This window comes from Pseudomonas sp. OF001, from assembly GCF_904426495.1.
In the GTDB taxonomy this organism is placed as follows: Bacteria; Pseudomonadota; Gammaproteobacteria; order Pseudomonadales; family Pseudomonadaceae; genus Geopseudomonas.
Genome location: NZ_CAJGBM010000011.1, coordinates 1 through 56691 on the forward strand (window position 1 = coordinate 1; position 56691 = coordinate 56691).

52 protein-coding genes (1 of these 52 only partly in view) are annotated in these 56691 nt (G+C 61.3%); 11 read left to right on the forward strand and 41 right to left on the reverse strand.

From position 1 onward, the window contains the following. The first annotated feature begins 314 nt into the window (after positions 1-314). The 7 genes from prfB (at position 315) to RA210_RS07720 (ending at position 6966) form a co-directional block, all read left to right on the forward strand. A protein-coding gene (gene prfB, locus RA210_RS07690) for a peptide chain release factor 2 (RefSeq protein ID WP_136487985.1) occupies positions 315-1410 on the forward strand; the annotation gives its coding sequence in 2 pieces (ribosomal slippage) (positions 315-386 and positions 388-1410; 1095 coding nt in all). A 94-nt stretch (positions 1411-1504) separates the two neighbouring features. Further along, positions 1505-3010, forward strand: coding sequence for a lysine--tRNA ligase (gene lysS, locus RA210_RS07695; RefSeq protein WP_201485974.1), 1506 nt, complete (start codon positions 1505-1507; stop codon positions 3008-3010). A 140-nt stretch (positions 3011-3150) separates the two neighbouring features. After that, the gene (locus RA210_RS07700) at positions 3151-3702 is read left to right on the forward strand and encodes a hypothetical protein (RefSeq protein WP_201485975.1); all 552 of its coding nucleotides are present in this window, start codon (positions 3151-3153) and stop codon (positions 3700-3702) included. 12 nt (positions 3703-3714) lie between these two features. Beyond that, positions 3715-5007, forward strand: a complete 1293-nt coding sequence (locus RA210_RS07705) for a flavohemoglobin expression-modulating QEGLA motif protein (RefSeq protein ID WP_201485976.1) — start codon at positions 3715-3717, stop codon at positions 5005-5007. A gap of 54 nt (positions 5008-5061) precedes the next feature. Further along, complete coding sequence (locus RA210_RS07710; RefSeq protein WP_136487989.1) at positions 5062-5382, forward strand: hypothetical protein; 321 nt, start codon at positions 5062-5064, stop codon at positions 5380-5382. A gap of 55 nt (positions 5383-5437) precedes the next feature. Continuing rightward, positions 5438-5800 carry a DUF488 domain-containing protein gene (locus tag RA210_RS07715; RefSeq protein ID WP_136487990.1) on the forward strand — a complete coding sequence of 121 codons (363 nt, stop codon included), beginning with the start codon at positions 5438-5440 and terminating at the stop codon, positions 5798-5800. Between the two features lie 14 nt (positions 5801-5814). Next, complete coding sequence (locus RA210_RS07720; RefSeq protein WP_201485977.1) at positions 5815-6966, forward strand: PQQ-dependent sugar dehydrogenase; 1152 nt, start codon at positions 5815-5817, stop codon at positions 6964-6966. A 48-nt stretch (positions 6967-7014) separates the two neighbouring features. Here RA210_RS07720 and RA210_RS07725 read toward each other — a convergent pair whose 3' ends face one another. From RA210_RS07725 to RA210_RS07740, 4 genes are all read right to left on the reverse strand, one after another. Next, entirely contained in the window at positions 7015-7725 is a 711-nt protein-coding gene (locus tag RA210_RS07725; protein WP_136487992.1) for an rRNA pseudouridine synthase, read from the reverse strand. 4 nt (positions 7726-7729) lie between these two features. After that, positions 7730-7915: a hypothetical protein gene (locus RA210_RS07730; protein ID WP_136487993.1), complete on the reverse strand. Its 186-nt coding sequence runs from the start codon at positions 7913-7915 to the stop codon at positions 7730-7732. A 145-nt stretch (positions 7916-8060) separates the two neighbouring features. Further along, the gene (locus tag RA210_RS07735; RefSeq protein ID WP_201485978.1) at positions 8061-9068 is read right to left on the reverse strand and encodes an MsnO8 family LLM class oxidoreductase; all 1008 of its coding nucleotides are present in this window, start codon (positions 9066-9068) and stop codon (positions 8061-8063) included. Positions 9069-9165: 97 nt separating this feature from the next. Beyond that, positions 9166-9375 (reverse strand): cold-shock protein, encoded by a 210-nt coding sequence (locus RA210_RS07740; protein ID WP_090347369.1) that lies wholly within the window; start codon positions 9373-9375, stop codon positions 9166-9168. 409 nt (positions 9376-9784) lie between these two features. On the opposite strand from RA210_RS07740, the gene RA210_RS07745 reads away from it, so the two are divergent. Further along, positions 9785-10621: a CvfB family protein gene (locus RA210_RS07745; protein WP_136488051.1), complete on the forward strand. Its 837-nt coding sequence runs from the start codon at positions 9785-9787 to the stop codon at positions 10619-10621. 4 nt (positions 10622-10625) lie between these two features. On the opposite strand, the gene msrA is transcribed toward RA210_RS07745, so the two are convergent. Both msrA and msrB read right to left on the reverse strand, forming a co-directional pair. Continuing rightward, positions 10626-11261, reverse strand: coding sequence for a peptide-methionine (S)-S-oxide reductase MsrA (gene msrA / locus RA210_RS07750; RefSeq protein ID WP_201485979.1), 636 nt, complete (start codon positions 11259-11261; stop codon positions 10626-10628). Between the two features lie 2 nt (positions 11262-11263). Then, positions 11264-11782: a peptide-methionine (R)-S-oxide reductase MsrB gene (gene msrB, locus RA210_RS07755; RefSeq protein WP_201485980.1), complete on the reverse strand. Its 519-nt coding sequence runs from the start codon at positions 11780-11782 to the stop codon at positions 11264-11266. 506 nt (positions 11783-12288) lie between these two features. On the opposite strand from msrB, the gene RA210_RS07760 reads away from it, so the two are divergent. Further along, positions 12289-13458, forward strand: a complete 1170-nt coding sequence (locus tag RA210_RS07760) for a p-hydroxyphenylacetate 3-hydroxylase oxygenase component (RefSeq protein ID WP_201485981.1) — start codon at positions 12289-12291, stop codon at positions 13456-13458. A gap of 89 nt (positions 13459-13547) precedes the next feature. Here the strand turns inward: RA210_RS07760 and RA210_RS07765 are convergent, their stop codons facing one another. From RA210_RS07765 to RA210_RS07775, 3 genes are all read right to left on the reverse strand, one after another. Continuing rightward, positions 13548-13820 carry a hypothetical protein gene (locus tag RA210_RS07765; protein WP_201485982.1) on the reverse strand — a complete coding sequence of 91 codons (273 nt, stop codon included), beginning with the start codon at positions 13818-13820 and terminating at the stop codon, positions 13548-13550. A 279-nt stretch (positions 13821-14099) separates the two neighbouring features. Beyond that, complete coding sequence (locus RA210_RS07770; protein ID WP_201485983.1) at positions 14100-14495, reverse strand: group II truncated hemoglobin; 396 nt, start codon at positions 14493-14495, stop codon at positions 14100-14102. A 151-nt stretch (positions 14496-14646) separates the two neighbouring features. Further along, positions 14647-15003 carry a VanZ family protein gene (locus tag RA210_RS07775; RefSeq protein WP_136488000.1) on the reverse strand — a complete coding sequence of 119 codons (357 nt, stop codon included), beginning with the start codon at positions 15001-15003 and terminating at the stop codon, positions 14647-14649. A gap of 112 nt (positions 15004-15115) precedes the next feature. Between RA210_RS07775 and RA210_RS07780 the strand changes: the two genes are divergently transcribed. Further along, entirely contained in the window at positions 15116-16471 is a 1356-nt protein-coding gene (locus tag RA210_RS07780; protein ID WP_201485984.1) for an O-antigen ligase family protein, read from the forward strand. A 25-nt stretch (positions 16472-16496) separates the two neighbouring features. Here RA210_RS07780 and RA210_RS07785 read toward each other — a convergent pair whose 3' ends face one another. The 26 genes from RA210_RS07785 to rfaH form a co-directional block, all read right to left on the reverse strand. After that, complete coding sequence (locus tag RA210_RS07785; RefSeq protein ID WP_236574673.1) at positions 16497-18056, reverse strand: ATP-binding protein; 1560 nt, start codon at positions 18054-18056, stop codon at positions 16497-16499. Between the two features lie 117 nt (positions 18057-18173). Beyond that, a complete protein-coding gene (gene galE / locus RA210_RS07790) occupies positions 18174-19196 on the reverse strand; it encodes a UDP-glucose 4-epimerase GalE (protein ID WP_236574674.1) in 1023 nt (340 codons plus the stop codon). 70 nt (positions 19197-19266) lie between these two features. Beyond that, entirely contained in the window at positions 19267-21327 is a 2061-nt protein-coding gene (locus RA210_RS07795) for a polysaccharide biosynthesis protein (protein ID WP_201485985.1), read from the reverse strand. Positions 21328-21853: 526 nt separating this feature from the next. Continuing rightward, complete coding sequence (locus RA210_RS07800; protein WP_201485986.1) at positions 21854-22450, reverse strand: sugar transferase; 597 nt, start codon at positions 22448-22450, stop codon at positions 21854-21856. Between the two features lie 6 nt (positions 22451-22456). Further along, a complete protein-coding gene (locus RA210_RS07805; protein WP_201485987.1) occupies positions 22457-23620 on the reverse strand; it encodes a DegT/DnrJ/EryC1/StrS family aminotransferase in 1164 nt (387 codons plus the stop codon). Between the two features lie 35 nt (positions 23621-23655). Beyond that, positions 23656-24288, reverse strand: a complete 633-nt coding sequence (locus tag RA210_RS07810; protein ID WP_201485988.1) for a GNAT family N-acetyltransferase — start codon at positions 24286-24288, stop codon at positions 23656-23658. Next, positions 24281-25501 carry a glycosyltransferase family 4 protein gene (locus RA210_RS07815; protein WP_201485989.1) on the reverse strand — a complete coding sequence of 407 codons (1221 nt, stop codon included), beginning with the start codon at positions 25499-25501 and terminating at the stop codon, positions 24281-24283. Before RA210_RS07815 ends, RA210_RS07810 begins: the two co-directional genes overlap by 8 nt. Before the next feature lie 5 nt (positions 25502-25506). Then, positions 25507-26637 (reverse strand): non-hydrolyzing UDP-N-acetylglucosamine 2-epimerase, encoded by a 1131-nt coding sequence (gene wecB, locus RA210_RS07820; RefSeq protein WP_201485990.1) that lies wholly within the window; start codon positions 26635-26637, stop codon positions 25507-25509. 36 nt (positions 26638-26673) lie between these two features. Next, complete coding sequence (gene wbjC, locus RA210_RS07825) at positions 26674-27792, reverse strand: UDP-2-acetamido-2,6-beta-L-arabino-hexul-4-ose reductase (protein ID WP_201485991.1); 1119 nt, start codon at positions 27790-27792, stop codon at positions 26674-26676. Positions 27793-27795: 3 nt separating this feature from the next. Beyond that, positions 27796-28830, reverse strand: coding sequence for a polysaccharide biosynthesis protein (locus RA210_RS07830; protein ID WP_201485992.1), 1035 nt, complete (start codon positions 28828-28830; stop codon positions 27796-27798). 57 nt (positions 28831-28887) lie between these two features. Further along, entirely contained in the window at positions 28888-30012 is a 1125-nt protein-coding gene (locus RA210_RS07835; protein ID WP_201485993.1) for a glycosyltransferase, read from the reverse strand. Then, entirely contained in the window at positions 30002-31255 is a 1254-nt protein-coding gene (locus RA210_RS07840; RefSeq protein ID WP_201485994.1) for an O-antigen polymerase, read from the reverse strand. Before RA210_RS07840 ends, RA210_RS07835 begins: the two co-directional genes overlap by 11 nt. Before the next feature lie 306 nt (positions 31256-31561). After that, positions 31562-32728, reverse strand: a complete 1167-nt coding sequence (locus RA210_RS07845; RefSeq protein ID WP_201485995.1) for a glycosyltransferase — start codon at positions 32726-32728, stop codon at positions 31562-31564. After that, positions 32716-33501 carry a hypothetical protein gene (locus tag RA210_RS07850; protein ID WP_201485996.1) on the reverse strand — a complete coding sequence of 262 codons (786 nt, stop codon included), beginning with the start codon at positions 33499-33501 and terminating at the stop codon, positions 32716-32718. The genes RA210_RS07845 and RA210_RS07850 overlap by 13 nt, the downstream gene beginning before the upstream one ends. A 17-nt stretch (positions 33502-33518) precedes the next feature. Further along, positions 33519-34805, reverse strand: a complete 1287-nt coding sequence (locus RA210_RS07855) for a lipopolysaccharide biosynthesis protein (protein WP_201485997.1) — start codon at positions 34803-34805, stop codon at positions 33519-33521. 30 nt (positions 34806-34835) lie between these two features. Beyond that, positions 34836-35537, reverse strand: coding sequence for an HAD family hydrolase (locus RA210_RS07860; protein ID WP_201485998.1), 702 nt, complete (start codon positions 35535-35537; stop codon positions 34836-34838). Further along, entirely contained in the window at positions 35534-36274 is a 741-nt protein-coding gene (locus RA210_RS07865; protein ID WP_201485999.1) for a 3-deoxy-manno-octulosonate cytidylyltransferase, read from the reverse strand. The genes RA210_RS07860 and RA210_RS07865 overlap by 4 nt, the downstream gene beginning before the upstream one ends. A gap of 57 nt (positions 36275-36331) precedes the next feature. Beyond that, entirely contained in the window at positions 36332-37930 is a 1599-nt protein-coding gene (locus tag RA210_RS07870) for an aldolase catalytic domain-containing protein (protein ID WP_201486000.1), read from the reverse strand. A gap of 468 nt (positions 37931-38398) precedes the next feature. Further along, a complete protein-coding gene (locus tag RA210_RS07875) occupies positions 38399-39151 on the reverse strand; it encodes a hypothetical protein (RefSeq protein WP_201486001.1) in 753 nt (250 codons plus the stop codon). A gap of 7 nt (positions 39152-39158) precedes the next feature. Then, positions 39159-39884 carry a tyrosine-protein phosphatase gene (locus RA210_RS07880; RefSeq protein WP_201486002.1) on the reverse strand — a complete coding sequence of 242 codons (726 nt, stop codon included), beginning with the start codon at positions 39882-39884 and terminating at the stop codon, positions 39159-39161. 182 nt (positions 39885-40066) lie between these two features. After that, entirely contained in the window at positions 40067-42304 is a 2238-nt protein-coding gene (locus RA210_RS07885; protein ID WP_201486003.1) for a GumC family protein, read from the reverse strand. 137 nt (positions 42305-42441) lie between these two features. Continuing rightward, positions 42442-42924: a polysaccharide biosynthesis/export family protein gene (locus RA210_RS07890; protein ID WP_442963388.1), complete on the reverse strand. Its 483-nt coding sequence runs from the start codon at positions 42922-42924 to the stop codon at positions 42442-42444. A 130-nt stretch (positions 42925-43054) separates the two neighbouring features. Further along, positions 43055-44221 carry an outer membrane beta-barrel protein gene (locus RA210_RS07895; protein ID WP_201486004.1) on the reverse strand — a complete coding sequence of 389 codons (1167 nt, stop codon included), beginning with the start codon at positions 44219-44221 and terminating at the stop codon, positions 43055-43057. 92 nt (positions 44222-44313) lie between these two features. Then, positions 44314-44880 carry a hypothetical protein gene (locus tag RA210_RS07900; RefSeq protein WP_201486005.1) on the reverse strand — a complete coding sequence of 189 codons (567 nt, stop codon included), beginning with the start codon at positions 44878-44880 and terminating at the stop codon, positions 44314-44316. Positions 44881-45015: 135 nt separating this feature from the next. Continuing rightward, positions 45016-46458 carry an MBL fold metallo-hydrolase gene (locus RA210_RS07905; RefSeq protein WP_136488022.1) on the reverse strand — a complete coding sequence of 481 codons (1443 nt, stop codon included), beginning with the start codon at positions 46456-46458 and terminating at the stop codon, positions 45016-45018. Between the two features lie 261 nt (positions 46459-46719). Then, a complete protein-coding gene (gene rfaH, locus RA210_RS07910; protein WP_136488023.1) occupies positions 46720-47247 on the reverse strand; it encodes a transcription/translation regulatory transformer protein RfaH in 528 nt (175 codons plus the stop codon). 277 nt (positions 47248-47524) lie between these two features. Here rfaH and RA210_RS07915 point away from each other — a divergent pair, with 277 nt between their 5' ends. Then, positions 47525-49585, forward strand: a complete 2061-nt coding sequence (locus tag RA210_RS07915) for a polysaccharide biosynthesis protein (RefSeq protein ID WP_201486006.1) — start codon at positions 47525-47527, stop codon at positions 49583-49585. A gap of 37 nt (positions 49586-49622) precedes the next feature. Here RA210_RS07915 and RA210_RS07920 read toward each other — a convergent pair whose 3' ends face one another. From RA210_RS07920 to RA210_RS07945, 6 genes are all read right to left on the reverse strand, one after another. Next, positions 49623-50576 carry a GNAT family N-acetyltransferase gene (locus RA210_RS07920; protein WP_201486007.1) on the reverse strand — a complete coding sequence of 318 codons (954 nt, stop codon included), beginning with the start codon at positions 50574-50576 and terminating at the stop codon, positions 49623-49625. Positions 50577-50627: 51 nt separating this feature from the next. Next, on the reverse strand, positions 50628-52670 hold the full coding sequence (locus tag RA210_RS07925; protein WP_201486008.1) for an acyltransferase family protein: 2043 nt from the start codon (positions 52668-52670) through the stop codon (positions 50628-50630). Between the two features lie 37 nt (positions 52671-52707). Further along, positions 52708-53343, reverse strand: a complete 636-nt coding sequence (locus RA210_RS07930; protein ID WP_201486009.1) for a PIG-L deacetylase family protein — start codon at positions 53341-53343, stop codon at positions 52708-52710. 31 nt (positions 53344-53374) lie between these two features. Beyond that, on the reverse strand, positions 53375-54424 hold the full coding sequence (locus tag RA210_RS07935; RefSeq protein ID WP_201486010.1) for a polysaccharide deacetylase family protein: 1050 nt from the start codon (positions 54422-54424) through the stop codon (positions 53375-53377). Between the two features lie 111 nt (positions 54425-54535). After that, positions 54536-55591 (reverse strand): ATP-binding protein, encoded by a 1056-nt coding sequence (locus tag RA210_RS07940; RefSeq protein ID WP_201486011.1) that lies wholly within the window; start codon positions 55589-55591, stop codon positions 54536-54538. Further along, positions 55588-56691, reverse strand: partial view of a lipopolysaccharide biosynthesis protein gene (locus RA210_RS07945; protein WP_201486012.1) — the 3' portion only. It continues 348 nt past the right edge of the window; the window shows 1104 of its 1452 coding nt (coding positions 349-1452); its start codon lies beyond the right edge, outside the window; its stop codon occupies positions 55588-55590. The genes RA210_RS07940 and RA210_RS07945 overlap by 4 nt, the downstream gene beginning before the upstream one ends.

Genomic DNA, 56691 nt, shown 5'->3' on the forward strand with positions numbered 1-56691 from the left:
TTGGGGCGCAAGCACGATGGGCCACCGGGCCCCAAGGCAATGTGGACCGGGCTGCAGCGGTTGCGGGACTTTGTCATCGCTTTTGAGGCCCGTGACGCGCTCACCGGGACTTGTGTATAACGACGAGTGCTCCGCGTGGGCACGTGCGTTCAGCCGCTCCTGCGGCTGGACGCGGAGCGTCCATGGCTCGGACTCCCACGCGGAGCGTGGGAGCCATCAGGTCCTGTGCTTTGTCGCGGCGCTGCTGCCAGCGCGCGCCGACTGACGTATACTTTTGCGCTTTTCTCCAGTTCCGCCCGCGAGTGACGCCAGCCATGGAAATCAATCCGATCCTCAACGCCATCAAGGACCTGACCAGCCGCACCCAGTCTATTCGGGGGTATCTTTGACTACGATCAGAAGCATGACCGTCTGACCGAAGTCAACCGCGAGCTGGAAGACCCGAACGTCTGGAACAATCCGGAGTACGCCCAGAATCTCGGCCGTGAGCGCGCCATGCTGGCGCAGATCGTCGAGACCCTCGACGAGCTGACCGGCGGCCTGGCCGACTGCAGCGACCTGCTGGAGATGGCCGTCGAGGAGAACGACGAGGGCGCCGTGGCCGACGTCGAGGCCGAAGTGGCCCGCCTGCGCGAGATCCTCGAGAAGCTCGAGTTCCGCCGCATGTTCAGCGGCGAGATGGACGCCAGCAACTGCTACCTGGACATCCAGGCCGGCTCCGGCGGCACCGAGGCCCAGGACTGGGCCAACATCCTGCTGCGCATGTACCTGCGCTGGGCCGACAAGCACGGCTTCGACGCCGAGATCGTCGAACTGTCCGAGGGCGAGGTCGCCGGCATCAAGAGCGCCACCGTGCACGTGCGCGGCGAGTACGCCTTCGGCTGGCTGCGCACCGAGATCGGCGTGCACCGCCTGGTGCGCAAGAGCCCGTTCGACTCCGGCAACCGCCGCCACACCTCGTTCTCCGCGGTGTTCGCCTCGCCGGAGATCGACGACAACATCGAGATCGACATCAATCCGGCCGATCTGCGCACCGATACCTACCGCTCCTCCGGTGCCGGTGGCCAGCACGTCAACACCACCGACTCGGCGGTGCGGATCACCCACATCCCGACCAATACCGTGGTCAGCTGCCAGAACCAGCGCTCCCAGCACGCCAACCGCGACACCGCGATGAAGATGCTGCGCGCCAAGCTGTACGAGCTGGAGATGCAGAAGCGCCGCGAGGCCTCCCAGGCGCTGGAGGAAACCAAGTCGGACATCGGCTGGGGCCACCAGATCCGCTCCTATGTGCTCGACCAGTCGCGGATCAAGGATCTGCGCACCGGCGTCGAGCGCAGCGACTGCGACAAGGTGCTCGACGGCGATCTGGACGAGTATCTGGAAGCCAGCCTCAAGCAGGGCCTGTAATGCACGGCGCCCCCGCCGATCGCGGGGGCGTTCGATCCACCGCGCAAATCCCGGATGTGGCGCGAGCCACGCCAAATTTGGAAAGACGACGACCATGAGCGAACAACCGCTGAACGAGCACGCCATCCACGAGGAAGAGAACAAGCTGATCGCCCAGCGCAAGGAAAAGCTTGCCGCCGTGCGCGAGAGCCAGGCGATTGCCTTCCCCAACGACTTCCGCCGCGACAGCCAGGCCGGCGACCTGCAGAAGCAGTACGCCGAGGCCGGCAAGGAAGAGCTGGAAGGCAAGCAGATCAAGGTCAGCGTGGCCGGTCGCATCATGCTCAACCGCGGCGCGTTCATGGTCCTGCAGGACACCAGCGGGCGCATCCAGCTGTACGTCAACCGCAAGACCCTGGCGGCCGAGACCCTGGAAGCCATCAAGCACTGGGACCTGGGTGACATCGTCGGCGTCAGCGGCGTGCTGGCGCGCTCCGGCAAGGGCGACCTCTACGTCGACATGCAGGAAGCCCGCCTGCTGACCAAGTCGCTGCGTCCGCTGCCGGACAAGTTCCACGGCCTGACCGACACCGAGACCCGCTACCGCCAGCGCTACGTCGACCTGATCGTCAACGAGGAGGTGCGCGAGACCTTCCGCGTGCGCTCCCAGGTGATCGCCCACATCCGCCGCTTCCTCAACGACCGCGGTTTCCTCGAAGTGGAAACCCCGATGCTGCAGACCATCCCCGGCGGCGCCGCGGCCAAGCCGTTCGAGACCCACCACAACGCGCTGGACATGCCGATGTTCCTGCGCATCGCGCCGGAGCTGTACCTCAAGCGCCTGGTGGTCGGCGGCTTCGAGAAGGTCTTCGAGATCAACCGCAACTTCCGCAACGAAGGCGTGTCGACCCGGCACAATCCCGAGTTCACCATGCTCGAGTTCTACCACGCCTACGCCGACTACGAAGACAACATGGACCTCACCGAGGAACTGTTCCGCGAGCTGGCGCAGGCGGTGCTCGGCACCACCGACGTACCCTACGGCGACAAGGTGTTCCACTTCGGCGAGCCGTTCGCACGCCTGTCGGTGTTCGACTCGATCCTCAAGTACAACCCGGAAATCAGCGCCGCCGACCTGCAGGACATCGACACCGCCCGCGCCATCGCCAAGAAGGCCGGCGCCAAGGTGCTCGGCTTCGAGGGCCTGGGCAAGCTGCAGGTGATGATTTTCGAGGAGCTGGTCGAGCACAAGCTGGAGCAGCCGACCTTCATCACCAAGTACCCGTTCGAGGTGTCGCCGCTGGCCCGCCGCAACGACGAGGACCCGAGCGTCACCGACCGCTTCGAGCTGTTCATCGGCGGCCGCGAGATCGCCAACGCCTACTCCGAGCTGAACGACGCCGAGGATCAGGCCGAGCGCTTCCACGCCCAGGTGCGCGACAAGGACGCCGGCGACGACGAGGCCATGCACTTCGACGCCGATTTCGTGCGCGCCCTCGAGTACGGCATGCCGCCGACCGCCGGCGAAGGCATCGGCATCGACCGTCTGGTCATGCTGCTGACCGATTCGCCGTCGATCCGTGACGTGATCCTGTTCCCGCACATGCGTGCCGAGCAATAAGATGCTGGCGTGAGCGCACGTTGAATCAGGCGCCGCCTGCCGTGGTCGAACCCGGCAGTGCGGCGCCCGCGTGCGTCGTCACCACCTGCCCTGGCCGGGTCGCTGGCAGCAGGAACTTCAGTCGAAACAAGGAGTGCTCGATGAACGCAATGCGTGTGCTTGTTGTGCTGTCCTTCCTGCTGCTCGGCGGCTGCCTTGCCACCTTCAAGGAGCCGATCCCGGTCGGCGAAACGGCGCCGAAACACCTGCTCGGCACCTGGGCCGGCATGGACGAGTGGGGCGAGGAGCGTTTCCTCGAGATCACCCGCAAGGCCGATGGCGGCTACCACGCCGAGGCCTGGCGCGAGCGCCTGGACAACCGCGCCAAGGCGCGCGGCTACGACTTCACCGTCGCCCGGCATGGTCGCCGCTGGTACCTGTCGGTAGCGGCTCCGGAGCGCCTGGGCGGCAACTTCGCCTTCGGCGGCTTCGAGCTGACCGACGATGACGAACTGGTGCTCTACAGCCTGGACATCGAGCAGCTGCAGGACGCCCTGGCGCGCGGCGAGCTCGAGGGCCAGACGGTCGATACCGCGGAGGGCGATGGCGTGCTGATCGCCAGCGCGCTGCCCAGGGTCTACCGTTTCCTCGACGATCCGGCCAACAGCGACGTGTTCAGCGAGGTCGCCCGCTTCGCGCGGGTCACCGAGTAACGGGGCGCAGCGATGAGCCGCAGCAAGGCGAATACCGAATACCGGCAGACCATCCGCGCGCTGTCCGACCGCCTGGTCGAGGCGCAGACGCCGATCCGCGTGCTGGATGCGATCAAGTGGGACGACGGCATCCGCGAGGGCTTTCTCAAGGCGCGCGGGCAGAAGCTGCCGGCGGTGGACCGGGCCTACTACCAGGGCCGCCCGCTGTCGTTCGATCCCGACGACAAGAAGCAGCAGTTCCAGCAGATCGAGCGCGACATCACGCGCCAGCTCGGCCAGTTCAGCCCGGTCGGGCAGATCATGCGGCGCATGTGCAAGGAATACCGCATGGTGATCCGCATGCTCGAGGCGCGCGGCACGCCCGACTTCGGGCTGATCTCCCAGGAGCTGTACGGCTCGGCCTCCGATGCCTTCCATGCCGGCGACCCGACCCTGGCCGACCTCGGCGTGATGTTCTCCACCTACCTGGACAACATCGCCGACCGCAGCGACCTCAAGGACGAACCCAAGACCCTCAACGCGACCGAGGCGGTGGCCCTGCTGCAGGGCCAGCTCAACGGCGTGTTCGGCGACGAGGCGGTGGTGCGGGTGTTCGAATCCGACGGCATCCTCGCCGATGCCGCGGCCGGCGCCGACTACATCAAGATCCGCGCCGACGCGCTGTTCAACCAGCGCGACATCCGCGCGCTGGCGGTGCACGAGGGGCTGGTGCACGTCGGCACCACCCTCAACGGCCTCAACCAGCCGATCTGCACCTTCCTGGCCAAGGGCCCGCCGTCGTCGACCATCACCCAGGAAGGTCTGGCGATCCTCATGGAGGTGATCGCCTTCGCCTCCTACCCGACCCGGCTGCGCAAGCTGACCAACCGCACCCGCGCCATCCACATGGCCGAGGAAGGCGCCGATTTCCTGCAGATCTACGAGTTCTACCGCGAGCAGGGCTACACGGCCGAGGACAGCTATTCCAACGCCATCCGCGTGTTTCGCGGCTCGACGCCGGACGGCCTGCCGTTCACCAAGGACCTGTCCTACCTCAAGGGCTTCATCCTGATCTACAACTACATCCAGCTCGCGGTGCGCAAGGGCAAGCTGGAGCAGATCCCGCTGCTGTTCTGCGGCAAGGCCACCCTCGAGGACATGCGCACCCTGCGCCAGCTGGTCGACGAGGGCCTGGTGGTGCCGCCCAGGTACCTGCCGCCGCAGTTCAGCGACCTCAACGCGCTGTCGGCGTGGATGTGCTTCTCCAACTTCCTCAACCACCTGAGCCTGGATCGCGTCGAGGCCGACTACGCCAACATCCTCTGACGGGCCGTGCCGGCCCGTCGTGCCTTTCCTCCCGATTGTTCCGGAACCATCTGCATGAGCGAGCGCAATCCCATCCCCCTGATCCTCACCGCCATCGGCAGCGTCGCCGGCACGGTCGCCGTGCTCGGCTACTACGGCTACCTGCACATCGCCAAGCCCGAGGACGCGCTGCTGCTGAGCGACTACACCATGCTCAAGACCATCCCCGGCGAGGACTACAAGGTGTCGCTCAAGCCGGCCGACCAGGTCGCCCAGTGCATCGACGGCGTGCTGGTGCTGTTCGACATCAACCAGAAGGGCCTGACCGGCGTGCTGGTCGACAACAAGAAGCGCGCCGTGCGCTGCATGGGCCAGGAGACGCCGCAGGCCGAGTGAACCCCGCGCGCTGGTCTATCCTTGCCCGGACCAGCAGGAGCGGGAGGGTGGCGCGGTGATCGTCTGCAAGCGGGTCTATCAGCCGGCGGCGGCGGATGACGGCTATCGGGTTCTGGTCGACCGGCTGTGGCCGCGCGGCTGTCGCAAGGCCGAACTGGCGCTGGATGCCTGGCTGCGCGAGCTGGCACCTTCGGACGGCGTGCGCCGCGCCTTCGCCCACGAGCCGCAGCATTTCGACGCCTTCCGCGCGGCCTACCGGGCCGAGCTGGCGGCTGCGCCGGCGCTCTGGCAACCGCTGCTGGAGCGGGCGCGCTCCGGCACCCTGACCCTGCTGTACGCCGCCCACGACGAGCGGTTCAACAATGCGCAGGTGCTGGCCGAGTTTCTTGCCGAGCGGCTGGCCGCCCCCGCCCCCTGACAGGGAGAGGTTCGATGAGTGTTCGTGCATCCATCCTGCGCGCCGCCGGAGCGCTGTGGCTGGTCGCGCTGCTGGAGACCGCGCAGGCCGCTCCGCTGCCGGACAGCGAGCATGGCCCGCTGGTGCTGGCGGAGGTCGCCGGCGGCCTAGAGCATCCCTGGGCGCTGGCCTTCCTGCCGGACGGCCAAGGCCTGCTGGTCACCGAGCGCCCCGGCCGGCTGCGCCGGGTGAGCGCCGCGGGCGAGCTGTCGGCACCGCTGGCCGGAGTGCCGGCGGTGTTTGCCCAGGGGCAGGGCGGCCTGCTCGACATTGCCCTGTCGCCGCAGTTCGCCACGGATCGCCTGGTCTACCTGAGCTACGCCGAGCGCGGCGTGGACGGGCTGGCCGGCACCGCGGTCGGTCGCGGCCGGCTGTCCGTCGATCTCGGGGCACTGGAGGACTTCCAGGTGATCTTCCGCCAGCAGCCCAAGCTGTCCAGTGGCGTGCACTTCGGCTCGCGGCTGGTGTTCGACCGTGCCGGCTACCTGTTCGTCACCCTCGGCGAGAACAACCAGCGCGCCACCGCCCAGGACCTCGACAAGCTGCAGGGCAAGATGGTGCGCCTGCACCCGGACGGGCGCATTCCGGCGGACAATCCCTTCGTCGGCCGTGCGGGCGCGCGGGCGGAGATCTGGTCCTACGGCCACCGCAACCCGCAGGGCGCGGCGCTCAACCCGTGGACCGGCCGGCTATGGATCCACGAGCATGGGCCGCGCGGCGGCGACGAGATCAACATCCCGCAGCCGGGACGCAACTACGGCTGGCCGCGGGCAACCCACGGCATCAACTACAGCCTGCTGCCGATCCCCGAGGCCGAGGGCGAGAGGGTGCCGGGCACCGAGCCGCCGCACCACGTCTGGAAGAAGTCGCCGGCGCTCAGCGGCATGGCCTTCTACGACGCCGAGCGCTTCCCGGCCTGGCGGCACAGCCTGTTCATCGGCGCGCTGGCCCAGCAGGCGCTGATCCGCCTGAGCCTCGATGGCGACCGGGTGGTGGGCGAGGAGCGTCTGCTGGAGCCCCTGGACAAGCGTATCCGCGACGTGCGGGTGGGGCCCGATGGCTGGGTGTATGTGCTCACCGACGAGCGCGATGGCAAGCTGCTGCGCCTGGGGCTGGCGCAGCCGTAGGCCTGGCGGGGCGGCTGATCGGGTGGCGCACGCCTGCTCGGCGTACTGTCAGAAGCGTTCGCTGGCGCCCAGGTAGCGCCACTGCCCCGATGGCAGCTTGCCCATGGCCAGCCGGCCGATGCGGATGCGGCGGATGCCCAGAACCTGCAGGCCGACGCTGCGGCAGACATGGGCGATCTGTCCCGGCTGCGGTGCCTTGAGGGCGAAGCGCAGGCGGGTCTCGCTCTGCCAGCTGACCTTGCACGGTGCCAGCGCCCGGCCCTGATAGCTCAGGCCGTGATTGAGCTGGGCGAGCTGCTGCGGTTCGAGAGTGCCGGCGACCTCGACGATGTATTCCTGCTCGATCTTGCTGAAGTCGTCGGTCAGCTTGCGGATCACGCCCCAGTTCTGGGTCAGCACCAGCAGGCCGGAGGCTTCCGGCTCCAGTGCCAGCGGCACGCTGAGGCGCTGCAGGTGGCGCCTGAGCAGACGCATCCCGGAGGCATCGTCCGCGGCGCGGCTGGCGGCGCCGAGCAGTTCGCTGGCCTGCTCGCAGCTCACGCCGGCCGGCTTGTGCAGCAGCAGGGTCGCCGGCGGCTGGGATTCGGCGCGGGCGCCGGGGAGCAGGGCGATGGCCTGTCCCGTCACCTTGAACTGCGGTTCCTCGACCACCTGCCCGTCGACCGCCACCCAGCCGCCCTCGATGTACAGCTCGGCCTCGCGGCGCGAGCAGGGCAGCAGTTCGGCGAGGCGCTTGGACAGGCGGACGGGATCGGTCATGGGGTCACTTCTTGCTGATGGTGATCTGGCGCGAGCTGCCGTAGGTCTGGCCGCTGACGCCGCGGGGGATCTGCTGGACTTCGCCGCCGGCCTTCAGGAAGGCGGCCATCTGCTCTTCGAGCTGGCGGCGGGCTTCGGCGGAGGGGACGGGGACGGTCTTCTGCTTGGATGAGCCGGGTTTGCTTTGCATGAGGAGTCTCCTGCCTGAAGCGAAAAAGGCCGCCCATTATACACGGATCGGCGCTCATTTTTTGCGCAACATGCCGGGATCCGCAAAACATTGCCCGAACATCCGCCGGCGAACGGCTGCAGCGTGCGCCGTCCGCCGGTCGGGCTCAGCGCGCCGCTGCCAGCAGGCGGTAGCTGTTCAGGCGGTCGGCGAAGCTGTGGGTCACGGTGACCAGGCCCAGTTCGTCGAGCTGGTAGTCGCGGGCGTGGGCGTGGAACTGTTCCCAGCACTGCTCCGGGGTGCCGACCACCATGGCGTCGCGGGTGGCGTCCAGCTCGGCCAGGTCGCCGGGGCTGAGCTGGCGGCGACGCTGGTCGATCTCCTCGGGGCTGAGCAGCGGCTCGCGGGCGCCGCGGCCGGTCATCATCTTGCGCCAGGCGGCGGTGCTGGCGATGCGCCTGGCTTCTTCCTCGGTCTCGGCGCAGATCACCGCCAGCGCCAGCATGCGCGCGGGCTTGTGCTCGTGCCCGGCCTCGCGGAAGTGGCGCTCGTAGTTGGCGAAGATCGCCGGCGTGCAGGCCTGCGGGGCGATGAACTTGGCCACCGACAGGCCCATGCCCAGGTAGCCGGCCAGCGACGAGCTGCCGCCGCCGGAGCCGAGCATCCACAGCTGCGGCGCCGGGTCGTTGTCCGGCAGGCAGCGCAGGCGGCTGTAGGGATGACGCTCGGGATACTCGTTGCGCAGGAAGGCGCACAGCTCGGCGGCCTGCTGCGGGAAGGTATCTTCCTCGAGCTGCTCGTAGGGTGCCGCGAGGGCGGCGGAGGCCAGCGGGGTGCCGCCCGGGGCGCGGCCGATGCCGAGGTCGATGCGCTCGGGGAACAGGCTGGCGAGCATGCGGAACACCTCGGCCACCTTGTACGGGCTGTAGTGGGTGAGCATCACGCCGCCGCTGCCGATGCGCATGTTCTGCGTGGCGCTGGCGATGCGGGCGACCATGATTTCCGGGCAGGGATTGGCGAACTGGATGCTGTTGTGGTGCTCGGCCAGCCAGTAGCGGTGGTAGCCCAGCTCGTCGCAGGCGCGGGCCAGCTCGACCGAGCTGTTGGGCGCCTCGCGGACCGGGCGGTCGCCGTGGACGGGCGTCTGGTCGACGATGGTGAGTTTCAGCGACATGGCAGGTCTCTCGCGAAAATCGATGGTGCGCGGCAAAAGAGCCGGAAAAGCAAAAGCCCCGCACGGGGCGGGGCTTTTGGCGAGGCGGGAAGCCGGATCAGATGATCTGGACTTCGTCGGCCTGCAGGCCTTTCTGGCCCTGGACGACCAGGAAGGAAACGGCTTGGCCTTCCTTCAGGGTCTTGAAGCCGTCGGCCTTGATGGCGCGGAAGTGCACGAACACGTCCGGACCGCTCTGCGGGGTGATGAAGCCGAAGCCCTTCTCATCGTTGAACCACTTGACGGTGCCGGTTTGACGGTTGGACATGATTGTCTCCTTGGACGGTGTTGACTACGACGCCGGAACTGCCCGGAGTCGGAACTGAGTGCAAGGAGCCAGTAAAACCGAGGTTTGATTGGATCAAGATCTGAATCAGTCGATTACGATGACACAAGCAACACAGTGCGAAGCACCCTACGCGGTAATGCGTCCGGGTGCAAATCCTTTCTGCAGGCGCGGACCTAGCCTTTTGTCTGAGAGTCGTCCGGCGGCGTCTGGAAACAGCCTCAATAGCCTGGTTATTTCCTTGAAAATCAATGGCTTGTCATGGAGCGTCGGCGGTGGCGGGCAACCTGTGGCTCCTGTCGGGAAAAACGCTGCGTCTGGGCGTCGGGCGGGCACGATCGGGCCGGTGAACTCGGCTAGAATGCCCGCCCTGGCAATCAAGGTACGCGACATGGCACTGATCGGGCGGTTCAATTCTCTGCAGGTGGTCAAGCACACCGACTTCGGCCTCTATCTGGACGGCGGTCCGGATGGCGAAATCCTCCTGCCCAGGCGCTACGTGCCCAAGGGCGAACCGAGCGAGATCGGCGACTGGCTCAACGTGTTCGTCTACCTGGACAGCGAGGACCGCATCATCGCCACCACGCAGAAGCCGAAGGTGCAGGTCGGCGGTTTCGCCAGCCTCAAGGTGGTGGCGATCAACCACGTCGGCCTGTTCCTCGACTGGGGGCTGCCCAAGGACCTGTTCCTGCCGCATTCCGAGGAGAAGCGCCCGCTGCAGGTCGGCGACTACGTCGTGGTGCACGTCTACCTCGACCCGCGCACCCGGCGGATCACCGCCACCGCGCGTCTGGACCGCTACCTGGACAACGCCCCGGCCAGCTACCAGAGCGGCCAGGCCGTCGACCTGCTGGTGGTCGAGCGCACCGACCTGGGCTTCAAGGCCATCGTCGACGGCAAGCACTGGGGGCTGATCCACAAGAACGAGCTGTTCAAGTTCCTCCGCAGCGGCATGCAGGAAACCGGCTACATCAAGGAAGTGCGCGCCGACGGCAAGATCAGCCTGAGCCTGCAGCCGGTCGGCCGCCAGGCGGGCGACCAGTTGGGCGAGCAGATCCTCGCCCAGCTGCGTGCGGCCGGCGGCCGCCTGGCGCTCTCCGACAAGAGCCCGCCGGAGGAAATCGCCCGCCTGTTCGGGGTGAGCAAGGGCAACTTCAAGAAGGCCATCGGCGGCCTGTACAAGCAGGGCCTGATCGTCATCCACGAGCAGGGCATCGAGCTGCGCTGAGCCCTCACCGTGGCGAGCCCCACAGCTCCTGCAGGCGGGCGTCGCGTCCGCAGCGGCTGCGGTAGAAGTGGTAGCGCAGCGGATTGCGACGCGCGTAGTCCTGGTGGTACTCCTCGGCCGGATAGAAAGTGCCGGCGGGGAGGATCTCGGTGACGATGGGCCGGTCGAAGCGCGCGGAGGCCTGCAGCGCCGCCCTGGAGGCCTCGGCCTGGCGTCGCTGCTCGGCGTCGGTATAGAAGATCGCGCTGCGGTACTGCGCGCCGATGTCGCAGAACTGGCCGGTGGCGGTCAGCGGGTCGATGTTCGGCCAGAAGGCCTCCAGCAGTCTGGCGTAGCTGGTCCGCGTCGGGTCGTAGCGCACCAGCACCGCCTCCAGATGGCCGCTGCCGCCGGCCGAGACCTGCTCGTAGCTCGGGTTGGCCAGCGTGCCGCCGGTATAGCCCGAGGTGGTGGACAGCACTCCCGGCACCTTGTCGAAATCCGCTTCCAGACACCAGAAGCAGCCGCCGGCGAAGATCGCCGTGGCGCCCGCCTCGGGCGTCGCCGTGGGCGTCTCGCCCGCGCTCGCCAGCGACAGGGCACCGAGCAGGGCGGCTCCCGTCAGCAGGGCGCGCAGCCCCGCCCTGACCTGTCTGCGCATGCTCAGCTCCTCAGCTCCGGCAGGGGTTCCTCGCGCGGCACGAAGTGCAGCGCCAGGCCGTTGTTGCACCAGCGCTCGCCGCGCGGCGGCGGGCCGTCGTCGAACACATGCCCCTGATGCCCGCCGCAGCGCGCGCAGTGGTATTCGCTGCGCGGCCAGAACAGCCTGAAGTCGCGCCGGCGCCCGATGTGCGCGGGGTCGAGCGGCTGGGTGAAGCTCGGCCAGCCGGTGCCGCTGTCGTACTTGTGGCGGCTGTCGAACAGCGGCAGGTAGCAGGCGGCGCAGACGAAGGTGCCGTCGCGGTGTTCGTCGTTCAGCGGGCTGCTGCCGGCCGGCTCGGTGTCCTCCTCGAACAGCACGCGCCACGCTGCCGGCGGCAGCAGGGCACGCCACTCCTCGGGCGGCTTGTCCAGCCGGGCAACCGTGGCGAGGGGCGTTGCCCGCGCCGGGCGGATGCCGCGCTCCAGCAGTGCCCAGGCGGGCAGCAGGGCGATGGCCCGCAGCAGATGGCGGCGATGCATGGCGACACCTCCGGGAGGAAGCTCTGTGCAAATATTAGACAGCCTGGCGCGGCGCCGTTCCCGCTTGCGGGCCGGCGGCATCCTCGGCTGCCGATGGACGGTCGCCGACCGGACCGAGATTCGCCCGGCAGCGCGACGCTCGCCGTGATTTGTGCAAGCCATCCCGGGAGGAGGCTCGTCAGCGCCTGGTCGGATGCGCAGCCCTGCAACCATCTCGTGCGAAATCAGCTGCTTGCGGCGGGATCGCAGAGGTTTCCACCTGCCCCGCGGCGTGGCCGAAGGGCCGGCAGGTGTCGGGCGGTTCCATGAAAAATGCAATCTTGTCTATGAAAGGTGCATTCTGTCACCGTCGATGCCATCACATAATGCGCCCCGGATTACTGGAAGCGCGCAGGCAGAGTGCCTGCGGATCGACCAGACTGAATTGATCCTGGCAGTTGGGCATTTGCCGCGACCCGCAGGTGGCGGCAGACACAATAAGTATCGACCGGTATAGACAGACAGCCATGAAAAGAGCGAACCCCCTTCTCGAGAAACTGCAAACCATCCTGCCGGCCATCGCAGCCAACGCCGCCCGCGCGGAGCTCGAGCGCAAGGTCCCGGACGAGAACATCGCTCTGCTGAAGAGCATCGGCATGCACCGCGCCTTCCAGCCCAAGGCCTACGGCGGTCTGGAAATCTCCCTGCCGGAATTCACCGACTGCGTGGCCGCGCTGGCCGGCGCCTGCGGCGGCACCGCCTGGGCCTTCAGCCTGCTGTGCACCCACAGCCACCAGCTGGCCATGTTCCCCAAGCAGCTGCAGGACGAGATCTGGGCTGACAACCCCGATGCCACCGCCAGCAGCAGCATCGCGCCGTTCAGCACCATCGAGGAAGCCGAGGGCGGCGTGCTGCTCAGCGGCGAGATGGGCTGGAGCAGCGGCTGCGACCACGCCGAGTGGGCCATCGTCGGCATGCGCCGCAAGAACGCCGAGGGCGAGCTGGTGTACAGCTTCGGCGTGCTGCCGCGCAGCGACTACGAGATCCGCGACGACTGGTTCTCGGTCGGCATGCGCAGCAGCGGCTCGAAGACCCTGGTGATCAAGAACGCCTTCATCCCCAACCACCGCATCCAGGCGGCCAAGGACATGATGGAAGGCAAGTCCGCCGGCTTCGGTCTGTATCCGGACAGCAAGATCTTCTACACCCCGTACCGCCCGTACTTCGCCTGCGGCTTCGCCGCCATCAGCCTGGGCATCGCCGAGCGCATGCTGGTCGCCTTCAAGGAGAAGCAGAAGAACCGCGTGCGCGCCTACACCGGCGCCGCTGTCGGTGCCGCCACCCCGGCGCTGATGCGTCTGGCCGAGTCGACCCACCAGGTCGCCGCCGCCCGCGCCTTCCTCGAGAAGACCTGGGAAGAGCACGCCGAGTACGGCGAGCGCCACGAGTACCCGAGCCGCGAGAAGCTGGCCTACTGGCGCACCAACCAGGCCTACGCGGTGAAGATGTGCATCGCCGCCGTCGACCGCCTGTTCGAGGCCGCCGGCGCCACCAGTTGGTTCGAGAACAGCGAGATCCAGCGCCTGTTCCGCGACTCGCACATGACCGGCGCGCACGCCTACACCGACTACGACGTCTGCGCGCAGATCCTCGGCCGCGAGCTGATGGGCCTGGAGCCGGACCCGAGCATGGTCTGAGTCGCTTCGCAATGAACAAAGGGGGATTGCCGCAAGGCAATCCCCCTTTTGCTTGCCTGCGCCACCCGCGGGTGGCGCCGCCCCAAGGTTCAGTCGATGCGGGTGAAGGTGGCGGTGCCGATGCCTTCGATCTGCTGGATCAGGGTGTCGCCGCCGTCCTCGACGCGGGCATGCAGCAGGGTATTGCCCTTGCCGTCGCGGGCGGTGACGTAGCCGTCGCGGTGGACCCATTCGGCGATGGCCAGCTTGTTGTCGCCCTCGCGGATGTACTCCGGGGTCAGCTCGACGGTCGTGCTGCGGACCTTCACGCCCATGGCCTCGGTGGTCATGTCGTAGGTGCCCTCGACGACATTGCCGGCCACGGCCGAGCCGGCCAGGGCCGCCAGCAGGAGGGAGAGGGGGGGCGAGGGTGCGAATGTGCATGGGCGTACCTTCCTGGTCGTTGGCATCTCGTGTCGTGCGGCCCGCCAGCGGGCAGCGGCGACTGACGAGTCCAGACTAGGCAACGCCATGCAGGGTTTTGTTGATGCAAGTCGTGAAAAAGCCTGCAGTTCGATGAATTTTCCGTGACAGTCGCGTTTCTTCGGCCAAAGAAAACCCCGCGCAGCCGGGCTGGGCGGGGTTTCGGGGCGATCCGCGGCTCAGGCGCTCGCGGAGCTCTCGCGGTTGCGGATCATGTCGGCGATGGCATGCATCGGCCGCTCGAGCATCGCCTTGACCTCGTCGCTGGCGCCGACCCGCTCCAGCGCCCGGCTCATGCACAGCAGCCACTGGTCGCGCTCCTTCGGGCCGATGGCGTACGGGCGGTGCGGGCCGGTCATGCAGATGCTGCCGTACTTCTGCGCATACAGGGGCGGCCCGCCCAGCCAGCCGGAGAGGAACTCGAACAGCTTCTGGCGGATCCCCGACAGGTCCTCGCCGTGCATGCGCCGGATGTCCGCCGCCTCCGGCAGCTGATCCATGCAGTCGTAGAAGGCATCGCACAGGCGGCGCACGCCTTCCTCGCCGCCGAGCAGTTGGTAGGGGGTATGGTTCATGGCACGACTCCGCCGGGTTGTTCTTGTGGACGGAGCCGATGGTGCCTGAGTGCCGTGCTGGGGATTTGACCCAGATCAGTGGCCGGCACGCCGCCGCGGAGCGCCCGCGCCCTGGTTGCGCGCGGATGTCCCTGGCGGGCGATCGAGGCAGCTACTGCTGCGCCGGCAGCCTGCGGGTCATGGGCACCGCCAGCAGATAGCCGATCAGCATGCCGGTCACGTCCGCCAGCAGATCCTGGTATTCGCCGAAGCGGTAGCCGGTCATCAGCTGCAGGTTCTCGATCAGCACGCCGTAGCCCAGCAGGCCGAGCAGCAGGAGCAGGCGCTGTCCGGGAAAGGCCATGCGCCCGAGGAAGGTGAGCACGGCGAAGGCCAGGACATGATTGCCCTTGTCCCAGCCGGTGCTGAACATTGCCGAAGGATTCTTCATCAGCGCCAGGACCAGCACGCTCGCCGTGCAGACGGCGAAGGCCAGGATCCAGAGCGCGCGGGGAATACGGAAGAGCATCGTGTACCAGTCGGTTGGTGGAGGAAGGGATGTTCCTTATACTGCCGTGCCTTTTTCAGACCCTGGCAGGTCGGCGAACGAGCCGGCCGCCGCGTACGGATGATCCCGCACAATGCTTCAGAATTCCAATCGCCTCGAGCGCGTCCTGGTCGCCTCGGTCCTGATCCTGCTGGTGTGGCTGCCGCTGCCGCTGGGCAGCAATCGCGACTGGTCGATGGGGCTGCTGGCGGCACTGGTCGGCCTGATCGGCTGCGTCTGGGGTGTCGCCCTGTGGCGTAACGCCCTGCCGGCGAGCAAGGCACTCAGACCGGCACTGCCGATGTTCGCTTTGTTGCTGTCGAGCCAGGCCTGGGTGGCGGTGCAGTGGCTCGGCGGGCTGACGGTGGATGTCGGTGCAACCTTCCAGTACCTGATGCTCGGCCTCGCCTACAGCCTGCTGTTCCTGATGGTCGTCAGCCTGTTCCATACCCGCCGGCGCCTGACCCTGCTGCTCAGTGTCGTGGTGATCAGCGGTACCTTCCAGGCCTTCTATGGCGCCTTCATGACACTGTCCGGCAGCGAAGGCCTGCTGGCCTCCATGGGGTTCGGTCATGCGGAAGTGACCAGCGGCACCTACGTCAACCGCAACCACCTGGCCGGCTATCTGGAGATGACCCTGGCCTGCGGCATCGGCCTGCTGCTGGCGCTGCGCGATGGCCAGCCGTTCCGCTGGGTGAACCTGCTCGAGCTGCTGATGGGGCCGAAGGCGCGCCTGCGCCTGGCGCTGGTAGTGATGGTGATCGCCCTGGTGATGACCCGCTCGCGCATGGGCAACATGGCCTTCTTCGCCAGCCTGATGGTGGTCGGTGCGGTCTTCATCCTGCTCAACCGCGAGCATCGGCTGCGCAACGGCCTGATCCTCGCCAGCCTCGTCCTGATCGACATGCTGGTGATCAGTCAGTACTTCGGTTTCGACCGCCTGAGGGATCGCCTGGTGGAGACGCGCCTGAACGACGTGGTGGTCGAGGGGCAGGTAGTCCAGCGGGCCAACGAAATCCGTGACGACGTATTCGCCTACACGGTGCCGCTGATGATGGACAAGCCGCTGGTCGGGCAGGGCGCCGGCAGCTTCGAGGCAGTGTTCCCCAGGTATGCGGGCGAGGACGTGCGCAACCACTTCGATCACGCCCACAACGACTACATCCAGTTCGTCATCGAGTACGGCCTGATCGGCACGCTGCCGCTGGCGGCGTTCGTGCTGCTGGCGCTGTGGCGTGCCCTGCAGGCCCTGTGGCGGCGCGAGTCGCTGTACCGCAGCGGCGTCGGTTTCGGCGCGGCGATGGGCATCGTCGCCATCGGCATCCACTCCAGCGTCGACTTCAACCTGCAGATTCCCGCCAACGCCGCCAGCTTCGTGGCGCTCTGCGCGATTGCCGTGCTGGCCAACCAGCACAGCAACCCGCGGCGCCGGTCCGCAGCGTTCGAGTGAGGCGCGGCGGGCGGCATGCGCACGGCTACGCGCATCCGGACTGCAGGGGCTGCGTGGCAAAGCCCACCACGCTGCGGCTGTCGCGGCTGAACTCCACGCCGATCAGGTGGATGGGCTCGCCGCGGGCGCGGTACTTGTCGGCGTAGCCGCGCGCCCTGAGCTGCTCCAAGGCATGGCCCTCGGGCACCAGCTCGACCACCTTGAATTCGAACAGGTAGGCGTTGCCGTTGAACAGCACGGCCATGTCGATGCGCCCGCGGTTGGTGGTGTCCTCCAGGCGGATATCCAGGCCCAGCGCGGCGAAGTGACTGTAGAACACGCTGGCGTAGTAACCCTCGTATCGGGCGATGGGGTTGTTGCGGTACCAGTCGTGGGGAACGCTGGCGAAGAAGGCGCTGAACAGCGCCTGCAGGCCGGCGAAGTCGTTGGCCTGCAGCAGATCGTACAGCTGCGGCACATGGATGCCGTGGCGCGCCGGATCGTCCGACCAGGCCTGCAGCAGAGCCCCGTTCAGACTGCTGCGCACTTCCTGGTTGGGATAGCGCAGGCGCATCTGCATCAGGCCCGGCAGGCGGCGCACCGAGTCGATGGTCAGGTAGCCCGCCTGGAACATCAGCGCCTCGGTCGGGATGTGGTCGACATCGAAGCTCGACAGCAGCGACTCCAGCGCCACCATCTGCTCCAGATCCGGGGTGAAGGTCTGCCGCTGGGTGAGCAGGTCGACCAGGAAGGTCGGCGTGCCAGTCTCGAACCAGAACGGGCGGAACTCGCGCTTCTGGAACAGCAACAGCAGGTCGAAGGGGTTGTAGACCGACTCGCCGGTCCAGTTGTAGCCGTTGTACCAGGCGCGGATCTCGTCGCGATCCAGTCCCGGCAGCTCCGCTGCGAACACCTGGTCCACATCGGCGTCGGTATAACCGCAGATCGCCGAATAGCGGCCATCGATGGTGATGTCGTTGAGGTTGTTCAGCCCGGAGAACAGGCTGACCTTGCTGAACTTGGACACGCCGGTGAGCATGGCGAAGCGGATATGGGCGTCGCTGTCCTTGATCACCGAATACAGGTTGCGCAGCTCGTCGCGGATCTCGCGGGCAATCTCCGGGCGGCCGAGGTTGTCGAGGATCGGCTTGTCGTACTCGTCGACCAGCACCACCACCCGCTCGCCGGCCGCGGTGCTGGCGTGGCGGATCAGTTCGGCGAGGATGCCAGCCAGCGACTGGCTGCGGCAGACGATCCCCAGGCGTTCCTGCTGCTCCTGCAGCAGTTCGCGGCTACGCTGCTCCAGCGCGGCCAGGCTGGTCAGCACGCCGCCCCCGAAGCTGATGCGGATCACCGGATGGCGCCGGCTCCAGTCCCACTGGTCATGCGCCGCCAGGCCGCGAAACAGCGGCTCGTTGCCGGCGAACAGTTCGGCCAGGGTATCGATGAACAAGCTCTTGCCGAAGCGGCGCGGGCGGGAGAGGAAGTAGTACTTGCCCTCGTCGATCAGTTGCAGTGCTATCGCGGTCTTGTCGACGTAGTAATAGCCCTCCTCACGAATCTCGCGGAAGGTCTGGATGCCGATGGGCAGTTTCTTGCGTTGCATGATCAAGACCGGGGCAGGAAGCGATTGTCGCGATTGTAGCCCTTCGCTGCGCGCAGGTCCGGCCGTGCAGCGGGCCGAAAACACAATGGCCGCCGATACCGGTCGGGGGAGCAGCGATCAGCCGGCGTATCCCCGCGGGTTGGTCGACTGCCAGCGCCAAGCATCGGCCATCATCGTGTCTATGCCACGCTCGGCCTTCCAACCCAACTCATGCGCGGCCTTGCCCGGATCGGCCCAGCACTCGGCGATGTCGCCAGGACGGCGCGGAGCGATGCGATAGGGTACCGGGCGACCGGATGCCTGCTCGAAGGCCCGTACCATCTCCAGCACGCTGTAACCGATTCCGGTACCCAGGTTCCAGACGTGCACACCGCTCCCGTCCGAGATCGCCTGCAGTGCCTTGAGGTGGCCGTCGGCGAGATCGACCACGTGGATGTAGTCGCGCACGCCCGTACCGTCACAGGTCGGATAGTCGTCGCCGAACACGGCAAGCTCCCTGAGCTTGCCGATGGCGACTTGGGTAATGTATGGCAGCAGGTTGTTGGGGATGCCGTTCGGATCCTCGCCGATCACCCCGCTGTGGTGAGCGCCGACCGGATTGAAGTAGCGGAGGAGGGCGATGCTCCAGCGCGAATCGGACTTGGCAAGATCACGCAGCACCTCCTCAACCATCAGCTTGGAGCGGCCGTAGGGATTGGTGGGGATGCCGGTGGGGAAGTCCTCGCGAATGGGCATCTGGCGAGGCTCACCGTACACGGTGGCCGAGGAGCTGAATACCAGATGGAAAACCCCGGCGTGGGCCATGGCCTGACAGAGCGTCACGCTGCCGGCGACATTGTTCTCGTAATAGGCCAACGGTTCGCGCACGCTCTCGCCGACGGCCTTGAGGCCGGCGAAGTGGAGTACGGCGTCAATTTTGTAGTTGGCGAATATCTCGTCGAGCAAGGTGCGATCACGAATGTCGCCCTGTATGAAGAGCGGCGCCCTGCCGCAGATGCCTTCGATACGGTGCAGCGATTCGACCGAGCTGTTGCAGAGGTTGTCCAGCACCACCACGTCGAAGCCGGCTTCGAGCAGGGCGAGAGAGGTATGCGAGCCGATATAGCCGGCCCCGCCGGTTACCAGGATTTTTTTGAACACGGCCAATCGTCCATGAGCTGAGTTGAGGGAAAACTGCGCGGGTGGATCGAGCCTCTACGGGAGGAAATCCCTACGAGGCCTTGTGTACCACCTGTGGGCGCGGAGTCACCAGCGGAATCTGCGGGATGGCCGCAGCCCCGCCGCGCTGGCGGTAGATCAGGTCGACGATCTCGGCTTCCGGGGTATAACCGCTGACCATCTGCAACAGCAGCTCGCGTACGCCGAGGAAGTCATCGGCCTTGATGGCATCGACCAGCGCACGCAGCAGTACCTTCAGCTCGCTCCAGGAGATGTAGTCCTCGTTGGCGCGCATGATCATCGGGTGATCGGTGGGCAGCACGTTGTCGCCGATGAGCAGCTCCTCGTAGAGCTTCTCGCCAGGGCGCAGGCCGGTGAACTCGATGGCGATGTCGCCCACTGGGTTGTCCTTCGAGCGCACGCTGAGGCCGGAGAGATGGATCATCTTCTCCGCCAGCTTGGCGATCTTCACCGGCTCGCCCATGTCCAGCACGAACACGTCGCCACCTTCGCCCATGGCGCCGGCTTGGATCACCAGTTGCGCGGCCTCGGGGATGGTCATGAAATAGCGGGTGATTTCCGGATGGGTCACGGTGATGGGGCCGCCGCGCTTGATCTGCTCGCGGAACAGCGGGATCACCGAGCCGGACGAACCCAGCACGTTGCCGAAACGCACCATGGTGAAGCGGGTGCGGTTGGTCACCGGAGCCTCGCCCGGCACCTCGTAGAGCGCCACCTGCTTTTCCCGTGCCAGCGCCTGCAGCACCAGCTCGGCCATGCGCTTGGTGCTGCCCATCACGTTGGTCGGGCGCACCGCCTTGTCGGTGGAGACCAGCACGAAATTGGGCACGCCGGCGCGCAGCGCCGCCTGCGCCGTGTGCAGGGTACCCAGGGTATTGTTCAGCACGCCCTCGGCGATGTTGTGCTCGACCATCGGCACATGCTTGTAGGCTGCGGCGTGGTAGACGGTATCGACCCGCCAGCTGCGCATCACATCAAGCATGCGCCCGGCATTGCGTACCGAGCCGAGGATCGGCACCAGCCGCAGCTTGAGCCCCTCGCGGCGGATGCGCTGCTCCAGTTCGGTATGGATGCTGTACAGGTTGAATTCCGAGTGCTCGTAGAGAATCAGCGTGGTCGGTTCGCTGCCGACGATCTGGCGGCACAGCTCCGAGCCGATGGAACCACCTGCGCCGGTCACCATCACGGCCTGGCCGCGGATGCAGCGCTCGAACAGCACGGCCTGCGGCGCCACCGGGTCACGGCCGAGCAGGTCGGCGATGTCCACTTCCTGCAGATCGGAAACATTGACCTTGCCGCTGGCCAGGTCCATGAAGCCGGGAATCGAGCGCACGTGTACCGGCAGCGGCTCGAGCATCTCGAGAATCTCGCGGCGCCGCACGCGCGAAGCCGAAGGAATGGCGAGGAGAATCTCCTCGGCGCCGGTTTCCTCGAGCATGCGCTGAATCTGCCGCGGGCGGTACACCGGCAGGCCGGCGATCACCCGCTTGGCCAGGCTGCGGTCGTCGTCGATGAAGGCCACCGGGCGCATGGTGCGGTCCATGCGCAGCGCCTTGACCAGCTGGTTGCCGGCAATGCCGGCACCGTAGATCGCCACCCTGGGCTGGTCACCATCCTGTGAGCGGAAGGAGAGGCTGGCCAGGTTGAACCAGTCGCCGGTGAAGTACTGGCGCATTGCCACGCGCAGGCCGCCGATCAGCAGCAGGCTGAGCCACCAGTAGTTGAAGACGATGGAGCGCGGTACCAGCGCCGGAGTGTCGCCCCAGAGGACGATCACCAGAGCCAGCAGCAGGGCGGAAAGGGTCACCGCCTTGCCGATGGAGACCAGCGCCTCGTTGCCCAGGTAGCGCATCACCGCGCGGTACATGCCCAGGCGCACGAACAGCGGCAGGGCCACCAGCGGCGCGGCGAGGAACAGCCAGGCATGGTGGCCAAGCGGCTCCACCTGGCTCATGTCGTCGAGGCGGATATAAAACGCCAGCCAGAGAGCCAACCAGAGCAGCATTACATCGACCACCACCTGCAGGAGGCGCTTCTTGGCGCGCGGGAGATTAAGCAGCTGCTGACGTAGGGCCGGTAGATTTCCTTTCATTTGGCGATCCTTGAAGTTTTAAGCCATACCCAAGCTTGAGGTTGTGAGCCAAGCGAAAAAAGTGAGTTGGAACGGTAAAAAAAGCACATGAATTATGCCATCGAAGCTTCTGATGATGGAAGAAGTGTGATGAGCGTCACTGAATTTTCCCTCTTGCCTGCCGCTGAGTTACTGTAGAGAATGCCTACGAGGACTAAGAATGTCCGGCTGGAAAATTAGCCCCACCAGGCGAGAGAGTCAGATAGCCGGCGGATTGCCCGGTTTATAACAAGGTTTGCGACTAAGGCCTTACGTCGGGTGTAGCTTGCAAGCCACAGGTTCTTGTGGATAGAGCTGTGGCACGAGCATCATGGGTGGTAGTTGAAGCTTAATAGTAATTAAATTTTCCTACGCGCGACTGAATGCGGGCGGTCGGCAGAAAATAAATCTGCTGCAATTTCGAATTGTGGGAATTCTGCTTGGACGACCGCCGTTGCCTTTCTGTTAATGCCCGGCTCAGCTTTTTTGGATTGTGCTGGCGCGTTTCCTATTTTGAGATTATTGCAAAAGCAGTTTCCCAGATTATTTTAAGATCCCCTAGGAAGCTGTTTTTGTTTACGTATTCGATGTAGTATTTTTGCTTGATGGGGAGGATTTCATTTATGTAGGATTTTTCTGGGTCTGCGGAATTTGATAGGATCTCGTTTTCATTTCTGAATTCAATTGATGCGCGGTCTGTGATCCCAGGGCGAACAGACAATACCTGCTTACGAATGCTGGCTGGATATTGATCAATGTACTTTGGAACCTCAGGGCGAGGTCCGACTATGCTCATGTTTCCGATGAGAACGTCGAAAAGTTGTGGGAGTTCGTCGAGTTTGGTCTTGCGCAGGAATTTTCCGGCTCTGGTTACTCGATTGTCGCCTCCTACGGTCAGTTGCAGACCTTTTTTCTCGGCATCAACAGTCATTGTGCGGAATTTGAAAATTCTGAAAGTTCTTCCATGCCGGCCAACACGCTCCTGTCGGAAGAAGACAGGGCCGCTGGAATCCAGTTTTATCCAGATTGAAATCAGCAGTAGAATTGGCCAGATCAGTGCGATGGCAATAGCACTGGTGGAGAGGTCAAAAAAACGCTTCAGCATTTTTGGTCACTCGAGGATGTTCTTTACGGCATTTATGACACGACTGACATCGCTATCAGTCATTTTGGTGTATAGAGGAAGGGTTGCCGTTCGTTCGTATACGTGCTGACTCACAGGGAACATCTCGGGAGTGAGTTTGTATGTTTCTCTCCAGTAAGGATGCTGGTGGAGAGGGACGTAGTGAACGCTCATTCCGATGCCGCAATCGAACATGCTTTCGATGAACTTATCTCGAGTTGTATTGGTGTTGTCGTTGAGTTGGATTACATACAAGTGCCATGAGTGGATGTCGCCCTGTGCAGCACCTGGCGGAAGAGTAATGGGGAGTCCTGCCAGTTCGCTATTGTAGCGCTCAGCAATGCTCTGGCGCTTCTGTTGGAAATTGTGTGCCTTCTTGAGTTGATGAATTCCGATTGATGCTGCAATGTCAGTAAGGTTGTACTTGAAGCCTGGTGCGACTATTTCGTAGTACCAGCTTGGCACCTTTGCAGTGAAGCGATCGAATGCATCCCTGTTGATTCCATGCAGGCGCATGATTCGCGCTCGTTTGGCAATTTCCGGGTTGCGCGTCACAAGCATCCCACCCTCGCCAGTCGTGATCGTCTTGTTGGCATAGAAGCTGAACACGGTCACGTCGCTTTCGAGGGTGCCGACTAGATTGCCATTACAAGTGGTCGGCAAGGCATGGGCAGCATCTTCTACAACCCTCAGGTCATGACGCTTAGCGATGGACAGGATTTCCACCATGTCAGCGCTACGACCTGCAAAGTGAACGGGAATGATGGCTTTGGTGCGCGGAGTAATGGCAGCCTCAATCGCTGGTGGGCTAATGCATAAAGTTGCTGCATCAATGTCAACAAAGACAGGGTCGGCACCGAGATAGCGAATGACCTCTGCCGTTGCCGTAAAGGTGTGGGTGGTAGTGATGACTTCATCGCCGGGGCCAATACCCAAAGCCTCCAGGGCAAGGTGGAGGCCGGCTGTTGCGGAGTTGACGGAGATCGTTTCGACTCCACCCCCAAGCCACTCGCCAAAGTCACTTTCAAATTGCTTTGCTTTGGGGCCGCTGGTAACCCAGCCGGAGCGGAGAGAGGAGACAACCTCTGAAATTTCCTCCTCGCCAATGTCAGGAAGGGCAAACGGCAAAAAGGAGTTGGTTGAGTTTTTCATGATTTTTTGGTCTCAAGTTAAAGTCTGATGTGCTTTTATCTTTTTATTTCATATCTGTAATGGTTCATTTTTCGCCCGCCGGCGCGCTCTGATGTTTTTGTGAGCAGAAAGCCAAGGTTTGAGTAGAACCTGTTTACTGATTCATTGTTCAATGCGTCAGTGCTCAGATCGATCACAGTTGCTGAAGAATTTTGAGCCTGCTCGATGAATGAATTTACCAATGTTTTTCCATGACCACGCCGTCCACCCGTAGGATCAACCCCTATGGAAGCCAGTTCAATGGATCCCTCTGCGGCTCCACTAGGTACGCTTGAACGTTGGCGAACCATACTCATGTTTTCAAATATACGCATCCATAAGTAGGGGCGTAAGGCAACATGGACAGCAGCCGAGAGCATCATTTTTCGCTTTCGGCTGCCTAGCAGTTGATAGAATTTTTCTGGCGTAGCGAACCCCGCAACAAATCCTAATATTTTATCTTTGGTATCTGTTGCAACTAAAAAAATATGACCTTCATGGTCGAGGACTGTCTTGTAGTATGCATATAGAAAGGAAGGCCCCAAGAGCGTCATCAGAAATCCAGGGAATGCTCCTTGGTGAATCTTGACGACTTCTTGAATGTCAGTGTGTGTCGCGTGACGGACTAAGGTTTTTTCGATTTCATGCATGTTGGACTTTGCCGGCTATCCTTTTCAGGATGAACGAAATTTTGGTGACACCACTTTTTTGAGACATGTTATCTTCGTAAAATCTTTCTGCAGATTTTCCGAATAAATCCCGTTGCATGGCGCTGCATTGGGAAAGTTCTAAGGCCGCTGCCGCAATGTCTCCAGGGGAGCATGGTTTCGATACTATGCCCGCGCCAGCGCGCTTTATGATGTCAGCCGACTCGCCCGATACGGCCATCAGAATCGGCTTGCCCATGAATAAATATGCCTGCGTCTTTGAAGGGATGGTAATCCTGAAAACTGGATCGTCTGCAAGGTGCACCAGCAAGGCGTCTGCCTTCTGCAATTCGGCTCCGACAAGTTCTGGCTCTACGCGTCCCTTGAAAAAGACATTGCTCAGCTTCATTGAAGCTGCTTTTTTCTGCAGGCGGTCACGTTCAATTCCATCGCCGATGAATGTGAACTTTATTGCTGAGTTCTGACCCTGAACTATGCAGGCAGCATCGATAATATGGTCCAGCGCTTGAGCGGCCCCTAAGTTTCCTGCGTAAACTATGTCGAAATGTTCTTTTTTGGCTGGGATTTCGCGCTCTTGGTTGTTTATTCTTGACTCGTCGCACCAGTTGTAGATTCTGTGGATTTTTTCTTCGGGAACACCCTTCTCCATCAGTGCGCTCTTATAGCCGTCTGAGAGCACGATAATCGTACTGGCGCGCTTGTAGATCCATCCTAATATTGATTCGATATATCTGATGGTGCGCTGGCTTTTGAGCATGCCAGTGGCTGTGAGGGCCTCGGGCCAAAGATCCTGTACATCATAAACGAAGGGGCGTTTCTGAATGGTCGCTTGCAGTGCGCTGAATATTCCTCCAATCATTGGGGGGTAATATGAGTAAATAACGTCAGGTCGTTTTCCAATTAATATATTATAAGTAAAAGCGGAGAGTGAAAATGATAAATAGCTAAGCATTCTCTGCATGGCAGAGCGCCCGTGTGCTATGTAGGATGGCAGGCGAACAATCCGGACTCCATCGGTTTCTTCGACTTGTATAAGTTTCATCTTGTACCCGGGGTATATTTTTCCGCCGGGATAGCTGGGGTACGTCGTTACAACTTCTACGTCGTACCCCTGCGACGCAAGCTCTTTCACGAAAGAAAGGCCTTTGATGGCGTTTTCTGGATCGAAGAGCTGGGTAATAAGTTGTAGACGCATGAAAATTAATACCTTTTCCAGACCGTGCGCATCACATAGTCGCGATAGCTATGGATAATCCGTACCACCTTGTCCGCCACGTTGGGCATGCTGTAGTCGCCGACCAAGCGCAGGCTGCGCTCTTCACCGCGGGCCTGGCTTTCCAGGATCTGCAACGCCTGCATCACGCGTTCGACCTCCAGCCCGACCATCATCGCTGCGGCTTCCTCCATGCCTTCGGGGCGCTCATGGGCCTCGCGCAGGTTGAGGGCCGGGAAGTTGAGGATTGAGGACTCCTCGTTGATGGTTCCGCTGTCGGACAGCACCGCCTTGGCGGTGAGCTGAAGCTTGTTGTAGTCCTTGAAGCCCAACGGCTTGAGCAGACGCACGTTCGAGTGGAACTGCACCCCCATGGCATCCACGCGCTTCTGGGTGCGCGGGTGGGTGGAGACGATTACCGGGTAGCCGTAGTGGGCGGCAACGCTGTTGAGCACCTCGACCAGCTTGAGGAAGTTCTTGTCGTAGTCGACGTTCTCCTCGCGGTGGGCGCTGACGACGAAGAACTTGCCGGCTTCCAGGCCCAGGCGTTCCAGTATGTCCGCAGCTTCGATGCCATCGCGGTAGTGATTGAGCACCTCGAACATCGGACTGCCGGTCTTGATCACCATGTCCGCCGGCAGGCCTTCGCGCAGCAGGTAGTCGCGGGCGATGGTGCTGTAGGTCAGATTGATGTCGGCGGTGTGGTCGACGATGCGGCGGTTGATTTCTTCCGGTACCCGCATGTCGAAACAGCGGTTGCCGGCCTCCATGTGAAAGGTCGGAATCTTGCGACGCTTGGCCGGAATCACCGCCATGCAGCTGTTGGTATCGCCCAGCACCAGCAGGGCTTCCGGCTGCACTTCGGCGAGCACGCGATCCACGGCGATGATCACGTTGCCGATGGTTTCCGCACCGCTGGCGCCGGCGGCATTGAGGAAGTGGTCCGGTTTGCGGATGCCCAGATCCTGGAAGAAGATCTCGTTCAGCTCGTAGTCGTAATTCTGTCCGGTATGTACCAGCACGTGCTCGCAGTGCTCATCCAGCTTGGCCATGACCCGCGACAGGCGGATGATTTCCGGTCGAGTGCCGACCACGGTGACAACTTTCAGCTTTTTCATTGCAAGTCCTGATTCTTGAACAGTAGCCAAAGCCGCTCAGGCTTCGGTGCCGACCGGCCGGGCATAGGTGTCCGGGTGTTCGCGGTCGAAGATCTCGTTGGCCCACAGCATCACGATCATTTCCTCGTCGCCGACGTTGGTGATGTCGTGGGTCCAGCCGGGCACGGTCTCGACGATTTCCGGCTTGTCACCGCAGGTGAACAGTTCGTAGAACTCGCCGGAATCGATGTGACGGAAGCGGAAGCAGGCCTGCCCCTTGATGACCAGGAACTTCTCGGTTTTCGAGTGGTGGTAGTGGCCACCGCGGGTGATGCCGGGGTGGGCGGTGAAGAAGGAGAACTGCCCGGAGTCGCGGGTCTTGAGCATTTCCACGAACATGCCACGCTGGTCGCCATACTTGGGCACTTCGTAGGTGAAGCGCTCGGGCGGCACATAGCTGAGATAGGTCGAGTACAGCGCGCGTACCAGCCCGCTGCCCACCGGCTCGGTGACCAGGGTCTTGCGGCTGTCGCGGAAAGTCTCCAGTTGTGCGGCCAGCTCGCCAACCGTGATGCTGTACTGAGGCTCGACGGTGACGAAAGGCTCGCCGCTCAGCTTGCCGTCCATTACCGCAACGAAATGAGCGATCACGTCATCGATGTAGACGAGGTTGATGCGCGCCTGCGGGTCGTTGATCTGGATCGGCAGGTCGCGTGCGATGTTGTGACAGAAGGTCGCCACCGCCGAGTTGTAGTTGGGGCGTGCCCACTTGCCGAACACATTGGGCAGGCGGAACAGGTGTACGGCGGAGCCATGGCTGGCAGCCAGATCCAGCAGCGCTTCTTCGGCGCCGCGCTTGCTGGTGCCGTAGGGGTTGTCCAGCCCGGCCTGGATCGAGGAGGTGTACAGCAGCGGAATCTGCCGGCCACTGGCGACTATCGATTCGCACAGTGCCCGGGTCAGATCGGTGTTGCCGCTCACGAACTCTTGGGGATCCTGAGGGCGATTGACGCCGGCCAGGTGGAACACGAAGTCAGCCTGAGCCACCAGGGCTGGCAGACCTTCCAGTGGCTCCGTGCGGGTGAAGCGCAGAACTTCTACATCGATCCGCTCGCCCAGATGGGCAACCAGGTTCTTGCCGACAAAACCGTTGGCGCCGGTGATCAGTACCTTCATCCCTTATTCCTCGGGGGTCGCGTGTTCGCCGCGCTGGATGGCGCGCATGAAGTCCAGCTTCAGCAGCAGTTGCTGCATGCCCTCGACGTCCAGACGCTCAGTGTTGTGCGAGTTGTAGTCCTCGGTACGGGAAATCTTCTCCTCGCCCTGCTCGACGAACTTGGCGTAGTTGAGGTCGCGCAGGTCCGGCGGCACGCGGAAGTAGTCGCCCATGTCCTCGGCGCAGGCCATCTCCTCGCGGCTGAGCAGCGCTTCGTAGAGCTTCTCGCCGTGGCGGGTGCCGATCACCTGGATGGGATGGTTCATCCGGTCCATCTGGCGGGTGAGGGCGCGGGCCAGGGTCTCAACGGTGGCAGCGGGGGCCTTCTGCACGAACAGATCGCCGTTGTTGCCGTGCTCGAAGGCATACAGCACCAGATCCACGGCATCCGCCAGGGTCATCATGAAACGGGTCATGTTCGGGTCGGTCAGGGTCAGCGGCTTGCCGGCACGGATCTGCTCGATGAACAGCGGGATCACCGAGCCGCGCGAGGCCATCACGTTGCCGTAGCGGGTGCCACAGATCACCGTCTTGCGCTCGTCGACGTTACGCGACTTGGCGACCATGACCTTTTCCATCATCGCCTTGGAAATGCCCATGGCATTGATCGGATAGACGGCCTTGTCGGTGCTCAGGCACACCACGCGCTTGACCTCGTTCTGGATGGCAGCCTCCAGGACGTTCTCGGTGCCGATCACGTTGGTCTTGACCGCTTCCATGGGATGGAACTCGCAGGATGGTACCTGCTTGAGCGCCGCGGCATGGAAGATGTAGTCCACTCCTCGAGTGGCATTCAGCACGCTCTGGTAGTCGCGTACATCGCCGATATAAAACTTCAGCTTGGAATTGGCATAGCGCTTGCGCATGTCATCCTGCTTCTTCTCGTCGCGGCTGAAAATGCGGATTTCTGCGATGTCGGTGTCGAGGAAGCGTTTGAGGACGGCGTTGCCGAAGGAGCCGGTGCCGCCGGTGATAAGCAGGGTTTTTCCGTTAAACAAAGTGAAGCTCCTGGTCCTATAGGTAGAAAGAGTAGATTGGCTGCAGTGCTTTCCCTGTCAGGGCTTTTCCGCCAAGGCTTTACGCATGATGTTCAGGTAGCTCTCTGCTCGCTGGCGGGCATTGGAGAAGTTGAGTACATGCTCACGTGCGGCAGCCAAGCGACCTTGGTCTTTCCCATGACGTTGGGTGATGTACTTCGCGATGACATCTGCAGCTGACTCTGCATTTAGCGGATCGAAGTACCAGGCAAAATCACCACAGACGTCACGAACAAAACCGCGATCCGAAGCAAAGAGCGGTTTCTGCATGGCCATGGCTTCCAGCGGTGTTGCGGAAAAGCATTCGAGCAGACTTGGAAAGATGACGGCATCCATTGCTTGATAGAAGCTTGGGCACTGTGCCACTGACAGTGGACCTACGTTGATAGTCGATTTCTTGAAAAAATCTGATTTGGCTGCCCATTCGGAGTCATTCAGTGTCACAAAGAAGTCAACGTCTATGGCGTGATTCTGCGCAAGAATTCTGCGTATTTCTGTAATTAGGTTTGTATTCTTGTGTGGATAGTCGCGCCCAAGAAATCCAATAGAAAATTTACGTTTTGAGATCGGCTTTTTAAGGGGCTCCCAAATTACTGGGTCGAAGTATAGAGAAGATATGCAATTATAGACTACGTCGATGTTTTCCGGCTTGGCGATTCCTGCCTTGATTACTCCATCTTTGACATGATCCAGTTCGACGATCAGTTTGTCTGCGCGGCGAAAGAAGAGAGACTGGATAAAGAATTTGAGGCGAGTTTTTATTGCCTCAGTCTTTCCGAGTATATGATAGGCGCTTTTGTCAATAATCCAGAGTTGGGCGAATCCTACAATTTGGATGCCTTTCTGCACGCGAAGATAGTTTGGTCCAAAAATCGTAAACGTTAGGTTGTAGTTCTTTGCTGTCAAGTTAAAGTCTGAGGTTAATGCGGATAAGCCATAAGTATTAGCCTCTATGATGGATATTTTTGAGTCTAATGTTTCATGGTTTAATTTGACCATGTCTTTAATTTCGCTTGATATGGCAATATCGATTTCGAGGTCATGGATTTTTAGATGCATTAGTTCAGTAACAAATGACGCGGCAACTTGCACCCCCCCACCCGAGTGCAAGTTGCTAGCATTGATAAGTATTTTATTTTTCATTTGGTGATCGTGCTAGTTTAGTGTTTTGGTTGTTGCGGGCGAGAGATACTTTAATTGACGATTTTCGAATGAAAAACAAGCCGAATAAAACAGCCGCTAGATCTTGCGTGTTTTGTGGAAGGTAACCACGAGTAAAAGAATTTACTAGCCACGCGAGCAAAGAAAAATAGGCGTATTGGTAATAAATGCTATTTGATATCGTTGCTTTTCGAAAGGACTTAGCGTAGATGAAAGCGAATGAGAGTGAGAATAAAGCTACTCCAGCGTATCCTGCAGTATGATAATACTCTGCAAATCCCAATATGGCTAAGCCACTTTCATTGCTGCTTTGGCCTGTCATCATGGAGAGATAGTTAAATATAGGGGAGTAAGATTTATCTTCAAAAAAATATGAAGGTATAAAGTAGCTCAATATGTAGTATATCTGATCTGAGTACGCATAGCTTCCTGTGCGCTCCACCCAGTCTATAAATGCACCCGAGACAAATACTGTGGATGTATCGTTGAATAATCCAATGATAATCATGTCTAGGTAGCTAACTCCTTCTAGTTTCTCGAGTTGGAGCCCTTCCGAGTATTTTCTGGCAACGCCTACAACAGAAATAGTGGTGATGGCAAGTATAAGTATTGAGGCGTACTTAAGTGTTTGCAGTAATGTCATTCTCCGAAAGATAAAAAAAGAAAATAGCATTGGGATAAATAGGAATATAAGCCTATATCTAAATCCCATGTATATTATTAGTAATACCAGAAGGCTTGTTAGTATTTTTGAGCCGCGCATTTGTGTGACAAATGCATAGCCGATAATTACTGTTAACGAGTTAAAGAAAATCAGTATAAGGTTGTGAAATGCGGGGATTTTTATATCGAACAAGTTTAGTACAGCGTATCCAGTTAGAACTGCCGAATATGCGTAGACTAGCTTCGGATTTAGAAAGAAGTCATCAGCTTGGAGTGGTGATTTTTGGTTTTTGGAGTTATAAAAAATCAAAAAAGCAACGGTAAATAAAATCGAGAATAAGTTTATGGCTGAGTATATCTTGTCAAGTGTCCTTGAGAAGTCTGTGTTTAATAATTGGTAGCTCCCATTCCAATAAAGGCTAAAGCCAATAACCGTGTATAGAATTATGAATAGATTAACCATTACTGGAGGAGAAAGCAGCGCATATTTTTTGTTCTTGGTATCTATGGATATTAGGGTGATTATTAATAATGCAATAGATACAAGAAGTGTCTGGATCACTATTTATTACTCAAATTGACTTTTGTTTAAGTTTGCTATTCGTTTTTGTGATGATTATGGCCGGTCTGCGAAGATTTTGTTGCTCAGCGCTATCTGGGGGAGTATATAAAACCATAAAGTGGCTTTATTGTTCGGGCTGCTGGGTTTCGGCGTCTAGTAGAGATGGATTTGAAAATTTGCGCATTTATTCATGTCTATGTTGTGGGGCAATAACGAGGCTGATGAAAATAAGGTGACCTATGTTTTTGGTGGAGATGATTGATTCATATATTTTAAACAGGCGTTGCATGGTTTTTGTAAGGGTTTTTAAATGGCTTTGGACATGGGGCCTTTCGAATACATGGGGAGGGTACTGCTAGAAATCAGTGCGTTGCTAACAGCTAAAAATCGCTCCGCGGCAATGTTTGGGGACCATAGCTCTGTTATGGTTTTTTGACCGGAGTGTGAAATGTTTTTAGTTATTTCATTATTCTTTGCGAGTTTGAGTAGTATTTTGGAAAGCTCTTGCCAATCACCAGGTTTGAACAGGAATCCGTTCTCCCCGTCTTTTATTATTGCAGCGGCAGCACCAGCAGCGCTGCTAGCTACTACGGCACAGCCAACGTCCATGGCTTCATTAACTACCGCCCCCCAGCCCTCATATGCAGAGCTTGGTAATACATAAATATTATTTTTAGCCATTATTTCTGGAATTTTCTTGGCTGGGAGTGGAGGGTGAAAAGAAAACTGAGTACTATTCAAGTGCTCTCTGGCTAGTTTTTCAAGTTTAAGGCGCTCAGAACCATCGCCAATTAACGTTAGTTTGAATGCTTGATGGTGTCTTTTTAGCTCGGCAAGCGCCTTAATCAACGTATCAACGTGTTTCCATGGCAACATTCTACCTGCCCATAGTATTTTCAATGATGTGTCATCTAGGCTTTTGTCGACTTTTGAGGTGCTTTGCTCGGTAAAATATCCCCAGTTCCAGATGCGATCTTCGAATCGAGCTATAAGCTTTATGTCTGTGGCAGCAAAAGGCCCTATTGGAAGGTAATGAAAAGCTGGATTTTTTGTGAGTCGATTAAATTCCCTGGCCAGACAGGCAAATGAGGGGGAGAGCAGGCGTGCTACACCAACTGGTGGTTTCCACCAGCGCTCAGACATATAAAAGCAAATTTTTCCACGCGCCAATCTATCGGATATGCGCGAAAATCGACGTTCACCGCAGATGACTATATCGGCTTCATCCCACCACTTCTCAAAGATCAGTCTGTCTGCTTCAGATTCGCCTGCTCTTAATATCCAAGGCTCAACATTGTCATTGCTCCAGCCCATGCGAGTCCTTTCTGTATCGGGCGCTTGAGTAGCGCAAAACTTGAAATTATTTTCACCAACTAAGTGTGCCAATCTGCGGGCGAGAGGCATTTGGTGATGGCTGACAAGGTTTGAAACATGGAGTATTCGCAATTTAGATAGGCCCTTTAATTTGCCCATGAGTCATTTTCAACAGGTATGCTTTTTTGTTTTAAGTATTCTTTTAGCGAGGTAAATGTATTCGCCGCCCCTGAAAAAGCACCAATAGGTTGTTGGTGAAGCTCTTTGCTAAGTGCTAGAGCTCTGCCCTCACCAAAATCACAGCCGATTAATCTTATTTTTTGGGGTCTATATTTAGCTGCAAATAATATTGCGCTAAGGGCAGAGGTTTTTTCAATAATTGGGAAGCTCAGAACTTGCTCTTTAGAATAGAACCATTGATCAAGCTCTTTAAGTGATGGCTGTTTTGGCCATAGTACTGGTGGTAATGGAAGTTTGATTTTGAGTATTTTCTTGAATGATATTTTGTACCTGGCGCTGTCTGGGGCAATCCAAGTGATTTTATTTAATAGCTGCGTGTTCGGGGAAATGCACTGCTGAAAGAATATTGGTGCAACTATGGATCTTTTATTTCCTAGCGTCTCTATCTTTGAGAAATACGGCATTTTGGTTATGTCGTTCAATACACCCACATCTGTAGTGAAGAAGAAAGAGTTTTCTTTGTCTTTAATTTTTATTGCATGGTTTATATATATGTGGGTGTCAAATCTTTCAAAGTATTCTTTGTCTGCCTTGTCTAGGCTTGGGCCTGTGCCTATAATTAGTACTTTCTTATTTTTTATGGCTGACTCCCATTCCGGGAGATCTTTTTTTGTGCGTATTGTTAGGAGTTTAATATATCCTAGTAGTGAGCTAATCGTTACGGTTAAGGCCCACTTTATTTTCTCGTTCATTTGGTTTGTTTCTGATTTTATTTGGTTGTATTTTTTGGGGTTTTTAGCCAGGGCATGGGGTGAACTATTTGGGCTGTTGTCCATGTTAAAATAAATCTGATTGCCATGGATATGCAGAAAGCTATTGCTGCGCCTTCTACCCCTAGTTTGTTTATCAAAAGCACAAGCAGAGTCAAATGGAGGATGCCTGTACTTATGGTTACTACTGAAAGAACTTTTGTATTTTTGGAGTAAAATATGTGGTTTGCGACAAGAAGGTACATTCCACTAAAAGCTTGCCCGATGATGAGCCAGCCAATAACGGCGCCAGCTTGAGCGTAGGTTTTGTTTATTAAGTTATTTATTATCCATGGTGCAAGAAAACAAGCTATACCCGCCCCGGAAAGTATGACTAAGTAGCAGGTGTAATTTATGCGAACTATTTTTATTTTTTCTGAAATCGTATTTTTGCTTAGCTTTTCGTAGAGCCATGGCATATATGCCTTGTTTGCTGCATCGAATATTAGGCCAACTACTGATGAGATTTGTACCGCTAGCATGTATATTCCGGCCTCCGCCAGCCCTAATCTTGAGCTTATTATTAGTCGGTCAGCCGATGTTAGTAAAAATATCCCTCCCACGTGAGGGATTAGAGGTATTCCGAATGCTAGTATATCCTTGATGTGGTGCAGATTTGGTTTGTGAGGGATTAAAATTCCGTCTCGTTTGAGTAGTAGTAGTGCTATTGCCGAGGCTATAAAAATAGTGATGCTGTGTGCTGACATTCTGCCATCTACCCCCTGAGACAGTACGACAACAAGGAGTAATGAAAGTATTAAGTTTGCTAAGCTTTGGCTGATTTGGAGTGCGCCGTATGATAGGGCTTTTTTTTGCACCTGCCATAACGAAAGTCTTAACTGGATAAATGCCGTGCTTGCTGCAACTAAAATGCTAATTAATAACCACTGCGCGCTAAGTCCTGTTGAGTCGCTGAGTTTTGATTGGAGTGTTAATAGTAGAAAGATGGCTATTAAAGTTGTAGATGTAACAACAAGAAGGCACGAGAAATTAAATCGCCCAATTTCGTTGTGACTGGAGTTTTCATAATATTTTCTGCTGGCTGAAAGGTGAGTGCTAAGCCCTATAAAGGCTAAGAAAGCACTTATGAGTGTTTGAAATATTGATGCTTCTCCGTATTCTTTAGGTGTTAAGTACTGCGTGAGTATGGGTATTAATGCCAAGGGCGCTAGTGCGGAAACTATATTTGCGATTAGGTATGCTGATGAGCTTGATAGTAGGATGTTTTTTTTTAAAATTTTCAACATGAATGCTTGGCTTTCTTTGTGTCTAAGAAGTTATTTCGTGTCAAAAATTTTAATGCTGGCTGTGAGTTGACTGGCTATTTTCGATATGTTGGATACATTTTGTATTTTTTGTTCGTGGCACCATTTGTCCCAGTCTGTGACCTCGGACCAGCTGCTTATGAATAGGAAATCGAGTCCGGCTGTGGTTGCTGCTTGGTAGTCATACTTGCTATCGCCAAGGAATAGTGCTGGATTTTCTATGTTTCCATTTTGGATTTCTCGGGCCAAAATTTGATCCTTGGTGTCGGGGCTTCCAAAAATACCACCGTCGAATAAATCCGCTAATCCACGCGTTGCAAATACTTCGCGCAATTCGGTTTGGTCTCCTCCCGAGACGATCAGCCAACGCGAATTAGGGGTCCGCTCTCGCAGCAACTGCAAACTTTCAGCTACTTGACAGTTGAGCAGGCCATGCCGAACTTGGGCAGCGTAGCTCTGCAAAAGTGTATCTAAGTCGATGTCAGGAGGTGATATGGTGTGGGTTGGTATTATCTGCTCTAAAAAATGGCTGAATTTTTTATAGCGCGACACGCCACCGTTGGCTACGTGATAATCCACAAATGCCTGAGCTGCAGCTTCGCCATATGACAAAGTGGTTTGGTAGAATGCACGGGTTTTTACCCTGTTCGAATTAAGCACTACGCCATCACAGTCGAAGATCAAGGAGGCATATTCTGTAATGATATGTTTCATGCGAAGCCTGCTTGACACAGTGCCTCTTCAACTTTGGCTACATCGCCTGGTACATCTACGGCCAAGCTGCCGGGCTTTGTTTCTATCATCCGAACTGTTTTTCCGAGTTCAAGGAAGCGCAGAATCTCAATATCTTCAAATTTCTCTAACTCACTCTTTCGCCCAAAGCTACTAAACGCAACCAGTTCTTCCCGGGTGAAAGCGTAGATGCAGACCTGTTTCTTATAGCGCTGAGGTTCATATTTGGAGTCTTTAAAGCCAGGCAGGGCTAAGCGTGACATGTACACCAACTGGTTTTTCTCGTTAGTGATGACTTTTGGAATGTTTCTACTGTGCGGGTCTTCCTGCCCACTGATCCAGCTGAAGCCGTTGATTATTTGCTCTGGATTATCCAGCTTGGCATCGCGGACCTTAAGGATGTCCAATGGGTCAACTAGTGGCTCATCGCCCTGTACATTAATGTAAATGTCAGCATTAATCTGGTTGGCTGCTTGCGCTACGCGATCGGTGCCGGTGAGTGCATCGTCACCGGTTATAACCGCCTGAAAGCCGGCCTGCCTTACTACATCTGCAATGCGCTGGTCCTCAGTGGCTACATAAACATTTCCTGGCCCAACAGCTCTGGCGGAGAGCTCTGCCACCCAAAGGATCATCGGTTTACCCAAAAGCTTTACCAAAGGCTTACCAGGGTAGCGAGTGGAACTGTATCTGGCTGGGATTAACACCACACTGCGCATTATGTGCCTCCTTCTATTAGTTGTTGTGCAGGGTAAATTGTGAAATCTTATATTGATTTAAAGTGCATAAACCGATAGCGTGGGTAAGCCATAGCGCGTTGGGGTAAGCGATTGCAGTGGCAAAGCTTGTGCGGTCTTTTGATATGCTTCCAGTAAGTTCTGCATTTCTTTGCTGCGAGGGTCGTCCTCGCCATAGCCATCAAAACCAGCCATCAGCACTTTTTGAGCTTGACCGCTGGTGGCAACAGCGAGCGCATAAGCTACCACCAAGGAGGTAGGCGCAATGCAATGAGTATCGGTAAACTGAAAGGTTTCTGGCTGTACATTTAAGCCGAAATCCAGTATCTGTTTATTAGACAAGGAATTTTGGACATCTTGTGGCAGCATGGAGTAAGGCGTTATCAAGGGCTGTGGAAGTTTAGTGTGTGCCTCGCAATCTGCCAGAAGCCTTACGGGATGGCAGGCTACACGAAAATCGATCATTTCTGCGCAAATAGCGCTTTGGGTGTTCAAGGCTAAAACAAGCGGCTTGTGGTGGCGAATGTAACGCTCCAACGCAGCGCGGTTACCCGCTACACCCGGGCCGGTGCCCAGAAGTAATACATCACGTCCGGCAAACTTTTCTTTGGGTGACCAATGGCCTGTAGGTTCGCTATGGTAAAAATGACGAGCGGCATCTAGGGTATGCAGGTTGAATTTTTTACCGCCTTCCTTGCGGAGATGCTCGATAACCGCTAGTACATCCTCGTCGCTGAAGCGTGAGTCGCTGAGCATTTCCTGAATGTATGTTGGATGAATTCCATATTTACCGGCCAAATAATAATAAGGGTTGGTTCCCCAGCCATAACGGACTTGCATAGGCTTGAAATGCTCTCTGAGCAAGGCCATCAAAGGCACCATGTTGACTGACTTGCAGCGGCGTTCTGCCATCTCGATGGCAAGCTCCTCCGTGCGAGCATTGCCTGGCCCGCGGCCCATGCCAGTGACAGTTGAGTCCACCCAAGTAACGCCCTCATCTAGCGCGCGTAGCGTATTGGATAATGCCAACCCTAGGTTGTCATGTGTATGAATACCGAGCGCCCCTGACCATTCACTGCGTAACCAGTGTATGATTTTTGCGGTTTGTTCGGGTGTCATACTGCCCATAGTGTCCGCAAAATATAGTGCGTCCAAAGGATAAGCTGCGGCTTCTTTAGCCAGCGCTTTAATTTCAGCCTCACTCCGGTCGGCAATTTGCATCAGGTTAAAACCTACCTGATAACCACGCTGTTTGAGCCACATCACAGCCGGCAAGGCTTGGTGGAATTCATGCACATGGCTAGCAATTCGCACGAGGGAAATAGGTGACTCACTCGCAGGAAGAGGGAAAAGTTGCTGCAGAACTTCGTTCTGTGGAAGGTCGCCAACTAATTCACTGGCATTCACCATCACGCCTAAGGTCAACCCAGAAGGAATCGACAAGCTGCGGATGAAATTATCTGTTGTGTAGGCACAGGCCCCCTTAAATCCAGAATTGTGCAGGGAGCGCAGCCCCATCTCCACCACATCCACCTCAGCCGCAGCCATGGCTTCAAGGTACTGGTGAATCACTGTTTCAGAAAAATGCCAAGCATTGTAATAGCCTCCATCGCGGAGGGTGCAGTCGAGGAATTTCATGTAATTAGATTCTTCATTTTAGGAAAGTCAAATTGATCTCTGCGCTTAATTGCATAGACCACTTTTAAAATATATATAAGACTAGGTTCTGAGCGAAAAATCGAACAGGTAGAGTCGGTGCCATGAAAGACTGAAGGTCTGCATGGTGGTAAAGCGCTACAAATGCCCTGATGCCGCTTGGAAGGTGATCGCGGATCTGGTTGTTCTCCCGAACAAAAAATGGGGAGGCTTCGCAGTGATGACTGACTGATGCTCATCGGCATCTTTTGGATCCTATGCTCAGGTGCAGCCTCGCTTGCTCTGATCGAGTGCTGCGCACCTGGGAAGAGGAGTACGTGACGATGGCACCTTTGAGTAGATTCTGCGGCATTTGCATTTGTGCCAGCGCAAAGATGGCTTGAACGATCTGGATACCTGATGATCGATTCGACCACTACAATTCGAGCAACCAGAGCCTGACAAAATCTTTCAGTGGCAGATCTTGCGGGTATCTTTGCTGGCAGAGTTTAGACTGTCGCAAAGCTCGTCGGTCATCCCGGCTCGTTTGGCAATGGCCAGCAGGTTCTGGGCTTCCTGCGTGCTGTAAGCAGCGGTGCGACGAGCTGACTCGAGAATGCGTTCGCGCTCGCTAGCGTTCAGTTGCGGCCAGGCGGTGAAGCCGATTTCTGCAATGCGGCGGTTGATGGCGATACGCCAGGGGCCGAGTTCGTGGGCTCGCTGCAGGGCGCTGTGAAACTCGGCGTCGAACTCCAGCAGATAGAGCTTGGCGTAGGCGAGGGCGCTCCAGTGCTCCGGCCAGGTGGGCCGTGCTTCCGTGGCGGCGCGGAAGGCCTGCAGGGCGGCTCGGCGCGAGGCCTCCGCCTTCGGCTCGCCGAACGGCTGGCGGAATTGCTGCCACTGTTCGATCAGGCCCAGTCGGTGCTGGTAGGCGCCGTTGGCGACGGGGTAGAGGTCGATGGCGCGCTGGGCGGCGTCGCGGGCGATCTGCCAGGCGCGTTCGCCGGGCTCTTCCCCTTTTCTTTCCCAGTCGCTCAGGAAGGCGCTGGCCTGGTGGCTGGCGATGCCGGCGAACAGGAGGCTGGTGCCGGTGTACAGCAGCGGCAGGCAGATCGCGACTGCCAGCAACAGGCCGAGGCGTTCGGTGGTCCTGCTCGCTGCTTGTGTGTCGCTACGCGAGCGGTTGCGGCGCCGGCTGCTGGCGTGGATGCTGGTCGAGGTCATGAGTGGGTCAGGCGAAGTGGCTTTGGGCGATCAGCCAGGGCGTGTCCTTGACCAGGCGCTCGGCCTGGCTGTCGCCGACGATGCGTGCGGCGTGCTCCATTCCTTCGGAGAGTCGGGGCGGGCGGTGCTGCTCGTTGTGGGCGTCGCTGGCGAGGATGGTCACCAGGCCCTGTTGCAGCAGGGTATGGGCGATGTCCTGAGCGGTGCCGCCGAAGTGGCCGGCTACGGCCCCGGCAGTGACCTGCAGCAGGCAGCCCTGTTCGATGAAGGGCTTGAGCTTGTTCGGCGCGCGCATGATGCCCTTGTTGCGTTCGGGGTGGGCGATCATCGGCACGACATTGCGTTGCAGCAGCCAGGCGGTGAGCCGTTCCGCGCCGAAGGGGACTTCGCTGTGCGGGAACTCCAGCAGCAGCACCTTCTTGTCCTGCCAGCGGCCGAGGAAGGGAAGGGTGCCTTCGGCGAGGCTGGCCATCAGTTCCATGCCGAAGCGTACCTCGGCGGCCCAACTGACCTGCAGCTCGATGCCGGCCTCGGCCAGGCCGGTGGTGAAGGTGTGGTGGGCCTGGTGGATGCTCTGGCGGTCGTTGTCGTAGCGGCCGGGGTGGATGTGCGGGGTGCAGACGATGTGGGTGATGCCGTCCTGTACCGCGATGCGCGCCAGGCGCAGGGCGGTTTCCAGGTCGGGGGCGCCATCGTCGATGCCGGGGAGCAGGTGGTTGTGCAGGTCGATCATCGGTGTGTTCTGGTATCACGGTATGGCCGCAGAGCGGCTGGTGATGCGTTCCCACGCGGGAGCGTGGGAATGATCGGGATTGCAGCAGGACCGCGGAGCGGCCGGTGATGCGCTCCCACGCCGGAGCGTGGGAGCGATCGGTTCGTGGCGAATGAATTCGCCCCTACGGCGGGATCGGCGATTTATGCCTTCTGGGCTTCGTTGCTGTAGCCGTAGTAGTCGTAGTAGCCGCCGTAGCTGTAGCCCTGTTTCTTGGCCTTCTGGATGTCGACCTGGTTGAGGATGACGCCAGTGACCGGGGCGTTGTTCTGCAGCAACTGGCCGACGCCTTTCTGCGCCAGCGGAATGGGTGTGGCTTCGGACTTGATCACGTAGAGCAGGGCGTTGGCATGGGTGGCGAGTACGGTGGCGTCGCTGACGGCCTGGGTCGGCGGGGAGTCGATGACGATGCGGTCGTACTTGCTGCGCAGGAATTCGAGGACCTTCTCGAAGCGCGGCGACGACAGCAGTTCCAGCGGGTTCGGCGGCACGGCGCCGGCGCTGAGCATGTCGATGCCGTCGACGTGCTTGATGCACTCCTCCAGCTTGGCGGTGCCGGCGATCAGGTTGGCCAGGCCCGGAGTGCCGACCGCGAAGTCGAAGTTCTTCGCCAGGGTCGGACGACGCATGTCGGCGTCGATCAGCAGCACCTTTTCCATCTGGCCGAGGGCCATGGCCAGGTTGGCCGAGACGGTGCTCTTGCCTTCGCCGGGGATGGAGGAGGTGATCACCAGCACCTTGTGCGGATCGTCCATGCCGGAGAGCACCACGCCGGTACGGATAGTACGGATCGATTCGCTGAAGCTGCGATCCTTGTTGTCGCTGAACAGGTGGGCGACTTCCGCACGCTGCTTGTTCTTGATCAGCGGCAGGATGCCCAGCACCGGCAGGTTGAGCTTGGTCTCGACTTCCTCGGTGCCCTTGAAGGTGTTGTTGAGCATCTCCAGCAGCAGGCTGATGCCGACGCCGACCATCAGGGCGAGAATGCCGGCCAGGGCGACGATCAGGCTCTTCTTCGGCTTGATAGGCGAGGTCGGCACCACGGCCTGGTCGACCACGCGAGCGTTGGCGCTTTCCAGGTCGGAGGTGGCGCTGGTTTCCTTCAGGCGGCTGAGGAAGGTGTCGTACAGGGCGCGGTTGGCTTCCACCTCGCGCTGCAGTTCGCGCAGCTTGAATTCCTTGCGCGAGATGTTCTGGATCTGTGCCTTGTTGGCGTCCACCGAAGCGCGCAGCGAGCCTTCGTTGGCCACGGCCAACTGATAATTGCGCTCGATGCCGGCGACCACCTGCTCGACCTGACCGCGCAGGCTGGCGGAGGCGGCGGCCAGTTCTGTGCGTGCGGCCTCCATGGTCGGGTGGCGGGCGCCATAACGCTTGGACAGCTCGTCCACCTTGGCCTGGGCCTTGGCCTGGTTGGCCTTGAACTGCTGGATCAGCGGGTCGCCCAGTACTGCCGGAATGCTGGCGAGCTTTTCCCAGCCGCTGCCACGGCTGGCCTGGATCTGCCGGTACATGCTCTCCGCCTCGGCGCGCTGGCGGCGGGCATCGACCATGCGGTCGCTGGTGGCCGACAGCTCGGCGGCGCTGATGGTCGCCACGCCGTCGATGTCCACCAGATTTTCCTTCTCGCGGAAGGCCTGCAGCTTGTCCTCGGCGTCCTTGAGCTTGACGCGCAGCTCGGAGAGGCGGCTGTTCATCCAGTTGGTGGCGGTCATGGACATTTCCATGGTCGCCTCCAGCTGGCCTTCGATGAAACCGTTGGCCATGGCGTTGGCGGCCTTGGCGGCCATGCGCCGGTCGGCCATCTCGACCTGGACTTGCACCAGTTGGCTCTTGCCCATCGGCGCGATGCTGACGCGCTCCATGAAGGCCTTGGTGACCGTATCGAAGATCTGCGCTTCGGTCGGGTCGACGCCTTCCTCGAGGTCTTCCGGCAGGGTGGCGGGGATGGCCTTGCCGATGTTGAAGCTGGACAGCAGGCCGCCGATGTCGATCAGCGGCTCGGGCTGCTGGCGCGGGTCGAATTCGGGATGGGTGGTCAGGTTCAGCTGCTTGACCACGCGCTCGGCGAGGGCGCGCGACTTGAGCAGCTCGAACTGGGTCTGCAGGTATTCGTTGCCGGTGCCTTCCAGGCCGTAGACCTGTTCGATGGACACCACGTTGGCCTTCTTCTGCTCGATCAGCAGGGTGGCGCTGGCACGGTAGATCGGGGTGATGCTGAAGGCGGCGAGCGCGGCCACCATCATGACGACCAGCATCAGCGAGAGGATGCTCCACTTGCGCCGCCAGATGATCTGCCACATCTGCAGCAGGTCGGGGCCGTCGCTTTCCAGACGCTGGGCGATCCAGCTGCGTTCGGTGGTCTGGGCGTTACTGTCCATGCTTGGGGAAACTCTGGAGGAAGGGTGACTGGGGTGGCAACAAGGCGCCTGACGGTCTGTCGTGGCGGCTGCGCCCCGGGGCTGACTGCCGGGGCGGTGTGTTCATGTCGCTCGACGGCTGCAGCAGCGGACCGTGCTCAGAAAAAGCCCTGGTCGATGGTGATGGTGTCGCCGGGCATCACCACGGTGTCGAGGGTAGCCGGTTGCGGAGTGCGGCTGGCGTCCTGGTCGCGAATGATGGTGATGCGACCGGTCGAGGCGCGTTCGGTCAGGCCGCCTGCCAGGGCCACGGCGCGGCGCAGGGTCAGGCCGGGCTGGAACTTGTAACCGCCGGGGGTCTTGACTTCGCCGCTGATGAAGAACTCGCGATACTCCAGCACGCTGACCGAGACGCGCGGATCGACCAGGTAGTCGCCCTTGAGGCTTTCCGTGAGCACCTTTTCGATTTCCGTGGCGGTCTTGCCCTTGGCGCGCACTTCGCCGATGAAGGGGTAGGAGAAGATGCCGGCATCGTTGAGGCGTACTTCCTCGAAGCTGAGGTCGGGTTCGCCGAAGACACTGATGCGGATGACGTCGCCGGAGGCCAGCTTGTAGGTGGAGTTGCCTTCAGCCATGGCCATGCTGCTGTTCAGCAGGATCAGGCCGAGAATCAGGCGGAGGAAGTAACGGATGACCATGTGGCTCGGGTTCTCTGTTGGGGCGGTGCAGATGGGAGGGGGCATGCGCCCCCTCCTGGCCGGCTGCAAGGGATTACAGGCTGGCGTTGAGCGTCAGGGCGTAGATGTTGCGCTCGTAGCTCTCGTTGATGGCGTCGGAGTCGTTCTCGGCGTACTTGTAGCCGATGCCGACGTCCAGCCAGCGACGCATTTCGTAGGTCAGGCCGATGCCGAAGGTATCGAGCTTGTCTTCGCGGGTGATGTCCTGGTACTCGCGGTCGCTGCGGGTGTAGCTGACGTTGGAGGTCAGACGCTCGGCCCAGTCATGTTCCCAGCTCAGGGTGGTGGTCTGGGTCTTGATGGTGGAGGCGTTGTCCTCGCCCTCGTCGAAGCCGCGGCGGGTGTTCAGGTTGAAGCGCGAGTAGGTGCGCGGCTCCCAGGTGGCGCCGACTTCCCACATGCCGGTGGACTTTTCGCCGACGCGCGAATCGTCGAAGTCCTTCTTCTCGCGACCGAACTTGGCGGTACCGGTGGTCTTGGCAGTGGCTTCCCAGGTCAGACCGGCAAGCAGGCCGGTGTTGTCGCTGTTCTTGCGGCGGCCGGTAGTGTTGGTGTAGTCGTAGTCGGTGTAGCGACCTTCCAGCAGGGCCTTGGTCTTCGGCGCGATGCGGTAGTAGAAGGTGCTGCGCAGCGCGGTGGTGTCGCGCTCCTTGTCGGCATTGAGGCCGTTGCTGTTGGTGTAGCGCAGTTCCTCGTAGTTGGCACCGAAGTCGATCTGCGCACGGGCGCTCTGGGCACCGAAGGTGTACACGCCACCGACGTTCTTGGTGTTGTACATGTCGTTCTCGACATTCTGGTCGACCGAAGCGGTCTCCTCGATGTCGTGGTAGCCGGCATTCAGCTTCAGGCGGTTGCGCGCATCGAACTCGAAACCGGCATCGGCTGTCAGGTGATGGTCGGTGTTGTTGTCCTTGTGGCTCGAGTGGAAGGTGTCGCTGACCGCGGTGTAGCTCAGCTTGTAGGCGCTCTTGCGGCCTTCGGCGCCGAGGCTGAAGGTCGGGGCGATGGTGGTGATCCAGGACGACTCCTCGTTGCGTTCCACTCCGCGGAAGTTGTCGTCGTAGCGTTCGCTGACCTGCAGGGTCGGGGTGAATTCGAGGCCGTCGGCCAGCTTGATGCTCGCGGCCTCCAGGGCCAGCACGCTGCTGCTGGCGGCGGAGACGGCCAGCGCCAGCAGGCTGATGTGCAGTTTCTTGCTCATTGAAAAAAATTCCTTTCCTGCAAGGGGCAGGGGATGGTTACCGGGATGGCGGCATTCCTGCCGCCATCGGGGGGTTGAGTCCGGGAGGCGGATCAGTTCTGGCTGGCAGGGGTGCTGCTGCCGCCGCCGCCGCCGGTGCCGCTCGGGATGCCGCCGGTGGTGGTAGTGGTGGTGCCGCCGGGGCTGCCGCCTTGCGCGCTGTCGGTGCTGACGCCGGCAATGGAGGCCACACCCTTGCCGTCAGGGCTGACGCCTACGCTGACGGCGAAGCTTGCGGCGGCAGCGGTGGCAGCGCTGGCTACGGCTTCTTTGGCGGCCTGGCCCTGGGCGGCATCCACGGCAGCCTTGCCGATGGCAGCGGCGGTCTCTGCGTCGCGTGCGGTGGCTACGGCGGCACTGGCGATGGTGGTGGCGGCCTGCGGTGCGGCCTGGATAGCGGCAGCCACGATGGCTTTCGCTTGTTCCGGAGAGGCGGCGGCAACCAGAGCAGCGACGGCTTCGGCAAGAGCCTCGTCGGTGGTGGCAGCTGCGATGGCCTGGGCCTGCTCTGCGGTCACGACGCCTGCGGCGACCATCTTGTCAGCGGTTGCTTGATCCGCCATGGCCTGGCCGGAGGCCAGTGCCAGGGCGATGGAGAAGGCGGTAAGGGTTTTACGCATGTTCAACGTCCTCGTTGTTTACAGCTGGTGAACTTGCCGATATCGGTGTGGCAAGGAGATATCAGAGGTGCAGCGCAGGCCTGCAGAATGTGCGCCTGAGCTGCAGATTGTATCTATCGGCAGTTCAGCGGCTTTCTACAGACCGGTCTCGATCGTCACTGTGCGCGCATTTTGCCTGTATTGCTCTTGCAAGGCACGGGCCAATTGCCGTTTTGCGATGTCCTCGCCATGCACCAGGCGGATTTCGCTCGGCCAGTGGCGCATGCGGGTGACGAAGCTGACCAGTCCCTGCTGGTCGGCATGGGCGGAGTAGCCGCCCAGGGTTTCGACGCCGGCGCGGATGTCGATGCGCTCGCCGTCGAGGTCGACGTAGCCGCCGCGCGGGCCGTATTGCTGGATGGCCTGGCCGGGCGTGCCCTTGGCCTGATAGCCGACGAACACCACATTGTGCCGTCTGTCGCCGAGCATTGCCTTGAGGTAGTCGACGATCCGGCCGCCGGCGCACATGCCGCTGGCGGCGATGACGATGGCCGGGCGGCCGCTCTGCGCCAGGTGGCGCACCATGCTCAGGTGGTCGCTGTGGCTGTCGACGGTTATCAGGTTGGCGAACCCCAGCGGGTTGCGGCCCTTGCCGACGCGGCGCAGCGCTTCCTTGTCCCAGTAGGGTTGCAGCTGCTGGTAGACCTCGGTGAAGCGGCTGGCCAGCGGCGAGTCGAGCACGATCGGCAGGCCGGGCCAGGGGTTGTCCTGCGGGGCGCCGCTCTTCTCCGCGGCGGGGAGCTTCATCCGGTGGATGATGTCTTCCAGTTCGTACAGCAGTTCCTGGGTGCGGCCGATGCTGAACGCCGGGATCAGCACGCTGCCGTTGTCGACCAGGGCCTTCTCGATGACCGCCTGCAGTTGCCGGCGGCGGTTGGCGCGCGAGGCGTGGCGGCGGTCGCCGTAGGTGCTTTCCAGCACCAGGGTGTCGGCCTTCCACGGCGATTTCGGCGCCGGCAGCAGGGGCGTATGGGTGGCGCCCAGGTCGCCGGAGAAGACGATGCGCCGTTTTTCGCCGCTGCTGCGATAGCGCAGGTCGCACTCCACATAGGCCGAGCCGAGGATGTGGCCGGCACGTTGCAGGCGGATGCGCGCGTGCAGTTGCGGATCGTCGACTATGCTGAACCAGGTCTTGTACGGCAGCGCGATGGTGCGCATCCCGATCAGGCTGAGATAGCGCTCGAGCAGTTTCGCGTCGCGGCTGACGCCGAGACGGAAGGCGTCTTCCAGCACCAGCGGCAGCAGGCGGGCCGAGGGCTCGCTGCACAGGATCGGCCCCTTGAAGCCCGCGGCGAGCAGTTGCGGCAGGCGGCCGATGTGGTCGACGTGCACGTGGGTGGCGACGAGCGCCCGGATGTTCCGGGTGTCGAAGCCGATCTGCAGCTGCTCGGCGTTGCCCAGGCCGTCGGCGGAGGTTTCCGCTCCCTGGAACAGTCCGCAGTCGATCAGCAGGCTATGCTGGTTATCCAGCAGCAGTTGGTGGCAGGAGCCGGTGACGCCGTGGGCGGCGCCGTGATGCAGGATTTGCGGGTAGGCCATGATGTCAGTCCGTTAACGGGGCCGTGGTTGCCGCACTTCGGGCACGCTACCGCCCCAGGATTTTCCGTCATATCCTGAGAACGTGGCTTTGTGCATATGCATGCCAGCCGGCTACACGCAGCTTGCGTGTCCGGTTCGGCAGTCGAGTCGAGATTATGGGGGGTGCTACTGGGGTAGCCCTGTTCCCTGGGTCCGTTTATCAGCCATTTATTGTGTGGTCTGTCACAGGCTCCTGTCTGTAAGCTTTTTTCCCTATTCCGGTTATTCGGCCTTGCGAATGCTTGATAGCGGCACGCGGACTTTCTGTTCCCGGTGCAGTATGTTCATCAGCAGTACCACGCGCTCGTTACCGTCCATGGACAGGAAGATGGCTTCCAGCTCGGCGAAGGCGCCGTCGTTGAGGCGCACCCTATCGCCGGCTTCGAGCAGCTGTTCGGCGGGGACGGCGCAGCAGCGCTGCTGCAGGCAGTCGATCAGTTCCTGGCTGACGGGCAGGGGCTGGTTGCCGAAGCCGACCACGCGGCTGACGCCGCGGGTGGAGCGCAGCGGTGCCCAGTTGTCGAGCTGGCTGAGCTGGATGAACAGGTAGCCGGGAAACAGCGACTCTTCGAGCATCTGGCGCTGTCCGCGCAGCAGGCGTTCGCGGGTGTGGCGGGGGCGGTAGCAGGTGTAGCCCTGGCGCTGCAGATTTTCTTCGGCGCGCTCGTCCTGGCGCGGCTTGCACTGGATGAGGTACCAGGCGTGCTGCGGGCTGGATGCTTGCTGCTCGGGCGTGAGGCTGCTGCTCATGCGGTTTTCGTCCTTGTCTTGCGATCGGCCGGCGCCTTCGGCGACGCCCACCCTGCAAGTTTTTTACGTATACCCGGATTCTGCCATGTGTCGGCGCTTTTGACATCTACATGGCATCCACTTGGCATGCAGCATGTCGGATGACGGCTTGTTGGCGAGCCTGATCGGGGCTCCGCAGTCCCGGTAATGCTGAAGGGACCACCCGACGGCGAAGTGCCGCCCGGTGAACTACCTTTGCAGAAAGGCTTAACCTTTTATATGGGCAATGGTGGTGTTCATGAGCGCGAACCGGGCTTCTCTCCGTTATCGGCTGTTGCGCCTCCCTTCGGGCCACAAGCGCCTGCTGCAGCTCGCGACCGATGTGCCGCTGATCTGGCTGGCGTTGTGGCTGGCGCTCCACGGGGGGCTGGGCGATGCCGGTCTTGTCGAGCCCTTCGGCCACCATGCCTGGCTGTTCCTCGTCACCCCCGCGCTGGCCGTGCCGGTGTTCATTCGCCTGGGGATGTATCGGGCGGTGATGCGTCGCCTCGGCAATGCCGCGCTGTTCGCCATCGCCAAGGCGGTGAGCCTGTCGGCGCTGCTGCTGGCGCTGGTCGTCCTCCTGGCCGGCGAGGCTGCCGCCGCGGTGCCGCGCTCGCTGGTCTTCCACTACTGGCTGCTGAGCCTGCTGCTGCTGGGCGGGCTGCGCATCGCCATGCGCCAGTACTTCACCGGCGACTGGTTCAACCTGCGCGCGCCGTCCCTGCTGCGTCAGTCCGGGCTGCCCCGGGTGGCGATCTACGGGGCCGGCATGGCCGGCAACCAGCTGGTCCATGCCTTGATCGCGGGGCGCAGCCGGCGCCCGGTGGCGTTCATCGACGACGACCTGCAACTGGCCCACCGGGTGATCGCCGGGCTGCCGGTGTATCCGCCCAACCTGCTCGAGCGCATGCTCAAGGAAACCGGCGCCGAGGAGATCCTGCTGGCGATTCCCTCGGCCAGCCGGGCGCGGCGACGGCAGATCCTCGACATGCTCGAGTCCTGCTCGCTGCCGGTGCGCACCATGCCGAGCATCGCCGACCTGGCCGGCGGGCGGGTCAAGGTCGAGGATCTCAAGGCGGTGGACATCGCCGACCTGCTGGGACGCGATCCGGTGGCGCCCCGCCCCGAGCTGCTGGAGCGCTGCATCCGCGGCCAGGTGGTGATGGTGACCGGGGCGGGCGGCTCCATCGGCGCCGAGCTGTGCCGGCAGATCCTCGACGGCGGACCCACCGTGCTGATCCTCTTCGATCACTCGGAGTTCAATCTCTACACCATCCAGAACGAGCTGGAGCAGCGCATCGCCCGGGAGAGCCTGCCGGTGCGCCTGGTGTCGACCCTCGGCTCGGTGCGCTATCCGGTGCGCATGCTCGAGGTGATGCAGATCTGGAAGGTCGACACCGTGTACCACGCGGCGGCCTACAAGCATGTGCCGATGGTCGAGCACAACGTGGCCGAGGGCGTGCTCAACAACACCCTGGGCACCCTCTATGCCGCCCAGTCGGCCCTGCGCGCCGGCGTGCGCAACTTCGTGCTGATCTCCACCGACAAGGCGGTGCGCCCGACCAACGTGATGGGCAGCACCAAGCGCATGGCCGAGCTGGTGCTGCAGGCGCTGGCCTGCGAGCCGCAGGTGGTGCTGTACGGCGAGCCCGACCTGCCGGCGCAGCCCAACCGCACCCGCTTCGTGATGGTGCGCTTCGGCAACGTGCTGGGCTCTTCCGGCTCGGTGATCCCGCTGTTCCGCGAGCAGATCCGCCGCGGCGGGCCGATCACCGTGACCCATCCGGAAATGACCCGTTACTTCATGACCATCCCCGAGGCCGCGCAGCTGGTGATCCAGGCCGGCTCCATGGGCGACAGTGGCGACGTGTTCGTGCTGGACATGGGCGAGCCGGTGAAGATCGCCCAGATGGCGGAGAAGATGGTGCATCTCTCCGGGCTGACGGTGCGCTCGGAGGCGAACCCCGATGGCGACATCGACATCGAGTTCACCGGCCTGCGTCCGGGGGAGAAGCTCTACGAGGAGCTGCTGATCGGCGACAACGTGCTGCCGACCGAGCACCCGATGATCATGCGCGCCAACGAGGTGCACATGCCGTGGGAGGAGCTCAAGGCGCTGATGGTCGAGATGGTCCAGGCGATCCGCGTCGACGACTACCCGCTGGTGCGGGAGCTGCTGTGCCGGATCGTCAGCGGCTACACGCCGGATGCCGATGTCGACTGGCTGCACGGCCAGGAGGAAGCCGCCCCGTCCGCGGCCCGGGAGCTGGGCGACGAGGTGAGCGAGGCGGTGGGGTCGGGAGGGCGCGGGCGCTAGCGCCGCGGGCTGCCGCCGGGCCGGAGCGGCGGCGGGCTCAGTCGTTGAGGTGGCGCAGGAACAGCGCCGCTCTGAGCAGCCGGGAGGGGGTCCGGCAGACGCGCAGGAAGGGTTGCTGGATGGCACCGAAGGCGCGGAAGAAGCGCTCCACGGGTTCGAGCATCGAGCCCTCGAAATCGAAGCGCCGGGTGACGGTCGCCGCGAAGCGGATCGCTTCCCACATGCACAGGCTGGTGGCGCCGCTGTTGCGCAGCTGGGGATCGCCGCCGCCCATCAGGTAGTAGGCGCTGTTCTCGTCCCAGATCAGATAGACCCCCGCATGGTGGCGCCCCTGCTCGTCTTCGGCGATGAAGATCCGGCGTGCCTGGCGGGCGCTGCAGGTGCGGTCGAGTCGCTCCATCAGCGATTCGCTGTGGGGCGGTGGCAGGCCCTGGCGGTCGAAGGTCAGGCGGTTGAGGGCCAGGAATTCGGCGAGGCCGAGATCGTCGCGGATGCGGATCCCGAAGCGCTGCTGGGCCTTGCGGATCTCGCGGCGGATGTTGTCCTGCAGGTCGTTCCACAGCGCCTGCGGGTCGCTCAGGTCGGGCAGGATGTAGGTGTAGCGGGTGGTCTGCCGGAAGCCCTTGCCCGCCGGCAGTCCGCCGCTCTGGCTATAGTGCCAGTTCTGGGCGTAGTGATGGCAGTCCGGCAGGCGCTCGATCAGGGCCTGCACCAGGCCGTCGCGCCGGGTGCAGGCCGCGGCCGGCCCGCCGTCGTCTGGCCGCAGCCAGGGGCCCAGCGTCTGGGTGAGGGCGGGCTGGGTGAGCAGGGTCAGGCCCAGGCGCCTCTCCGCGTAGTAGGGCAGGGTCGCCACTATCCTGCCGTGCCTTTCCACGAGGGCGACATCCCAGTTGTCCTCCCCCGCGGTAGCGTCGAGCCACCAGGGCTGGCTGAACAGGGGAATCGAGCGTTCGGTTGCGCACAGGCGTCGATAGGCATCTTTGTCGTTCACGATTGGCTTCGCACGAGGCTGATTCGGTTTCGAGGGGCTGCGGCAGCCTCCTCAGTTGCTGGTCTGGGTCTGCCTCCGCGCATCCGGCGAGGGGCAGGCGAATATGTTCGGCAAGGCCCGTTCCAGCTTCTCGTCCAGCTTCTCGGTCAGGGACAGCACGTAGGGGACGTTGAGGTGCTCGGCGTCGCGGTACATCAGGTGGTCGTTGGTCACGGTGATGCAGGTCCGCGGCGTGCAGAAGTACTCCGACATGTCGATCAGGCGCAGATTGCCGAGGCTGCGCAGCAGGGCCAGGGAGGGATCGGTTCCGGCCAGGGCCTGCTCGCGCGGCTTGGAGCAGGCCAGCGCATTGGCCGGGTGCCGGGCTATGCAGGTGGCGGCGTCGAAGTCGAAGGTGGGGTTGTCGCGGATGGCGATCACCGGAATGCCGAGGCTTTCCAGCTTCTTCCATTGCTCCACGTAGGACGGCGGGACGTGCTCGGGCGATTCGGGGCGGGTCGCTCGCGTCGAGTTGGTGACGACTGCCAGGGGCCTGAGCAGCGACAGCTGCTCGATCAGCAGGCGGTTCCATTCGATGCACGAGGGGTCGGAGTCGGCCAGCGGGCCGAGCGGGCAGGAGCTCTTGGTGATGTTGAGGATCTTCACGCGGCTTTCCTTGCCGATGGCGTCCAGCGCCGGCAGCCACTGGGCTGCGTGCGAGCCGCCGACCAGGGCGACCGAGGCCTGGGCGCTGGTGTCGCCGTAGGTGCAGATCTTCACTTCCGGGGAGGTGATGTCCTGGTGGCAGCCGTCGGCGTAGGCGTCGGGCAGCAGATCCTTCACGGCGATCAGTTCGTCATGCGGGATCTGGCTGGCGTCCTGCTGCTCCGCGAGGCTGGTGAAGTCGTCTCTGTGGGCCTGCTGCAGGCTGTCGTGCATCCGGGCGGTGATGGTGTGGTGGATGTAGTAGTGCCAGGACGCGGCGGTGGCGAGTACCGGAGTGAGGAAGGCGACGCCGATCAGGTAGGGAGCCCAGGTCCTGCCGGGCTCGAACTTCTTTTTTCGGAGGGGCTCCTCGATGTAGCGGTGCGTCGCCAGCGCCAGCACGACGGCGAGCAGGATGATCGCCAGCCCCAGGAGCAGGCTCGGGCGCCGGCTGCCGGTGTACTCGAGGGCGAACACCAGCAGCGGCCAGTGCCACAGGTAGATGCCGAAGGACACCTTGCCGATGGCGGTCAGCCAGGGATGGGCCAGCAGGCGGTTGGCCGCCGGCCTGGCGCCTCCGGCGCCGGCGACGATCAGCAGGACGGCGGCGCCGACCGGGATGGCGGCGATGTAGCCCGGAAACCGCTGGGTGGCCGGTACCAGCACGCCGCACAGCAGCAGGGCCAGGAGGCCGGCGGCGCCCATGCCGCCGCGCAGCGCGGCGCCGGGCTTGAGGTGCGGCAGCAGGAAGGCCAGCAGTGCCCCGGCGAAGAATTCCCAGGCCCGGGTGGCCGGATCGAAATAGGCGCTGGCCGGACTCCTGGCGGTTTCGAGCAGCGAATAGATGAAGGAGGCCGCGACTATGGCGGCCATGGCCACGATGCCGGGCAGCGGCGAGCCGGACACTTTCGAGCGCCCGAGCAGCGGGGCCAGGATCAGCGGCAGGAGGACGTAGAACTGCACCTGGATGGACAGCGCCCAGAACTGCTGGACCGGGCTGGGGGGCAGGTCACGCGCCAGGTAGTCCACCGAGGACTGCATCAGGCCGAGGTTCTCGATCTGCAGGGCGCTGTAGATGACCTCGCGGATGAACTGGGTCCACAGCGGCTCCGGCACGAAGAAGTAGCCGAGGGCCAGGGTGGCCAGCAGCACGGTGCAGGCGGAGGGGGCGATGCGCTTCACCAGGTTGCCCCAGAACCGCAGCGGGCGGATCCGTGCGCTGCTCTCGAGCTGGCGGATCAGCACCCCGGTCATCAGGAATCCCGAGATGACGAAGAACACGTCGACCCCGCCGGACACCTTGTTGATCCAGATGTGGTAGATGGCGATCAGGATCGCCCCCAGGGCGCGTACGCCCTGGATGTCGTCCCTGTAGGTGTCTCGTGCATCGATCCAGTGGGCGGCGCTCATGGGCAGTCTCCTGGCTTGGCGAGGCGGGTCTCGGCGATCACGGCATGACCCAGCGGACGACCTCGAAGCTCTCGGCATACTCGGCGCCGATCTGCACGCCGCGCGTCCGGGCCAGGGCGAAGATGAACTCCTCGGAGGTGTAGTCCTTGCCCCGCTGCGACTGGTATTGCCTGAGGGCCTCCACCTTGCGGCAGAGCTGCTCGGCCGAGACCTTGACGAAGACGGTGGTGTCGAAGGACAGGTTGTTCCACACCAGCTCGTAGCCGAGGATGGTGGTGCCCTTGAAGGCGCGCAGGCCTTCAAGGGCCACCGTCTGGTGGTCCTGGTGGATGTCCTTGAGCGAGGGCATCAGCACCAGGTCGAAGGCGTTGGCGCGACGCAGGGCGATCAGCCCCTCGAGGATGTCCTGGCGCGCGAAGTTCAGCTTGCGGACCTCGTGGCCGAGGACGATCAGGTTTTCCGGCGCGATGCCTAGGCTGGCGGTGGCCAGGCGCACCTCGGTCTTCAGGATGTCCCTGGGCAGGCCTTCGGGCACCGACTGCTCGGCGGTGGAGAAGGCCACGTAGGTCACCCGCGCCCCCTGGTCGACCAGCCGGGCGATGGTGGCGCCGGCACCCAGTTCGCCGTCGTCGGTGTGCGGTGCCAGGACGAGTGCATTCTTGAACGGCAGCATGGTGGTTCTCCTGTGGTCTGCGAGATGGCCGTCAGCCGGCCCGGCCCCGGGCGGTTCCGGCCGGGAGGAGCCGGGCTCGGCCGGCGGGGCGGGCCTGCGCATGCCCGTCCCCGGCAGCGACCAGCTGGCACAGTTCGCCCATGTTCAGCGACTGCATCTCGTGTCGCTCGTGCAGCTGCCGGTAGTGGGCGAGGATCCGCTCCAGGAACGCGATGTTCTTCCCGGTGTGCGCGCCGAAGTTGTGCGGGTGCCACCAGAGGTGGAACAGCCGGTGGCGCAGCGCCGCGTCGGTCATCGCGTCCTTGATGCGCGCCAGGCGCAGCCCGTCGAACGGCGCCAGGCGCGGCGACCAGGGGCGCAGGAAGCGGCTGGCCGGGAAGTCGAAGGGGGGCTCGCGCTGGCGGTCCAGGGCGTGGGTGTTGTGGCCGCAGAGGTTGAGGTAGGCGTCCAGCAGGCGCAGCGCGCGGTCCGTGCGGCTGTTGCCGGCCTCCTCGCAGGCCCGGTAGATGCGACCGTCCTCGTTGCCCCGATAGCAGAGGATGCCGTGGCGGAGGAGGATGTCGCGGTACTCGGCGTTCCACTGGTTCCTCGGCAGCACCAGGCTTCTCAGCTCTATCCCCCGCTGCCTGGCCAGCGCCACGGCGGCGCGCAGGTCCGCCTCGAACTCGGCGGGCGACTGGCCGGCCTCCAGGCAGTAGTAGTGGGAGAAGGTGTGCGAGGCGATTTCCTGGTGCTCGTGCCGGCCGATCAGCTCGATCAGCTCGGGGGCGAAGTGATAGGCCGGCTCCAGCTGCGGCGTGCGTGCCAGGTAGGCGTAGGGCGAGAGCGTCTCGTCGCGGTAGCGGGGCAGCAGGGCGGGCCGGTTGCGCTCCAGCTCGTCCCGGTCGCGGCAGAACAGGAAGCCGACCGTCGCCCAGGTGGCGTGGATGCCGTGCTCGCGGAACGCCCGCAGCATGGCCGGGATCGCCTGGCGGACGCCGTCGAGGTTCTCCCGGTACTGCGCGATGCTGCGGTTGTCGCGCACGCCCCAGTACAGCTCGAAGTCGAGGGAGATGGTGAATACGCCGTGGCTGGGATGCATGGTGCGGCTCGCAGCAAGGGTTGGCAGGGTAAGCGCATGCCGCCGATCTTCCGGCCTGCAGGGGCGAATTCATGCGCTGCCCCGGCAGGGGCGACGGCAGCGGTGCAGGTTTCAAGGAGTATGGTTCGAGGATGCACCGCCGGGCTGCGGTTTCTTCCAGAAGCGCCGGACCAGGCGATGGAGCAGCTGCGAAGTCCGCTCCGGGACCAGGCCGAGGATGAAGCTCTTCAGCAGGCCGGGATAGACCGACAGCCGCGTGTCCGGGCGCAGCAGGAGGGGCAGGTTGCGGACGGCGAACAGCAAGCCGCGCTGCAGATAGCGGTTGAGGAACACCATGCCGACGATGGCCTGTTCCGGCGTCTCGATGCCGAACAGCAGCTCGGCGAACAGCGGCTGGTTGGCCAGGGCGAGTTCGAGCGAGGCCCAGAACTTCGCGTTGACCTCCATGAACACGTAGTCGTCGCGCTTCGGGCAGTACTTGAACTCGACCAGCCCCCAGCCGGAGTAGCCGAGCTGGGCGATGATTCTCCGCGCGTACTCGTCCAGCCTGGGGTCCGCGATGCTGCGCAGGGCGACTGCGGAGCCGCCGCTCGGCGGGATGCTGATGGCCTCGAAGTGCGCATGGCTGGTCAGGATCTCGCCCCGGCGGGCGATGAAGCCGACCCCGTAGGTGCCGGGGGAGTCGATGTATTCCTGGTAGATCAGCTCGTCCCGACCGCTGGCGGGGATCTCCGTGGGCTGCCGGGCGATGCCGCGCCTGCCGCCGCCGCGCTCGCGCAGCTCCTTGAAGAAGGCCGGGTAGTCGCCGATGTCCTCGACCCTCAGCCAGGTTGTCGGCGTCGGCACCCGGCAGGCGGCCGCCAGGGCGATGATCCAGGGCTTGTCGAAGACGCGCAGCGCATCGCGGGTGAGCACCACGCTGCCGCAGGTCACGCCCCCGCGCTCCAGCATGAACTGGGTGGACCTGGCGCCGGTCGGCAGGATCAGGCCGTCGCCGGGCAGGTTGTCCAGGTCGCGGTAGGAGACGAACTCGTCGATGTTGCGGCTGATGAAGCGTGTCTCGTCCTCGAAGAGCACGCCGACGATCCGGTGTTGCGTGTATTGCCTGAGCAGTCTGGCCAGTGTCTGCGACTGGTCGGAGCCCGGCGAGCAGAGGTAGATGATCATTGGTAGCTCTGGCGGAACAGCTGGAAGTAGCGGATGCCGCAGAGCACTGCGGCGAGGGCGAGGAACGCCAGCCAGGCGAGGCCTTCGGGGAACAGCGTCAGGCCGATCGGCAGGGGCAGGGTGCAGGCCAGGGCCCAGAGCAGCGCGCGGACGGTCGGCCTGAGCAGGCTGCCCAGCGAGATGCCGGCGCTGCCGCAGACCCACACCAGCGCCCCGCACCAGCACAGGGCGCTGCCGAGCGCGAACAGCGCGATGGTCAGCTGCAGGTCGCCCAGCATCGCGCCGGTCGCGATGGCGCCGATGCGGGTAGCCAGCAGCACGGCATGGAACAGCAGTTCGCGTTTCTGCTGCTCCAGCACGTCGAACAGCGAGCTGAGCGGCGAGGCCACGAAGGTCACGTACAGCCAGGGCGCCATCCACTGGGCGAAGTGGCCGGCGTCGTGCCAGCGTTCGCCGAACACCAGGGTGAACATCTGCGGTGCGGCGAACAGGATGATCAGCGCCGGCGGCATGGCGATCTGCGCCAGGCGCTCGTGGACGCTCGCCACCAGCGGCGCCAGCCGGCCTTCGCGGCGGGCCTCGGCGGCGTTGGCGAGGAACACGCCGCCGATGGCGGTGCCGATGACCGCCATCGGCGCCCCCAGCACGCGCTGCGCCAGGGTATACAGGCCGGCGGCGACCGGGTCGAACAGCGCGGCGAGCATCAGCGGCGGCAGTTGGCTGCCGGCGGTGTTGAACAGCCCGGTCCAGGTCGAGAACAGTGGAAAGCGCCGATAGCGCCGGGCGGCGGCGAGGATGCCGGCGGCGGACACCTGGCGCAGCTGCGGGCTGTGCAGGAGGTGGCGGCCCAGGGCGACAAAGCCCATGCCGTGCCCGCTGGCGTGGCCGAGCAGCAGGGCGAGGGGACCCAGCTTGAAGCCCAGCAGCTGCACCGCCAGGGTGGTGACGACCTGCTTGATGCGCGTGCCGGCGATGTCGGCGAAGCGCTTGTGACGGACGGCCCAGTAGTGCACGGCCAGGTAGAGGCTGCCGCAGAACACCCCGACCGGCAGCAGCCAGAGATGGCCGGCCAGGGCCGGCACGCCGAGCCGCGCGGCGAT

What these genes read in the sequence shown, in the direction of transcription:
- lysS (WP_201485974.1), top strand. Translation starts at nt 1,505, where the DNA reads ATGAGCGAACAACCGCTGAACGAGCACGCCATCCACGAGGAAGAGAAC.
- RA210_RS07700 (WP_201485975.1), top strand. Translation starts at nt 3,151, where the DNA reads ATGAACGCAATGCGTGTGCTTGTTGTGCTGTCCTTCCTGCTGCTCGGC.
- RA210_RS07705 (WP_201485976.1), top strand. Translation starts at nt 3,715, where the DNA reads ATGAGCCGCAGCAAGGCGAATACCGAATACCGGCAGACCATCCGCGCG.
- RA210_RS07710 (WP_136487989.1), top strand. Translation starts at nt 5,062, where the DNA reads ATGAGCGAGCGCAATCCCATCCCCCTGATCCTCACCGCCATCGGCAGC.
- RA210_RS07720 (WP_201485977.1), top strand. Translation starts at nt 5,815, where the DNA reads ATGAGTGTTCGTGCATCCATCCTGCGCGCCGCCGGAGCGCTGTGGCTG.
- RA210_RS07725 (WP_136487992.1), bottom strand. Translation starts at nt 7,725, where the DNA reads ATGACCGATCCCGTCCGCCTGTCCAAGCGCCTCGCCGAACTGCTGCCC.
- RA210_RS07730 (WP_136487993.1), bottom strand. Translation starts at nt 7,915, where the DNA reads ATGCAAAGCAAACCCGGCTCATCCAAGCAGAAGACCGTCCCCGTCCCC.
- RA210_RS07735 (WP_201485978.1), bottom strand. Translation starts at nt 9,068, where the DNA reads ATGTCGCTGAAACTCACCATCGTCGACCAGACGCCCGTCCACGGCGAC.
- RA210_RS07740 (WP_090347369.1), bottom strand. Translation starts at nt 9,375, where the DNA reads ATGTCCAACCGTCAAACCGGCACCGTCAAGTGGTTCAACGATGAGAAG.
- RA210_RS07745 (WP_136488051.1), top strand. Translation starts at nt 9,785, where the DNA reads ATGGCACTGATCGGGCGGTTCAATTCTCTGCAGGTGGTCAAGCACACC.
- msrA (WP_201485979.1), bottom strand. Translation starts at nt 11,261, where the DNA reads ATGCGCAGACAGGTCAGGGCGGGGCTGCGCGCCCTGCTGACGGGAGCC.
- msrB (WP_201485980.1), bottom strand. Translation starts at nt 11,782, where the DNA reads ATGCATCGCCGCCATCTGCTGCGGGCCATCGCCCTGCTGCCCGCCTGG.
- RA210_RS07760 (WP_201485981.1), top strand. Translation starts at nt 12,289, where the DNA reads ATGAAAAGAGCGAACCCCCTTCTCGAGAAACTGCAAACCATCCTGCCG.
- RA210_RS07770 (WP_201485983.1), bottom strand. Translation starts at nt 14,495, where the DNA reads ATGAACCATACCCCCTACCAACTGCTCGGCGGCGAGGAAGGCGTGCGC.
- RA210_RS07775 (WP_136488000.1), bottom strand. Translation starts at nt 15,003, where the DNA reads ATGCTCTTCCGTATTCCCCGCGCGCTCTGGATCCTGGCCTTCGCCGTC.
- RA210_RS07780 (WP_201485984.1), top strand. Translation starts at nt 15,116, where the DNA reads ATGCTTCAGAATTCCAATCGCCTCGAGCGCGTCCTGGTCGCCTCGGTC.
- RA210_RS07785 (WP_236574673.1), bottom strand. Translation starts at nt 18,056, where the DNA reads ATGCAACGCAAGAAACTGCCCATCGGCATCCAGACCTTCCGCGAGATT.
- RA210_RS07795 (WP_201485985.1), bottom strand. Translation starts at nt 21,327, where the DNA reads ATGAAAGGAAATCTACCGGCCCTACGTCAGCAGCTGCTTAATCTCCCG.
- RA210_RS07800 (WP_201485986.1), bottom strand. Translation starts at nt 22,450, where the DNA reads ATGCTGAAGCGTTTTTTTGACCTCTCCACCAGTGCTATTGCCATCGCA.
- RA210_RS07805 (WP_201485987.1), bottom strand. Translation starts at nt 23,620, where the DNA reads ATGAAAAACTCAACCAACTCCTTTTTGCCGTTTGCCCTTCCTGACATT.
- RA210_RS07810 (WP_201485988.1), bottom strand. Translation starts at nt 24,288, where the DNA reads ATGCATGAAATCGAAAAAACCTTAGTCCGTCACGCGACACACACTGAC.
- RA210_RS07815 (WP_201485989.1), bottom strand. Translation starts at nt 25,501, where the DNA reads ATGCGTCTACAACTTATTACCCAGCTCTTCGATCCAGAAAACGCCATC.
- wecB (WP_201485990.1), bottom strand. Translation starts at nt 26,637, where the DNA reads ATGAAAAAGCTGAAAGTTGTCACCGTGGTCGGCACTCGACCGGAAATC.
- wbjC (WP_201485991.1), bottom strand. Translation starts at nt 27,792, where the DNA reads ATGAAGGTACTGATCACCGGCGCCAACGGTTTTGTCGGCAAGAACCTG.
- RA210_RS07835 (WP_201485993.1), bottom strand. Translation starts at nt 30,012, where the DNA reads ATGAAAAATAAAATACTTATCAATGCTAGCAACTTGCACTCGGGTGGG.
- RA210_RS07845 (WP_201485995.1), bottom strand. Translation starts at nt 32,728, where the DNA reads ATGGGCAAATTAAAGGGCCTATCTAAATTGCGAATACTCCATGTTTCA.
- RA210_RS07850 (WP_201485996.1), bottom strand. Translation starts at nt 33,501, where the DNA reads ATGAACGAGAAAATAAAGTGGGCCTTAACCGTAACGATTAGCTCACTA.
- RA210_RS07855 (WP_201485997.1), bottom strand. Translation starts at nt 34,805, where the DNA reads ATGTTGAAAATTTTAAAAAAAAACATCCTACTATCAAGCTCATCAGCA.
- RA210_RS07860 (WP_201485998.1), bottom strand. Translation starts at nt 35,537, where the DNA reads ATGAAACATATCATTACAGAATATGCCTCCTTGATCTTCGACTGTGAT.
- RA210_RS07865 (WP_201485999.1), bottom strand. Translation starts at nt 36,274, where the DNA reads ATGCGCAGTGTGGTGTTAATCCCAGCCAGATACAGTTCCACTCGCTAC.
- RA210_RS07870 (WP_201486000.1), bottom strand. Translation starts at nt 37,930, where the DNA reads ATGAAATTCCTCGACTGCACCCTCCGCGATGGAGGCTATTACAATGCT.
- RA210_RS07875 (WP_201486001.1), bottom strand. Translation starts at nt 39,151, where the DNA reads ATGACCTCGACCAGCATCCACGCCAGCAGCCGGCGCCGCAACCGCTCG.
- RA210_RS07880 (WP_201486002.1), bottom strand. Translation starts at nt 39,884, where the DNA reads ATGATCGACCTGCACAACCACCTGCTCCCCGGCATCGACGATGGCGCC.
- RA210_RS07885 (WP_201486003.1), bottom strand. Translation starts at nt 42,304, where the DNA reads ATGGACAGTAACGCCCAGACCACCGAACGCAGCTGGATCGCCCAGCGT.
- RA210_RS07890 (WP_442963388.1), bottom strand. Translation starts at nt 42,924, where the DNA reads ATGGCCATGGCTGAAGGCAACTCCACCTACAAGCTGGCCTCCGGCGAC.
- RA210_RS07895 (WP_201486004.1), bottom strand. Translation starts at nt 44,221, where the DNA reads ATGAGCAAGAAACTGCACATCAGCCTGCTGGCGCTGGCCGTCTCCGCC.
- RA210_RS07900 (WP_201486005.1), bottom strand. Translation starts at nt 44,880, where the DNA reads ATGCGTAAAACCCTTACCGCCTTCTCCATCGCCCTGGCACTGGCCTCC.
- RA210_RS07905 (WP_136488022.1), bottom strand. Translation starts at nt 46,458, where the DNA reads ATGGCCTACCCGCAAATCCTGCATCACGGCGCCGCCCACGGCGTCACC.
- rfaH (WP_136488023.1), bottom strand. Translation starts at nt 47,247, where the DNA reads ATGAGCAGCAGCCTCACGCCCGAGCAGCAAGCATCCAGCCCGCAGCAC.
- RA210_RS07915 (WP_201486006.1), top strand. Translation starts at nt 47,525, where the DNA reads ATGAGCGCGAACCGGGCTTCTCTCCGTTATCGGCTGTTGCGCCTCCCT.
- RA210_RS07925 (WP_201486008.1), bottom strand. Translation starts at nt 52,670, where the DNA reads ATGAGCGCCGCCCACTGGATCGATGCACGAGACACCTACAGGGACGAC.
- RA210_RS07930 (WP_201486009.1), bottom strand. Translation starts at nt 53,343, where the DNA reads ATGCTGCCGTTCAAGAATGCACTCGTCCTGGCACCGCACACCGACGAC.
- RA210_RS07935 (WP_201486010.1), bottom strand. Translation starts at nt 54,424, where the DNA reads ATGCATCCCAGCCACGGCGTATTCACCATCTCCCTCGACTTCGAGCTG.
- RA210_RS07940 (WP_201486011.1), bottom strand. Translation starts at nt 55,591, where the DNA reads ATGATCATCTACCTCTGCTCGCCGGGCTCCGACCAGTCGCAGACACTG.